Genomic DNA, 57,671 nt, shown 5'->3' with positions numbered 1-57,671 from the left:
CCGGTGATCGTCGGCGTCGGCCATGAAACCGACGTCACAATCGCCGACTTCGTTGCCGACCTGCGCGCACCGACACCGTCGGCCGCCGCCGAACACGCCGTACCGGAACAAGCCGCTTGGCTATATGCCTTTACCGACGCGGAACGGCGCTTGACGCGACTAATGCAACTGAAACTGAGCAGCTCTCGGCAACAGCTGGCTTGGCGCGAAAAAGCCTTGCAGGCTCAGCACCCCGGCGAAAAACTTCATCGCAACGCCCAACGCTTGGACGAACTGGAGCGCCGTCTGGCCCACGCTCAGCAGCGCCGGCTTAGCCAGCAGCGTCAACACTGGTTGCAAGTCGAGGCTCGCCTGAAACAGGCCCAGCCCACCGCCGCATTGGAACGCTATCGGAATCGCTTGGATTTTCTGGAGCAACGACTGGCTGCGGCGATGAACCGTAAACTGGCGGACCTGGCCCAACGCCAAGCGGCGGCGGGCGCCACCCTGCACGCGGTTAGCCCGCTGGCAACCTTGCAGCGCGGCTACGCGATCGTCCAACGTCACGGCGAAACGGCAATCATTAAATCGGCCGCGGATCTGGCGGTCGGCGATTGGTTGGACATCCGTCTGGCGAGCGGACAAGTGGTCAGCGAGGTCAAGCGGCTTACGCGGGGCGTGGCCTAGCGCAAGTCCAGCGCGGCGTAGCTGTCGTGGTCGTCGACGGCGGCGGATGCCCGGCGGATCATTTCCAGATTGGGTTCGGCGTCCATCAGACCGCCGATCGCCAAGGTCACGACCATCGCTTCGAAAGGATAGAGTAGATGGGCACGATAGCGTCGCAGCAAGCCCGATTCGTCGAGCTGATCGATGCCTTGTTCGGACAGCGCGCCGAGATAGCGCTGCAATAATGACCGTTCGTGCGCGCGTCGCACTTCGGGAGTCAGCGCGGTCGCCATAAAGTAGGCCAGATCGCCTATCCCTTCGCCGGCCCTGACCAACTGCCAGTCGAGGAACCCCGGACCCGACGAGGTCCAGAACAAGTTGCCTGGATGACAATCGTGGTGAATCAGGGTTTTGGTGCCGCTGCTGAGGGATTGCGTAATCCGGCGGCGATTCCGGGCATAGTTCAGCGCTGTGCCGTGCAAGCGGGTCGGCACCAATCCGCCGGCCCTCCGCAGTCCCCGCTTCATCAGCGGTACCGCCAGAACCGTACCCATTTGATGCTCGATTTGCTGACTGAAGCCGTTGAGCCAGCGGTGCTCCCGCAGCAAATGGGCGTTCCCCCAAAATCGTCCGTGAAAACGCGCCAGATTGTCGACGACTTGCACGGCCTGTTCCGCCGTCAAGGCCTCGCCGGATTGACCGGCCCTGTGGCCGAACTCGGCCAGATCCGCCATCACCAGCGTACTGCCGCCCCAGCGCGTTTGGGCGGCCAGGATTTTAGGCAATCTCACCGGCAAGGACGGCGCCAGCGCCTTATAAAAACTGACTTCCTTGTGCAACAACCGAGGCAGGGCGGTGATCAGCCTGGAACGCCAGGCCAGCGACGGCGTTTTGATAAACCAGCGCGACGGCACCTCCGCTTGGGCGTCGTGTTGCACGGTAATCCGCCAGCGGGTCGAGGTACCGACATTGACCGAATCGACGCAGACGTCGGCGACTCTGGCCGCCGACACGTGTTGATCAACGATTCGCTGCGCCCATTGTCGGGACAAATGTTCGGGCTTAGCCAGGACTATATTGGGCCGCGTGCTCACCACGCCCCCTGTTGCGCCGGCCGGCGCCACGAAGCCGCATCGGATCGGCCGCCTGAAAAAAATGGGTTCATCGTCGCCTGTCGAATGAAAATTGCGTTGACGCGCCGCCGCTCGAAGCTATCGATGAGGACCGGCGCAACCTAACATTTCTTAACAAAAGCGGCGCATTTTACTATTAGGGTGGTAAGTTACAACCACGAGCGCGCGCCGCGCATTTCGATTGCCCATATCGACCAACAACTTTTGCTAGAATCTGGAATGTTTACAAGCCCTTTTTCATCGCCTCCGGTATCCAATGCCTATCCCATCATCTACCCTAGCGCCGGCGCGTCTTGATGTGTTCGGCACCGAAGTGACGGCTGCCTATCGACTGAGAGGAAGCGGCCAACGTGGTTAAGGCTTTGCGTTCGCCAGGCTTCACGACCAGCCTGTGGTTGACATTGGCGGTTTTCGTTGGCTTTACCGCGATGTTCACCCTGTACGTCCGTTCGGAGAAAGCGATAGACCGAGCCAACGACATCCGTATTCAATCGGTGTTACTGGCTGGCGAATTGCGCCAGTCCTCGGATGATCTGACCCACATGGCGCGCAGCTACGTGGTCACCGGCCATCCGATTTACAAGCAACACTATCAAGAGATTCTGGATATTCGCGACGGTAAAGCGCCAAGGCCGGTCGACTATCAAAATGTCTATTGGGACTTGGTCTTGGCCGACGATCGACGGCCAAGACCTTCCGAAGACCGGGCCGCGCCATTGCTGGACTTAATGCGCACGGCCGGCTTCAGCGACACCGAAATGGCCGATCTAGCCTTGGCCAAGACCCGCTCCGACGCGTTGACCGCGATCGAAAGGGCCGCGATGGCTCTGGTCGATCAGGCGGAGCCGATCGCCGATCCGACCCGCATGCGAGCTAGCCAAATGGTGCACGATGCGGCCTACCACCAAGCCAAGGCGGCGATCATGGAACCGATCGGCTCCGCCTACCAAATGGTCGAAAACCGTACCCAACAAACAGTGAACGAAGCGATTTCCACCGCGATGACGATGCGGATCGGTCTAATCGCTCTGGCCGCGCTTCAGGTGCTGACCTTGCTGTTTGCGCTCCGCAATCTGAACCGAGCGTTGGGCGTTTCGGTGGAAGAACTACACAGTCATATGGTCCGCATCGGCGGCGGCGACTTTCGAACCGCGATTCCGCTGACCGCCAAGCAAGACAACAGCGTGATTGCCTGGCTGGCCGACATGCAATGTCGGCTGGCCAGCCTGGAGGCCGAGCAGCTTCAAGCCGAAATGCGGGCTCGGCGGCTGACTCAGTTGTACGCGGCGCTGAGTCAGTGCAATCAAGCCATCGTGCGCTGCGCCAATCAGGAAGAACTGTTTCCTATCATCTGCCGCGACGCGGTGTTGTTCGGCGGCATGACGATGGCCTGGATCGGTTTGGTGGACGAATCCGCCCGAACGGTCAAACCGGTTGCCGGGTACGGCGACAGCATGGACTATCTGAATCAGCTTGAAATCAGCATCGATCCGAATCTGCCTAGCGGGCGCGGCCCCACCGGGATTGCAATACGCGCGGATCGTCCCTACTGGTGCCAGGATTTTCAAAACGACCCCAATACCGCCACCTGGCGCGATCGAGCAACGGAGTGCTACGTCCAAGCGTCCGCCGCATTGCCCTTGCATCGCGACGGCCGGGTCATCGGCAGTTTTAATTTATATTCAGGCCAATTAAATGCCTTCGACGACGACGCCCGAAACCTGTTGCTGGAAATGGCGATGGATATCGACTACGCGTTGATGGGCTTCGACCGTGAGGAAGAACGCCGCCGTAACCAGCAAGCCGAGCAGTTTCGTGGCTTTATGTTGGAGAGCTTGAATAGCGGAGCGCCGCTGTCGGCGATATTGATCAATGTCGTCACCAAACTGGAGTCCATTATCGCCGACAGCCGTTGCTCGGTACTACTATTGGACGAAGCCACTCAACAATTGCGCTTAGCGGCCGCGCCCAATTTACCGGAATTTTATAATCAGGCGGTCGACGGCTTGCCTATCGGTGCCGGCGTTGGCGCTTGCGGCAATACCGCTTACACCGGCCAACGCACCATCGTTGCCGACATTCAAACTCATCCGTACTGGGCCGCGTACCGCGACATCGCCCGTCATGCCGACCTGGGCTGTTGTTGGTCGGAACCCATCCTCGCCAACGGCAACCGCGTACTGGGTACCTTCGCAATTTATCGAAGTTATCCGGCGGAGCCCGACCGCTATCATTTGCAACTGCTGCAAATGGCGGCGGATTTCGTGACGCTGGCGATAGAGCGTAAGAAAGCCGAGGACGACATTTATTTCCTGGCCAATTTCGATCCGTTGACCGGCTTGCCGAACCGGGCCAGGCTTAACGAACATCTGAAGCTGGCGATCGGCATCGCGAAACGCACTAACGGGCATCTGGCCCTGATGTTCCTGGATTTGGACCACTTCAAGGACATTAACGATACCTTGGGGCACACCATAGGCGACGCCTTGCTGATTGAATTGGCCGGCCGCCTGAAACAAGTATTGCGAGACGAAGATACCATCACGCGTCTGGGCGGCGACGAGTTCATCTTCCTGTTGCCGGGCACCGATGCCACCGGCGCGGCTTGGGTCGCTCAGAAATTGCTGGATACCATCGCCGCCGCGTACCGGATCGATCAGTACGATTTAACGTTGACCGCCTCTATCGGGATCGCCATCTATCCCGGCGACGGCGACGACCTGGAAGCGCTATCGCGGTGCGCGGATACCGCAATGTACCGCGCCAAACAGGAAGGCCGCCACGGCGCCCGATTCTTCACGCCGGAAATGCAGGCCAGTTCGGCCCGGAATCTGCAACTGTTGAATGCGTTACGATCGGCGTTGGAACGCGACGAATTGACCTTGCACTATCAACCCCAAATTGCCTCCGGCAGCCGGCGGCTTATCGGCGCCGAAGCCCTGTTGCGCTGGCGGCATCCGGAATTGGGTTTGGTGTCGCCGGCAGAATTCATTCCGTTGGCCGAAGAGAGCGGCTTGATCCTGAGCATAGGCGAATGGGTGATCCGAACCGCCGCCCGCCAAGCCGAAAGCTGGCGCCAAGCCGGCTTCCCGCCGTTCATCATGGCGGTGAACGTATCCGCCGCCCAATTCAAACAGCCTGAACTGCCCGAATTGGTCGCGGACATTCTGCATGAAGTCGGCCTGCCGGCCGAATACCTGGAACTGGAATTGACCGAAGGCGTGGCGATGCACAATCCGCAAGGCGTCATCGCGATGATGGCGCAGTTTCACGAGCGCGGCATCCGGATGTCGATAGACGACTTCGGGACCGGCTATTCGTCGCTGAGCTATTTGAAGAAATTCAAGGTTTACAAATTAAAAATCGACCAATCCTTCGTCCGCGATCTAACCAGCGACCAGGAAGATAAAGCCATCGTGGCGGCGGTGATCAGTTTGGCGAAGAGTCTGGGCCTGAAGACCATCGCCGAAGGCGTCGAGACGGTCGAACAACTGGACTACCTGCACCAGCAGGGCTGCGACGAAATGCAAGGCTATCTGTTCAGCAAGCCGCTCCCGGCCGAGGCCTTCACCGATTGGTTGCGAGCACATGCCGAACCGGCATCGTCCGGCGATTGATCCCGCGACAACGTTCACGCGCGGCCCAGGACTAACGAGATCGGAATGACGACACTTTATTACAGCCACGCGGACTGCTTAAACCACGACACCGGTCCCGCCCATCCGGAAACAGCGGCTCGTCTGCGAGCCATCGATAGCGCACTGTCGTCAGCGGACTTCGCCAAACTGGTGCGGGTCGCGGCGCCATTACCGAACGACATCGAAGACAAATTGGCCTTGATTCACTCAAAGGCCATGATTGCCAAGGTCGTTGAAGCCGTTCCGGCCGAGGGACTGGTAAAGTTTGACGCCGATACGGTCGGGTCGGCGGGTTCGCGTTCGGCGGCATTTCGGGCGGTCGGCGCGGTGTGCGATGCTATCGACAAGGTGTTGAGCGGTGCAGCGGATAACGCTTTTTGCGCAATTCGTCCACCAGGCCACCACGCGATGCCGGACTACCCGATGGGGTTCTGCCTATTCAACAATATCGCGATCGGCGCCGAATACGCCAGGACCCATTACGGGCTGACGCGCGTCGCCATCGTCGATTTCGACGTGCATCACGGTAACGGAACTCAAGCGGCGTTTTACGCGCAACCGCAAGTGTTGTATGCATCCAGCCATCAGTGGCCGCATTATCCAGGTAGCGGATTGGCGCGGGAAACCGGGGTCGGCAATATTATCAATCTCCCGCTTGCCGCGGGAACCGACGGCGCGACGTTCCGGACCCAATACCGGGAAACCCTACTACCGGCCGTCGCGGCCTTCCAGCCTGAATTGCTATTGATTTCGGCCGGCTTCGACGCTCACCGCGACGATCCGCTGGCCGGCTTGAACCTGCTGGAAGCCGATTTCCGATGGTTAACCGACCAACTCTGCGAGATTGCCCACGCCTGTTGCCGGGGGCGGATCGTTTCCAGCCTGGAGGGCGGCTATGATCCTCGAGCGCTGGGCGCCAGCGTGGCGGCGCATGTCGCCGCTCTAATGGCGAGCGGCGACGCCCAATGAGTGTTTATTGCAAATTGCTCAGCGTGTAGACGTAATCGCTGTCCTTCATCGGCGAATGACAAGCAAAACAGGTCGCGGATTTGTCGCTGTCCAGCATCTTCAAGGTTTTGCCTTCCCAAATGCCGAATCCCCAACCGCCGGTATTCGAGTATTTCCGGCTGTCCTTGACCATCGCTTCGGCGGCGGTGAATGCGCCGGGAACCGTGGCGGCTTCCCAATTCGGGTGTTTTCGTTGATCCCATTTGATTTTGGCGATCACCGTCCCGTCCGGCCAAGGCTTGGTTTTGCCAGCCCGCGCCGCCGCGATGGCGGCATCGTTACCAACGATGGCGCGCACGCTGTTCTTATCGTGGCGTAGCGATACGCCCAACAAGCGCCAGTCGCGGTATTCGCCATGCTCGATTTTGGCCGCGACGCCGGTCTCGGCCAAAGTTTCGCCGCCGACCAGCACTAATGCCGACGCGACCAGCACGCCGGCGTATTCGATAATTTTCATGAAATGCTCCGTTCCGTAAGATTGATTCGGGCCGATAGTCTAACCGCAAACCCAGGAATCGGCGCGATCGGTCAGCGAAACACCGGTATTCGCCTATCGCCGGCTGATGCCAGCGTGCAATACGCGAGGTGTATTGATCCTAAAAAGGGCAGTTGGCGTGTATTGCGGGCCGTTCGTGCTGAGCAACGTCGAAGCATGGACGGCTCGCAATACACTCACCAAACGGGTGAATGAAAAATCCCGCGCGCCCTTCGACAAGCTCAGGACGAACGGGATTTTTTATCGCCAAACTGCTCTTTTTAGGTTGATAGCTGTAGCGACTTGCCGGTTTCAGGGTAATAGTCCATCAGTTCGATGGCACGGCGCGTGGAAACATCGCGCCCCCTTCTTGTTATTCGTCCGCAGTTTCAATGCCGCGATGAGTTCGCAGTAGTGTTCCAGTTCTGCTTTCGGCAGCACCCGTGGTTTGCCACGGTCGCCGCGCTGGACGGCCTTGGGTTTGTGCAAATCCCGGAGTGCGCGATAAACCGTGTCGGTGGAAACGGCGTAGCGTTCGGCGATGGATTTGACCTGGGCAGATCGTTCCGGACTTTTTGGGAGCAATCGATCCAGCCGTTGGCGCAATGCCAACAGCGAGTCGGCGGGTATCGGGCTATGCCGCGTCGCGGGCATTGACACCCTGCTCCGCGGGATAGTTATACAGGGTGCTTTTGGAAATCCCCATGATTTGGCAGATTTTCACAATGCTGTGTTGGCGTTCTTTTAACTTGCCAAGTAATTGCGACTGGGCCAATGAACAAGGCTAAGGCCGGACGGATCATTTAATCCGTCCGTAACGTTTCTCTTACCTTCAAACTTGGTTTGAAACGTTCAGGACGGGGTATATACCCCGTCCCGCTCAAGGACGGGTTGCATACCCCGTCCCGCTCAAGTTGTTGGGGCTGGGCGAATTACCAAGACCAAGACTGGACGGATTATTTAATCCGTCCGTAACGTTTGCCTTACCTTCAAACTTGATTGAAACGTTCAGGACGGGATGCATACCCCGTCCCGCTCAGTTCTAAAATGGCGGAACGCCTGTCGTCTTCCGCCTTACGGCCTTACGGACTTATTGGGGGTTGGCCCGATTATTCAACTCGCTCGTAACGTTAGTCTCGCCTTCAAATTGGCTTCAAACGTTCGGAACGAGCCTTTGCCCGAAGCCGGACGGATTATTCAATCCGTTCGTAACATTTGTATTACCTTCAAACTTGGTTTGAAACGTTCAGGACGGGGTACATACCCCGTCCCGCTCAAGGCCAAATGCATGATTGCAAAATCTGACCCCAGGCTTTTCGTATTGCGGGTTATCACGTATTGTCGTGTTTATTTGAAATAAGTTATCTCAAAACTTTTTTCCACTCACCACTACCCCACTCATATTCCTTCCCTGTAAATCTAATATGCGAATCATCGACAGCGTCAATTATAAGTTCTTTTGGACCAGTGAAAAGTTGAAAATATTTTGATACGAAAGTAAAAAGAGTGGAACCCGGCCCTCCCTTTATCCGCGATTCTCGTAAATACAAGACTCCATTACTTACCCACCAATGCCCTTCAAATCTATCCCCGATAATTGAAAAAAGCACGTCTTCAGCTTTCTCTTTAGGCAATTGCTTAAAAACGTAGGTACCATCCGGCTGTAAATCAAGTACCAATGACTTGACTGAACCATCTTTCTTCCATGTTCCAATAATTTTTGTCTCAATGGTCATTATTTACTATCCCGATTTATTCATCTGGTGATTTGCCTGCGCCTAACACCTAAACTCAGCCACGCTACTTACAGCATCGGCTGGAGTACATTGTTATTCATTACTTTTTCGTGCAAATCCTAGCAAACCAAGCATGCCACTACCAAACAACAATGCTGCTGATGGAAGTGGAACTTCTGGCACATATTCAGTGTAACCATTTACTGCTAACACATTTGACATACCGTCTGGCGTGTAAAAACTGACCGAACTATTCATAACTATATCTTTAAATGCAAAACCGGCATACGATTGATTGCTAGCCACTAGATCTGCAACGTAGTTGGTTACATCAAAAATATACAAACCAAGATTATTTATTCCACCGGTTGTCAATATTAAATTATCTTGCAAAAGATCATCATAAGTAATAATGCCGTCTCCTGAATAACCATGTATTTCCAGTATGGGGGTTTCAGAAAAAACATCAGGGTACGCAGAATACCCAGTTGCAAGAAGGTATAACTCTGCTGACTGTACTTCTGTGACACCTTCTAATGAAAATTCAATGGCGCTCTTGGATTCATATGGAAGACCTAAAAAGTTATTCGCTAATGCTCCACCAACATGTGGCGCACCACATTCGAAGTCAATAGAATCCGGTCTCTCACAGAATGCTGCTTGGTCAGACGCATATATGCTTGCTGCAATTGATGATGAACAATAAAATAGTGCTAAATAAGGTATACAAACTAATTTTATTGTAAGCGCCTTACAAAAAGTTAGCATGTGTTTTCGGTGTCGCGTCCCTGGGTGGATGCTGGACTGAGAGCCATCTATACATTCAGACTTGTTGTTATTCGCTTATTAGACATTTTATTTCTCCTATAGTTAATAAAGGTTTATGCATAACGTGAAGCTAACCGGCGAGGGCAAGCGCAGCTTGACCGAGTCCATTGAGCGAAGCGAACGGGGTTGAGCGCAAGGTTATGCATATGATGCAAAAATTGCCTACTGGTTGGAAATTTACACCACTGCACAAGAATTGCCCTCAATGTGGATTTGACTTAAGCCAACAATCTGTAGAGGCCAAAGACAATAAGAATTGCGCCGAGAACATCGAATGCGACACCAACAAATCTGGGGTTTCTTGGATGACTGGTGATGACGCCGCCAGGGTGATAAGCAGTAGCGCTCATGAGCGCCGTTTGAAGTGGGTGGTTGATCCACTCTCCGAGACCGACGAAGAAACAGCCAAGAGAAATTACTGCGGTGGGAATGGTGGGAAAGGCGGAAAGAACACCAGCGCCTGCGGACAGAAACACAACGAAGCTCACGACCATAAGCACTTGGTACCAATAATCGAGCGCAAGTTTGGAAAGCGGATTATCCATTGGCTACTCGGGCGGAGTTGAAATATGCATAACGCCAAGCTAAGGGGCGCGCAGCGAAGCGGAGCGTCCCTTTGAGCGACGTGTTATGTTGCATTATTCGATTCCTGCTCATCATTGTAGAAAGCGATTCCTGGCTCAAGGGTTTCCAGTCCATCAAAATTTTCAATCTCGTACATTTCTTCTAGATAAAGCATTGGCGGATCATCTTCTGTATTTAAATGAGCCCCTTTTAACCGCTCTATATTCCTTACAAGATACACCGCTTTTAACTCGGCCTCTTCATGGTTGTCCGCCTCAACGTATCGCGTCACATAAAATCCCATGCGCTCAATTTTTCCATCCACTTCCATAAGGAAGTTCTGACCATTGATGATTACTTCATACTTATTCATGTACTTACAACATAACGTAGAATTCAGCCGATGCTTGAAGCGTAGCGGAAAGCGGTCGGCTGGAATGATAAGTTATGCATTGATTGTTACTTTGTTTCGGTTATCAACACGTTAGGATTTGCTGGGTCGTAAAAGAAATAGGTATAGAACTCAACCGGCTTGCCATTATCGAGTTTCGGTGAATACCCCTTATCAAGGATAAATTTCTTAGCCGCATCTACATATACTGGTGGAACAGACACATCAACTGGAGCTACGCCGCCAGATATTGGATCAGTGACGCGGGCAACCCGCACTGAACGAACAGACCCATTGACCTCCACCACAATACCAAAGATTACGCTATATAGTTTCTTGGCTTTTCCTGTAACGTAGCTCGGAGAATTGGACGACTTCGCTAGGACAGTACCGGCCAGAAGCATCGCAAGGATTCCCCAGAACTTTATCCAATTCGTCGTATTACGCCCCATTCGTGGCTCCATATTGGTTGACTGCATAACGAATAGAGTTAACCTGCCAAAGCGGAGCGAAGCGGAGTTTTGGTCAGGTTTAACGACTGGTTAAATGCCTTGATGACATTTCCAAACAATAATTTTGATTCAAGCAAAGAAACACGAATGACGCTGAAAATCATGGCTTAACCTGGAGGGAAAAACCTTGTCTGGTTGAACGCATGTTAACCTGCAAGGTTTTTCCTCCAGGTAATAACATATTTTCATGATTTCTTCAGCCATTATTTGCTATTTCTTTACGATAAATTAATTGCTTTCCAAGCCTTTCGAGATTGGCCCCGCATTTAACGAATAGAGTTAACCTGCCAAAGCGGAGCGAAGCGGAGTTTTGGTCAGGTTTAACGACTGGTTAAATGCCTTGATGACATTTCCAAACAATAATTTTGATTCAAGCAAAGAAACACGAATGACGCTGAAAATCATGGCTTAACCTGGAGGGAAAAACCTTGTCTGGTTGAACGCATGTTAACCTGCAAGGTTTTTCCTCCAGGTAATAACATATTTTCATGATTTCTTCAGCCATTATTTGCTATTTCTTTACGATAAATTAATTGCTTTCCAAGCCTTTCGAGATTGGCCCCGCATTTAACTATTGATTATCAGGCAAATCTGCCCGTATAACCTGATATTCACCGCCTTTTCAGGCACTTTTGCCTGCGTATCCGTAAAAGTGGGCATGTTTGCCTCGATAACTTGATATTGGCGGCCAATTCAGGCAACCTTGCCTGCGTATTAAATTCGCCGCTGACTTTATCAGGTAGGTGTTTTGTGTCAAGCACCAAATTGCCAAGCTTATTGGACGATGTGCGTCGCGTGATGCGGTTGAAACATTATTCCTTGCATACCGAACGTAGTTACTGCGATTGGATCAAGCCGTTCATTAAGTTTCACCGGATGACCTGAGCAGGCCGGGGTTTGTAACCCCGGCCTAAGCGTTTCAAACCAACCTTGCAACGGTTCAAACGTGATGGGCGGGTTTACAAAACCCGTCCGGTGCGAGGGCAGGGTTTACCTCGGATTAGGTATTGTTTAACCCATTCATCCCTGCTTCTGTTGTCAGATAGAAACGATGCGGCCGAAAAGATAATTTGCCGAGTAAATTACCTGGACAGCGGAGAAAATAACTCGGCCAATGCCGCTGAAAACCTCAGCGTTCTATTGCGGAAATAGACGAGGCTCCAGTAAACAGGCAAGGCGCTCTGTTGATAATGGACGGTTCGGTTTTTGATTGCCGGCAATCTCAGGTAATCAGGCAGCGTTCTGTTATGGAAGTCCGCAATTCTATTGCGGATATGGACTTTTCTATTTCCGAACTCCGGGTTTCCATGTTGAAAAAGCAATGGCCTCGAATTGCCAAGGAAAAGTTTGATTTGGAACTCGGCTGCCGCACATCAAAAACAGGACGTTGCACGTCCAAAAGAGAAACGTCCATATCCATCAGACAAGGCTGCTGAAATTGAGTCGGGCACTGGAGAAAAAACCGAGGACGCTGGAGAAAATATCTCGGTGCGTCCCAGGCAAAGACCGGCTCGCCGATATTCATCACAGACCGGCCGGGAAAATAAATCGGCCACTGCGTTTTGATGAATAAATAGTGTTGGATTGTATGCTTTCAGCAGCCCAACGTTCGACGCCAGGGCTTTTGATTGCAAGCCGCTACAGGTAGCGAACCGAAGCCGGCAAGGCCAGCTTGGGCGTTAAGTATTACTCCGGCTATTCAATCGGATATAGAATGGTACCGTGTGGACTTTACGGCAAAATTGGGCTCATCGAATGAACCCGAGGAGACAGAGCGCAACGGTTCGAACCCAACCGCCGCGCTCGGGAAAATTTAACGCAGCTCGTCGCTTTCTTCGCCGATTTCCCACTCTTCGGTCGCGGTTTCGATAATTTTGCCGGATGCGGCGTCGACTTCGACTTTAGTTTCCACGCCTTTGTCGCCGACGACATCGAATTCATAAGAAGACGCGCCGTTTTCCTCGACTTCGTATTCCACTTCCTGGATAGTACCGGGATGAGCTTTCAGTACCGTGGCAGCGGCATCTTCCTCGGTAACCTTGACGTTTTTCTTGAAGCTGCTGGTGTTAGGATCGGCGACTTCGGTTTCACGTTCGGTGATTTTGCCGCTATCGGCATCGCAAACAAACTCCCATTCGGTCCGATTGGCGTCGCGAACTTCGACTTCGTAAGCGCCTTTGCCGGCAATATTGAGTTTTTCCAGCTTCAACAATTCGCCTGCTTTGTCCTTTTTGACCGCCTGCAAACAATTTTCCAAGCCTTGGTCGAGCGCGGCGCTGGCACCTGCGAAAATCAGCAAAGCAACGGCGATTCCAATTTGTGACTTATTCATGACATCCTCCCAAAGGTTGTTAAAAAGGAATAATTCCCGATTTACGGGAATTATAGCCAATTTAACCCACGAGGCCATGTCTTTTTGCGCAGGCAACGATGGCCGGCCGGCCGGACAGTCCGAGCTTAAGTTTGATTTGGGTCTGCGTGTTCGAGACCGTCTTACGACTGACACCCAATTGAACCGCAATTTCAGCCAGCGATTTACCGTCGGCCAAGAGGCAAAAGACATCGTATTCGCGCGAACTCAACGCGCTGAACGGTTCGAGGATTTTTTTCAGCTGACGCAAGGCCAACATTTGCGCGATACGCTGATCGATAAAATAGCCGCCGGCCGCGATCTGAACCAGAATCCGCGCCAGTCTGTCGGCCGGCAGCGGCGCCAGCAGAACACCCAACGCACCGTTAGCCAAGCAACTCAAGGCGTCGTCGACCGACATCGCAATCACCGCCGCGATCTTGCAATCGGGATACGTGGATGCCAGAGTTCTAATCCGGGTCGGTAGTCCCGCGCCCGCCAATAATACGATGTCGGCATGGTCCGTCGTTATACCGTCCTCCGGCGACAGGGCGATGCCCCGCGCCGCCAACGCCGCGACATCGATGCCCAAAGCCTCGGCTTCGGCGCCGCTCAAGACCGCCCGCAATGTCACGGACATGCGCCGAACCGGCTAAGCGAACCCAACCAACCGAAACTAGCCGACCCAAACCCGCGCATTTCGAAACATTCGCAACCAGGCGCCGTCTTCGCGCCAGTCGGCCGGATGCCAGGAATTCTGCACCGCTCTAAAGCAGCGTTCGGGATGCGGCATCATGACGGTGAAGCGACCGTCACTAGACGTCAGGCCGGTAATGCCGAACGGCGATCCGTTCGGATTCGCGGGGAATGCTCCGGTTGCTTGGCCGGCGTTGTCCACATAGCGCACGGCGATCAGCCCGTCACATGGTTCCTGTTCGCCAAACACCGCCCTACCCTCGCCGTGCGCCACCACCACCGGCAGCCGGGAACCGGCCATGCCGTCGAAGAAAATCGACGGCGACGCGGCAATTTCGACCATCGCGACGCGAGCCTCGAACTGCTCCGACAAGTTACGTTTGAAGGCCGGCCAATGCGCCGCACCGGGGATAATGTCCTTCAAGCCCGACATCATCTGACAGCCGTTGCAGACGCCCAGGCCAAAGGTATCCGGGCGGGCGAAGAAGGCGGCGAATTCGTCGCGCGCCTTCGGATTGAACAATATCGATTTCGCCCAACCGCCGCCGGCGCCGAGTACGTCGCCGTAAGAAAAACCGCCGCAGGCCACTAAACCCTTGAAGTCACTCAGACTAAGCCGACCGGCGATAATGTCGGTCATGTGCACGTCGATCGCGGCAAAGCCGGCACGGTCGAAAGCCGCCGCCATTTCGACGTGGCCATTCACGCCTTGTTCGCGCAAGATGGCGACTTTGGGGCGCTCGGCATGCACGAATTGAGCGCTGATATCGTCGTTGATATCGTAGGTCAACACCGCCGACAAGCCGGGATCGCCGTCATCGGCAATACGTTCAAATTGCTGTTCGGCGCAATCCGGATTGTCGCGGAGCGCTTGCATCCGGTAGCTGACTTGCGACCAAGTTTGCTGCAATTCGGCGCGCGTCGCACCGTAAAGCTGTTGTCCCGCCTTGAATATCCGCAATTGCTGACCGTCGACGACGCGACCGACCACATGGCTGCAATCGTCCAGACCGGCTTGGTCCAGCAGGCGAGCAACGTGGTTATAGTCGCTATTTTTGACCTGTAATACCGCGCCCAATTCTTCGTTGAACAGCGCCGCTAACGCGTCGCCCGGCAAATCGGACAAATCCAGATCGACACCCTGGCGGCCGGCGAACAGCATTTCGGCGACTGTCGCCAACAGACCGCCGTCGGCGCGGTCGTGGTAGGCCAAGATCAGGCCTTTGTCGTTCAAGGTTTGGATCGTTTCGAAGAAACGTTTGAACAATACCGCATCGTCCAGATCCGGCGCTTGGTTGCCGAGCTGACAATAAACCTGAGCCAGAACCGAGCCGCCGAGACGATTTTTGCCGAATCCCAAGTCTATCAGCAACAGTACGCTATCTTCGGCCTTCAGTTCGGGGGTCAAGGTGGTACGGATGTCCGTGACCGGCGCGAACGCGGTAATGATCAACGACAGCGGCGCCGTCATGGAGTTATCCGTTTGACCGTCGTGCCAGACCGTCTTCATCGACAGCGAATCCTTGCCGACCGGAATCGCGATGCCCAGCTCCGGGCACAATTCCATGCCGACCGCCCTGACGGTATCGAACAATGCCGCGTCTTCGCCGGGGCTGCCGCAGGCTGCCATCCAGTTCGCGGATAATTTGACATCGCTCAGATTGGCTATGCGCGCGGCGGCCAGATTGGTCAGCGCTTCGCCGATCGCCATCCGGCCGGATGCCGGGCCGTCGATCAGCGCCAGCGGCGTGCGTTCGCCCATCGCCATCGCTTCGCCGGTATAAGCGTAAAAGCCCGACGCGGTGACCGCGACGTCGGCACACGGTACCTGCCAGGGACCGACCATTTGGTCGCGCGCCACCAGCCCGGTCACCGAGCGGTCGCCGATATGGATCAGGAAACTCTTGTCGGCCACGGCCGGGAAAGTCAGCACGCGCTTGATCGCGTCGGCCATTTCGACCTGTTCCAGCGATAAATCGGGCAGATTTTTACTGATACGTTGCACATCGCGATGCATTTTCGGCGGCTTACCGAACAGCACCGACATCGGCAGATCGATAGGTGTAGACGTTCCGAACCATTCGTCGCTCAAACTCAAATGTTCTTCGTCGGTGGCGTGGCCGATCACCGCGTACAAACAATGCTCGCGTTGGCAGAATGATTCGAACAAATCCAAAGATTCCGGTTTGATCGCCACCACGTAGCGTTCCTGGGCCTCGTTGCACCAGATTTGCATCGGCGACATGCCTTTGTCGGCATTCTGCACCTTGCGCAGCTCGAAGCGACCGCCGCGATCGCAGTCGTGGATGATCTCCGGCACCGCGTTGGACAAACCGCCGGCGCCGATGTCGTGAATCGAGACAATCGGAGTGCGCTCGCCCAGCGAATTGCAGTGGTTGATCACTTCCTGACAACGGCGCTGCATCTCCGGGTTTTCCCGTTGCACCGACGCGAAATCCAGTTCCGCCGCGCTGGCGCCGGAGCTTTGCGACGAGGCCGCGCCGCCGCCCAGGCCAATCAACATCGCCGGGCCACCCAAAATGACGATCAAGGCCCCGGTAGGGATCGCTTGCTTTTCGACCAGCATCGGCCGGATGTTACCCAAGCCGCCGGCGATCATGATCGGTTTATGATAGCCGCGATATTGTCCGGCTTGACCGGTTTCGGCCGGCTGCTCGAAGCTGCGGAAATAGCCGGCGATGTTGGGCCGGCCGAATTCGTTGTTGAACGCCGCGCCACCGATCGGGCCGTCCAGCATGATGTCGAGCGCCGAGGCGATGCGTTCCGGCTTGCCGAGGTCGGTCTCCCAGGGCTGCGGGAAACCGGGAATTTTCAAATGGGACACGCTAAAGCCGGTCAAACCGGCCTTGGGCGCGGAACCGCGGCCGGTGGCGCCTTCGTCGCGTATCTCGCCGCCGGAACCGGTCGCGGCGCCGGGGTGCGGCGAAATCGCGGTCGGGTGGTTATGGGTCTCGACCTTCATCAAAATATGCGCGGCTTCCTCGACATAGCCGTAACGATGGCTGTGCGCGTCGCGAATAAACACTTGCGCGCTAGGTCCTTCCAGCACCGAGGCATTATCCTTGTAAGCCGACAGTACGCCTTGCGGATGCAGATTGTGGGTGTTGCGGATCATCGCGAACAGCGATTTGGCCTGTTCTTCGCCGTCTATCGTCCAGCTGGCGTTGAAAATTTTGTGGCGGCAGTGCTCGGAGTTCGCCTGGGCAAACATCATCAGTTCCACGTCGGTCGGATTGCGGCCAAGCTTTGTGAAACTGTCGGTCAGATAATCGATTTCGTCGGCCGACAATGCCAGACCCAATTCGACGTTGGCTTGCTCCAGCGCGGCACGGCCGCGTTCGATTATCGCCACGGTTTGCAGCGGTTTGGGTTCGTGTTCGGCAAACAGAGTCAGTTCGGCAAGATTCGTGACGACTTGCTGGGTCATCCTGTCGTGCAGCGCGGCCGTCAACGCGGCTATGTCCGATTCGTCAAACGGTGAGCTAGTCGTGAACGCGTATTCGATACCGCGCTCAATCCGCTTGACCGAGGTCAATCCGCAGCGTTCGGCGATCTCCGAGGCTTTGCTGGACCATGGCGAAATAGTTCCCAGCCTGGGTACGACGCAAACCCGATTCATCGGCTCAGCCGGCCAAGCCTCATGACGATCGCCATAATCCAACAAGCGTTCCAGCATCGCCCGTTGGTCAGTATCCAGATCGGCCGCTAATTGCACGAAGTGCAGATAACGGGCCGCGACGGCGGTCACTTGGGGCTGCTGAGCTTGCAAGACGCTGAGTAGTTTTTCGATTCGAAAACGGGACAGTGCGGAGCTACCGGGTAGGGTCAACATGGGCATGTACTCGATATTAGGTGCGGCGTCGGCCGCGAGGCTGTTTGGATACGGTGAATTCAGGCGCGCGGGCGGCGCGGGGCGAACCCGTCAGGGTTGCGCGGCCGGCTCGCCATCCGCCGGCAAGTCCTGCTTGATACCGTCGGTGATCAAGCGCAATAACGAAGTCGCGGCGGTATTGGACAAACTTCGACCTTCGCTGTCTTGCACCGTCACTTCGGTGGCATCGGCCGATAAGGCCTGCAAGCTGATCCGGTACTCGAGTTCCTGGCTGGGATCGTCGCCGAACATGAAATTAAACTCGTCCAGAATAGAGCCGTCTTCGGGTTTGATCGCATTCGGATCGTATTTGACAAAGAAATAGCCTTTGTCCATGTTACGTTCGACGATCTCCAACTTCTGGCGGCTCAGCGATTTGCTGACCAACCACCAAGCTTGGATAATCGATTGATCGATTTCCAGACTGCTGACGCCGTCGCTAGCCTGGCGCTGGGGGCGTTCGCCGGCGGATTCGGCCGGCGAAACGCCGGGCGCCGGCTCTACCGGCGCCTTGGCGACTTCCGGTTTCGCGGCCGGCTCCCTTGGCTTGGCCGCGGCCGGCTCCGCTGCCGCGGACGAACTCGTCTCCGCCGTCTCGACCGGTACCGACGCGGTCGTGGCGACCGGCGCCGGGGTGTCGGTCCGAGTGGCGCGGGCGCGCGGGTCGGAAAGGTTTTGTTTTTCAAATCGTCCGGCACGACTAATTCGGGGATCTCTGTCGTAAACTGGTAATCCCGCTCTTTATCGGGAAACAGGCTTTTGACGTAACCGCAACCGCCCACCGCGCTCAGCACACCCGCCAGCAATAGCCAGCGACCTAACCGAATGGCGCGCATGTTAAAGCGCACCCGCCTGCCGCATCGCGGCTCTTACCGGGTCGTAACAATCCTCGGTCAGCCAAGTCAACGGCAAACGAATACCGGTACCGATCAGGCCCATTTCGGCGACGGCCCATTTCACCGGAATCGGATTGGACTGAATGAACAGCTTGGCATGCAATCCTTGCAATTTGGCGTCTATCGCTTCGGCCGCCGCCCGGTCGCCGCGCATCGCGGCCGTCAACATGTCGTGAACCAGGCGTGGCGCGACGTTGCCGGTCACGGTGATGCTGCCGTTGCCGCCCAATAGACAGAATTCCAGACTGGTGGCGTCGTCGCCAGTGTAAATCGCAAACTCGGCACCGGTGAGATCCCGGATTTGCCGGACTCTTTCCAATTTGCCGGTCGCCTCTTTAACGCCGACAATGTTTTCGACTTGCGCCAAACGGCCGACGGTTTCCGGCAACAAATCGCAACCGGTACGGCCTGGGACGTTGTAAAGGATCTGCGGGATGTCGACAGCTTCCGCGACGGCTTTGTAATGCAGATACAAGCCTTGTTGAGTCGGTTTATTGTAATAAGGCGTCACCAGCAAACAGGCATCCGCTCCGGCCGCCTTGGCCCGCCGAGTCAGCGCGATCGCTTCGCGGGTGCAATTGGCGCCGGTGCCGGCGATCACCGGTATCCGGCCGGCGACATATTCGACGCTTGCCTGGATGACTCGGCAATGCTCGTCTTCGTCCAGCGTCGCCGATTCGCCGGTCGTGCCGACCGCGACCAAAGCGTCGGTACCTTGCTCGATATGAAACTCCACCAAGCGCTTCAGAGCGGCGAAATCCACTGCGCCGTCATCCGTCATCGGGGTTACCAGAGCAACGATACTACCTTGAATCATGCAAATCTCTCGTCAGGAATTAATCAAAAACAGTCGGCATTATATCAAGCCAAGCGCTAAAGCCCAGTGCGCTTACCGATTTTAACCGTCGCGGCGGCGAAACCATTTAATCTCGAGAAACCAGCCGTAATACAGCGCGAACGCCACCAAAAACACCAGATACCCGGACCAAAGAATGTCCGATAAAAAATGGCCGCCCGCGGTCATCCGGGTGAACCCCAAGGTCCAACCCAGCGCCAAGGTCAATAGCAGATAAACTACCTTGTGATTTTGCGACAGAAAATACAGTACGAAAAAACTGTAGCCGACCGAACAATGACCGCAGACGAAAGACTTGTCCGGCGTTCCGCCGATCTTGCCGGGCGGAATATAGCGATGCTCGCCGCCGAACTCGGTTACGTGCACCGGCCGCGGCCGCCCCCAATGATCCTTGACAATCAAATTGACGACCACGCCCGGTCCTACCGCGATCACCAACAGAATGTAAAGCGCCCGCCGCCGGAAGCGGCGAGTGAAGTGGTGAAAATGGCTGGAGATATACACCGCCAGCGCAGCGACACCCGACCATACTGTAAACGGAAACGCGTAGTCGTAGAGCGGCTTAACCAACCACCAATGCCGATAAGGCCAAGCTTGTTCCGGGTCGTCGGGCCGATAAAACCAACCGGCGATCGTCAAATCCAGATCGGTCAACCAGAAAACCAAGGTCGTCGTGGTCGCGAGCAGAAACCAAATGGCCAATTCCAATCGGGCGCGGGCGAGTTTACGGTGAGGCATGACCTTCCTGATGCAGTGTTAGCGACGCTGGCCAGGCCTTCAATTTCTCGGCCCGATAAACATAGTATTTTGTCGACGGCTTGGCCGGATCGGCGACTTCACCCAGCAAAGTCAGGCCTTCCAGGCTGTCCGACCAGCGCTTGTCGAAGCGCGCGGCTTGAATGTCGGCGACCAGAAACGCCGGCCGGCCCAAGTGTTCAGTCGGACCGGGCCAGACCTCGTACTGCGAGGTCACGCCGCCGCTGGCTTCATAGCGGTAGACGCGAGGATGGTCCGGCAAATAAAACGCCAGCTGACTGGCCAAAAAGCGGTGTCCGACCGTGACGAAGACCGGCCGGTCCGAGCCGGATTCGGTCCGATAGGTGTCGATACGCTCCGCCAACACCCGCCATTGCTTGAAACGTTTCGTCGGATCGAGTTTGGAGTTTTGCAAATTCAAGGCTTGTAAAACCGCCGGTAACGCATAGGTCAGCAAGACCATCGCCAAGCCGACCGCCAAGCCGGCTTTCAACCAGCGGCCGGGAGCCGGCGCGGCGCCGGCCACTAGAATCAAGCCAGTGAAATAAAACGGCATCGGCCAGTTGCCCTGGACTTTTTGGCCGAAACTCAGCGCCAAGATCAACAACAACCAGGCCGGCCCCATCAGCCATAGAAAGCGCCGCTCGTCATCCCATTGCCGAAATCCTGACAACCCGCGTAGCGCGGTCGCCAACGTCAAAACAAACATCAGCGGATTCAACAGCAACAGTTGGTAAAACCAGAAATCCCGAACATCGCGCAGGCGTCGCCAAGCATCGAATTCACCCTCGTTGCCGAAATGACTCTTGCTATGACCGAACATGACCCAATCATGCTGGTCGTTCCAGACCAGAATAGGCACCGCGGCCAAAACGACCGGCGCCAGATAGCGCCAAAAGTCACCGCGAAAATGGCGGCGGCGCGCCGCGCTCGCACTCAGAAACACCGCCAACGCCAACGGCTGCAACAATGCGGCCTGCTTGCTCAGCAAGGCCAAGGCGGTCGCGCAACCGGCCCACAGCCAAGCCCGCTGGTGACCGTCGAACACGGCGCGGCGCAGATAATAAACCGCGGCGATCCAAAAACAATATAACGGCGGATCGATGGTCATCAGAAAATTGGCCAGCACATTGTTCGGCGTCGCCAATACCAGCAACAGCGTCAGCGCCGCCGCCCGCGTGCCGTAAAACGCCCAGGCCGTGGCGTGCAGATAGTAAAGAAAACCGGTGCCGAGCAACACCGCCGGCAGCCTTACCGCCCAAGCGGTATCGCCGAACGACCATGTGGAAGCGCCTATCAGCCAGGCTACCATCGGCGGTTTGCTGTAATAGCACCAGTCCGGTCGCCGCGACCAGTCCCAGTAATAACTCTCGTCGCCGATCAGATCCAGGCCGTTGAACGCCAAGAAGCCGATCCGTAGCGCGAGAATCGCCAGCAGCAACGGCCAGCGCCATCGGTGTACGCTGTCCAACCAGTGCTCGAAACCGGCCGCGCTCATTCCCATTTCTCCAAATAATGCACCAGCAATTGCAGACTGCGTTGTCCGCGAAATTCGTTGATATCCAGTTTAAAGGCCGCATTCACCTTGCGGCAACCCAGCCAATTTTCCGGCCTATCGGCAAAAAACGCGATGGCGTCGAACAATTGGCCGCCGAACGGTAATTTGAGCACCAGCTTCAGGTGCTGCTGCCCGACAATGCGACATTGGATGACATCGAACACGCCGTTAAACACTGGCTCCGGAAAAGCCTGCCCCCAAACGGCGGCTTGTTGCAAAGTTTCGGCAAAGGCCAGCGTCATGTGCGCCTCATCCAGTTCGCCGTCGCTATAGACTTTTTGTTCGAGATCCACCGCATCCAGACGCGCTTCGACCGCGCCGGCAAACGCCAACGCAAAGTGCGGGTAATCGTGCAATTTGATCGTCAATCCGGCCGCCATCGCGTGACCGCCGAATTTTTCCAACACCTGCGGATGAGCGGCCGCGACATCGGCCAACACGTCGCGGATATGCACGCCGGGTATAGACCGGGCCGAGCCCTTGATGTCGCCGTGGTCGGCCGGCGCGAATGCGATCACCGGCCGGTGCAATCTGTCCTTGATCCGCGAAGCCAGAATGCCGACCACGCCTTGATGCCAATTGGCGTCGTACAAGCAAACCCCGGCCGGGACGTGCTTTTCGTCCAGCGCCTTCATCTCGGCCAGCAAGGCCATCGCTTCGGATTTCATCTGGCCTTCGACGTCGCGGCGATCCTGATTCAGGGCGTGCAGCTGCTCGGCGATGTCGCGGGCCAGACCGGCGTCTTCCGTTAACAGGCATTGAATGCCCAAACTCATGTCGTCCATCCGACCGGCCGCGTTCAGGCGCGGCGCCAACGCAAAGCCAAGATCGGCGGCATGGATGCCGGCCAGCGTTTTGCCGGCCACTTCCGCGAGCGCTTTAATGCCCGGCTGACATTGTCCCGAGCGTATTCGCAACAAACCCTGGTGCACCAGTATCCGGTTGACCTGATCCAGCGCAACGACGTCGGCGACCGTACCGAGTGCGACATAATCCAGCAATTGCGCCAGATTCGGCTCGGCGATGCCGTTTTTCTCGAACCAATGCCGCTCGCGCAGCCGAATCCGCAAGGCCATTAGCACATAGAACATCACACCGACCCCGGCGATGTGGCGACTGGGAAACTTGTCGTCGGGCAGATTGGGATTGACGATGGCGTCGGCGTCCGGTAATTCTTGGCCGGGCAAATGATGATCGGTCACCAACACTTTAATGCCGGCCGCCTTGGCCACCGCCACCCCGGCAATGCTGGAAATGCCGTTATCGACGGTGACGATCAAATCTGGCTTCCGGCGTTTGACCAGTTCGACGATTTCCGGCGTCAAGCCGTAACCGAATTCGAAACGGTTGGGTACGACGAAATCCACCCCGCGAGCGCCCATCAACGCCAAACCCTTGATCGCCAATGCGCAACTGGTTGCGCCGTCGGCATCGAAATCCGCGACGATCGTAATCGCCAAGCGCTGCTCGACCGCGTTCACCAAGTGCTCGACCATCGACTTGATACCGGACAACAACCACGGCGACGGCAAACGCGCCAAACCGCGATCCAGTTCGTCGCTACCCTGCACGCCGCGACTGGCGAAGACGCGCTGCAACACCGGGTCCATCCCGTCGAAATGGCCGTGCTTGACCAGCACCGGCCGCGGCACGATCGCTTTCTTGCTGCCCTGTAAGTACATGTCTTCCAATAAAAAAGCCGGCTAAGCCGGCTTCGCCAAGTTCGCGGCGGCGATCACATGTTGTCCAGAATCGCTTTTTTTACGGCATCCAGCGTGGCTTCTATCGTGACCGGATGCGTGTCCTTACACTGAGCGATCGCGGTATCGGGGTCCTTGATGCCGTTACCGGTCAGCGTACAGACGATGGTACTGCCGTCCGGAATCTTGCCGCTACCAATATCGTGCAGCGCGCCGGCCAGCGAGGTGGCGGAGGCCGGCTCGCAGAAGATGCCTTCGAATTGCGACAACATCTTTTGCGCGGCCAGAATTTGTTCGTCGCCGAACGACGCAAACCAGCCGCCGGATTCTTTTTGGACGTTCCAAGCCAAATCCCAGGATTGCGGGTGGCCGATCCGAATCGCGGTCGCGACCGTTTCCGGGTTGTCGACCATTTTGCCGACCACGAACGGCGCCGCGCCGGCGGCTTGATATCCGCACATCACCGGACGCTTATCGATGACGGCCGCGTGGCCGGCGCTGTCGGAGGCGTATTCGCTGTAACCCTTCCAATACGCGGTGATGTTGCCCGCGTTGCCGACCGGCAGACAGTGAAAGTCCGGCGCCCGGCCCAGTTCGTCGACAATCTCGAACGCGGCGGTCTTTTGGCCTTCCAAACGAAACGGGTTGATCGAATTGACAATGGTAACCGGCGCGTGGTCGGCGACTTGTTTGACCAAGGCCATGCCGGCGTCGAAATTACCGTTGATCTGGATGATTTGCGCGCCGTACATCAGGGTCTGCGCCAATTTGCCCAACGCGATCTTGCCCTCCGGAATCAACACGAAGGCTTTGATGCCGGCCCGCACCGCGTAAGCGGCGGCGGCGGCCGAGGTATTGCCGGTCGAGGCGCAGATGATGGCCTGGCTACCGGCTTCGACAGCTTTGGTGACCGCCATCGTCATGCCGCGATCCTTGAACGAGCCGGTTGGATTCAGACCTTCGAACTTGACGTAAATATCGACATCCTTACCGATCAGGCGGGGGATGTTTTGCAATTGAATCAGCGGAGTGTTGCCCTCGCCCAAGCTGATCAGCCGAGTGGTGTCCGAGACCGGCAGGCGATCGCGGTAATGCTCTATCAAGCCGGTGTAGCGTGTGTGTTGTGCCATTGATTATCCTAAGGTTTCCAAGCGGATGCGCGCGACTTTACCGCTGACCGTGGTCAACGCTTCGATGTCGGCGATCGCCGCATTCATTTCTTTTTCCAAGGTTTGCTGGGTCAGCATGATGATAGCCACCGACGTTTCGCCTTGCGGCGGCTCTTTTTGAATCAAGGCTTCGATGCTGATGTTGTATTTGGCTAGAATCCGGGTCACATCGGCCAACACGCCGGGCTTGTCCTCCGCGGTCAAGCGCAGGTAGTAAGCCGTTCGAATCGCGTCGGCGGACAGGACCGGAATATCGGCGATGGCGTCGGCCTGAAAGGCCAGATGCGGTACTCGGTTTTCCGGATCGCTGGTCATCGCCCGCACCACATCCACCAAATCCGCCACCACCGCCGACGCGGTCGGCTCCGCGCCGGCGCCGGCGCCGTAATACAAGGTCGGCCCGACCGCATCGCCGCAAACCAATACCGCATTCATGACACCCTCCACGTTGGCGATCAAGCGGCGCTTCGGGATCAGCGTCGGATGCACGCGCAATTCGATGCCGGACTCGGTCTTGCGGGCAATACCCAGATTTTTGATTCGATAGCCCAAGGCCTCGGCGTATTCCACGTCGAGGCGGGTGATTTTGGTAATCCCCTCGGTGAAGACTTTGTCGAACTGCAACGGTATGCCGAACGCGATCGACGCCAAGATCGTCAATTTATGGCCGGCGTCGATGCCTTCGACGTCGAAAGTCGGATCGGCTTCGGCATAACCCAAGGCTTGGGCTTCGGCCAATACATCCGCGAAGTCGCGACCTTTGTCGCGCATCTCGGTCAGGATGAAATTGCCGGTGCCGTTAATGATGCCGGCCAACCATTGAATTTGATTGCCGGCCAGGCCTTCGCGGATGGCTTTGATAATAGGAATGCCACCGGCCACCGCCGCTTCGAACAACACCATCACGCCTTTCTTGCCGGCTTCGGCGAATACCTCGTTGCCGTGCAGCGCGATCAGGGCCTTGTTGGCGGTGACCACGTGCTTACCGTTGGCAATCGCGGTCAAAACCAATTGTTTGGCGAGGTCGTACCCGCCTATCAATTCGACGACGACGTCTATCTCGGGATCGTTGACGATTTCGAACGGGTCGGTGGTGAGGGCGATGCCTTGGGTGTCGCAAATGCGTGCCCGGTTCAGGTCCCGCGCCGAGGCGCGGGTCACGACGATTTCGCGGCCGGCACGGCGCGCGATTTCTTCCGCGTTGCGTTTCAAGACGTTGACGGTACCGCCGCCGACGGTCCCCAACCCCAGTACACCCACTCTAACCGGCTTCAAATCCGACTCCTAAACTTTGTCCAAAATGACGGCGATTATACAACGTTGTCTTTTTTCAGCATATTACGGATGCTGCGTAAGGCCTGCCGGGTGCGATGTTCGTTCTCGATCAAACTGAAGCGAATATGATCGTCGCCGTGTTGGCCGAAACCGATGCCGGGCGATACCGCCACCTTGGCATCGATGATCAATTTCTTGGCGAATTCGATCGAACCCATGCCTTGATAGGCGTCCGGGATCTTGGCCCAAACGAACATCGTCGCCTTGGGTTTTTCCACATGCCAACCCATCGCGTTCAGGCCGTCGCACAATACGTCTCGGCGCGCCTTGTACATATCGCGGATTTCCGCGACGCAATCCTGCGGACCTTCCAGCGCGGTAATCGCCGCGACCTGGATCGGCGTAAAGGTACCGTAATCCATGTAAGATTTGATCCGGGTCAGTGCCGCGACCAAGGTCGGATTACCGCACATGAAGCCGACCCGCCAGCCGGGCATGTTGTAACTTTTAGACAGCGAGAAAAACTCGACCGCGATGTCCTTGGCGCCTTCCACTTGCAGAATCGACGGTGCGACGTAGCCGTCGAATACGATGTCGGCGTAGGCAATATCGTGAACGATCCAGATATTGTGTTCCTTACAAATCGCGACGACTTTCTCGAAAAAATCCAGCTCTACACACTGGCAAGTCGGATTGCCGGGAAAGTTGAGGATCAGCATCTTAGGCTTGGGCCAGCATTCGGCGATGCCTTTGTGCAATTCCTCGAAGAAATCGGTACCGGGCGTCAGCGGCACGTGCCGAATGTCGGCGCCGGCGATGACGACGCCATAAGGATGGATCGGATAGGCTGGATTCGGCACCAACACCACGTCGCCGGGACCCAAGGTCGCTAGCGCCAGATGCGACAAGCCCTCCTTGGAGCCTATCGTGACAATGGCTTCGGTATTGAAATCCAAATCCACGTCGAAGCGTCTTTTATACCAACCGCAAATCGCCTTGCGCAGGCGCGGAATCCCTTTGGACACCGAATAACGGTGAGTATCGTCGCGCTGGGCGACTTCCAACATTTTGTTCAGGATGTGCGGCGGGGTCGGTTGATCCGGATTGCCCATGCCGAAGTCGATAATGTCCTCGCCGTCCGCTCGGGCTTTGGCTTTCAGTTCGTTGACGATGTTGAAGACGTAAGGCGGTAGGCGGCTGATGCGATGAAATTCTTCCATTAACGACTCTTGATCTGGTGCTGGTGAGGTTTTAAACAAGGCCGGCTAAGGTACTGGTGTTGCCTGGCAATGTCAATTGCCGGCCCAAATGCAACAGGCCGGCGGCGAGGCTTATGGCCCGCAGCTGTAGCCTAGCGGCCTAAACGTCGACCGGCGGACTGAGCGGCGAGCCGGCGGACTGAGCGGCGAGCCGGCGATAGCGATCAGCGGCCGGCCGAGGAGGATTTCTCCACGCCTTCGCTCGTGGGTTGGTTGAGATAGGAACCGCCCACCAAAAACACCAGTACTATCAGATACAGCACCGCCGCGATATTTTTTGCCCGTTTACTGCCGTCGTCCGGATTGATTTCAGTCATTGCCTCACTCGCTCTATCCTCTAATTCAAATACCGGCCAGCGCCGCCAACATATCATCGCGCTGGATCACCTCTTTTTCCTGCAGCAAGTCGGCAAGTCTGTCCAGCTGAGCGCGCCGGCCGGCCAGCACACCCGCCGCCCGATTTTCGGCCTCCTCCAGCAATGCGCCGATTTCGGCGTCGACCGCGCGAGCGGTCTCTTCGCTGTAATTGCGCTGCTCGCCGACATCGCCGGGCAGAAATTGCAATTGCTGGCGTTGGCCGTAGATCCTCGGTCCCAGTTTTTTGCTCATGCCCAAGTAGCACACCATGTTACGGGCGATTTCGCTGGCGCGCTCCAGGTCGTTTTGCGCCCCGGTCGAAACGCTACCCAGCGCCGATTGCTCGGCGGCGCGGCCGGCCAATAGGATGGCCAACTGATCTTTCAACTCAGCTTCGGTGGACAGATATTTTTCCTCGACCGGCAGTTGCAACGTGAAGCCCAGTGCCGAGACCCCGCGCGGAATAATGGAAATTTTATGCACCGGCTGGCCGGTCGGCAAGTTTTCCGCGACCAGGGCGTGCCCGGCCTCGTGGTAAGCCACCCGGCGTTTTTCGTCGGGACCCAAAATGCGATTTTTCTTTTCCGGACCGGCCATCACGCGATCGATAGCAGCTTCGAAATCGGCCATCGTCACGGTTTCTCGGCCGCCGCGGGCGGCCAGGATGGCCGCTTCGTTGGCGATATTCGACAAGTCCGCGCCGACGAAGCCCGGCGTGCGCTTGGCAACGGTCTGCAAATCCACGTCATCGGCCAAACGCATCGCCTTGCAATGCAGCGTCAAGATCGCCACCCGGTCGATCATATCGGGTTTATCGACGACGATTTGCCGATCGAAGCGTCCGGCGCGCAATAAGGCCTTGTCGAGGATCTCCGGCCGATTGGTCGCGGCCATCACCACGACGCCGGCAGTCGCGTCGAAGCCATCCATCTCGGTCAATAACTGGTTCAGGGTTTGTTCGCGTTCGTCGTTGCCGGGCATGGCCATCGGCCCGCCGCGACTGCGGCCGATCGCATCGAGCTCGTCGATAAAAATGATGCACGGTGCTTTTTGGCGGGCCTGCTCGAACAAATCCCGCACCCTGGCCGCGCCGATGCCGACGAACAGCTCGATGAATTCCGAAGCGCTGATGTTGAAAAACGGCACCCCCGCTTCGCCGGACACCGCCCTGGCCAACAGCGTCTTGCCGGTACCCGGCGCGCCGACCAACAACACCCCTTTCGGCATCCTGCCGCCGAGTTTTTGCAGTTTCTCCGGCGACTTTAAAAAGTCGATGGTTTCCTTCAGCTCCTGTTTGGCGCTTTCGGCCCCGGCCACGTCTTCGAAGGTGGTTTTGACCGCTTCTTGTTGGATTCTGACCTTGTTGCCGAGGTTCAGAAACGACCGCCCCGCCCCGCCGGTCATTTTCGGTAACAGCCACATCCAGATTCCGGCGAAAATCGCTAGCGGTATCACCCAGTTAAACAGCAGATTGCTCAGCCAATTGTCGCCGCTACGCACCACGTATTCGACCCGGTGTTCCTGAAGTTGCTTTCCCAAGGCGTCGTCCCACAGCGGCACGGTAAAAAACTGCTTGCCCAGAACCTTGTCTTCGGTTTTGAGGGTACCGTTGATAAAGCGTTGCGTCACCACGGCTTTTTCGACTTGGTTGTCGTTGACCAAGGCCAAGAATTGGCTGTAGGGAATTTCGCGGCCTTCGATACGCTCGCCACCGGCCAGTATCGACAGCAATAGCACGCCGACCAAGGCATACCAAAACCAGCGAGGCGACCTAGGCTTATCGCCGTCGGCGGCGGGCGCTTGCTGCTTCCAAGCCCGATAATGGTCTTGCAACCACGCCCAAGCCGCCGACCACAATTTCGCCAGCGCTTCGATTACTTGCTTACCCGTCATGACCACCCCCGGTTATTGGTTATTATCTCGGAAAAAATCGGTTCTTCGCCGCATCCCGTGCTCGATCAAGTCGACAGCCTACCAGACTTTCGGACCGGCGCGAGTTCGTCGTTACGCGCCGTTCGGATTCGCCGGCTTCGCTTTCCGAAAAACTCGGCGGTCGTACTGCCGAAACCAGGCGCGTGACAAATTCTTAGTCGATTTGTCGTCTCTCCGACACAAGCCGCCTCGGATATCTTAGGCTTACGGCCTCGGTAAGCCTTCCCTGATTTTACCCACATGTCAACAAGTTACGGCTTTCAGTCCGCAATGCCGCCACAAGCGGGACGCTTGGCCCCGATTTTGTATGGCCGAGTACATGACCAACCATTCGCAGCCGACAGCCGACCCCAGCGAACACATTTTTCCGCTGCCTGGACGCCAACTACCGCCGAAAGCCGGTATCCACCCGATGGCGGCGATTTCGCCAGGCCGGCGCTACCCGCTCAATCCGAATGTCGCGAACATTGCCGGCGGCATCGATGGCCTGATCGGCGGCTACCGTTTATCCCTGGACAGAGCCGAGATCCTGCCGATAGTTCCGAACCAAGGCGCTGCTCACGGCTTCGTCTGGGACGAGGGCCGCCTGCCGGTCGGCGTCGCGACGGAGTTGGCCGCGTCGCACGGCGGCGGCGGACTCAGCCGCCTGACCTTGCACGCGGCTACTCTGGAAGGACTCGAGGTCAAACTGATTCAGCAACTACCGGTGTTGAACATCACCCCGAGGTTTGCGGTGGAGTGGGAAACCCGCGGCCACGGCGCACAGCTCGGCGTGGTGCAGCTAGTCGAATCGGCCCGCACCGCCCATTTCGCCGACGGCGGCACGTTGAATCTGCTGAATACCGCGAACGCCAATGCCGGGCCGGTTTTATATCTGGACGACCCCGGTGCGCCTTCGCCAGTCATTCCGGTGTGCGGCTTTCAAAACGCCGATGAAACCAGCCGCTTCGAGTTCAGCGAGTCGGTGCGCCAGCCAATTTACGCCGAATTGGACGGCCAACCGGTCGCGTCTATCAGCGTCCTGGAGCAATACACGCTGTACTTCCTAGCCAACACCGCGCCCGACCGGCCGGATGATTTCATTTGGACGCCAGTGCATTTGCCGATCATTTGGGGCTGGAGCATACGAGTGCAACAACGCTTCGACGGCGTTTGGGACATTTTTCGGCGCAAGCTGATCATGCCGACACCGTCGACCGAAGCGCCGCCGCTACCGACCTGGACCGACAACAGCCTGCGTTGCCGGACTCCGTTGGATGTCTGAACTGTTGGAGGTTGCGATCGTCGGCGCCGGATTGTCCGGCTTGGCGCTGGCCGAACGGCTATCCGCCGACGGCCGCGCGGTCGGCGTATTCGAAGCCCGCGACCGCTGCGGCGGACGCATATTGTCGGTGCCGTTGGCGGACAATTTAACAGTCGATTTGGGCCCGACCTGGCTGTGGCCCGGTAGCCAACCACGCATTGCCGCGCTGTGCCGTCGACTGGGATTGACATTATTTCGCCAAGCCGACGCCGGGCAAAGTCTTTATAAAATCAGCGCGGACACCTTGCCGGTCGGCTATCACGACCGGCAAACCCACGCCGATGCCTGGCGCATTCAGGGCGGCTGCGCCGCATTGATCGATGCGCTGCTAGCCAAGCTCGCCGACATCGATATCCGCCTGAATCAAGCGTTATTGCGAATCGTCGACCGCGACGATCACGTCGAACTGAGCTTTTCGACCGTCAACGGGACCGACATCGTCCGAGCCAAACGCGCGGTCTTGACCGTTCCGCCGCGTTTGATGGCCGAACGAATCGCCTTCGTTCCGGCCCTGTCGGCCGACTTGTTCGAAGCATGCCGGGCCACCCCAACCTGGATGGCCGGCCACGCCAAGGCGGCAGTGGCCTATCCGAGCGCCTTTTGGCGCCAACAGGGCTGGTCCGGCAACGCGGTGTTGCCCTACCCCGGCGCGATTTTGTCGGAAATTTACGACGCCGAAGACCCGCGCGGTGAGTTCGGCGCCCTATTCGGCTTTTTTGGGATTCCGGCAGAATTTCGCGACCGTTATCGCGCTCAGTTACCCGGCTTGCTGACTCACCATTTGTCCGAGCTCTACGGTCCGGGCGCGGCCGAGCCGTTACGATCGACGATACAAGACTGGAGCATGGAGGCCTATACCGCCACCGCGCTGGACCGGCTGCCGCCGATAGGCCACCCCGATTACGGCCACCGTTGGTTGCAACTCGACCATTGGACCGACAAACTTTATTTCGGCGGCACCGAAACCGCCGCCGAGCACGGCGGCTATCTGGAAGGCGCGCTGGTCGCGGCGGAAAGAGTCTACGCCGCATTAACCTGAACCCTTCCGGAGTCACGATGACCGAACACCCCGTAAACACCGAAAGTCTGGCGCGTTTTGCCCGTCAGGCCGCCGAGATTAAAAGCGCCGCCCGCCCCAGTTACGACCGCCTGCTGGCGGCGGATTTATCGCGGCAACGTTGGGACGGCTGTTTTCAACGCAATGTGCTGGCGGTGCTGGCGCAAGTCTACGACCAGGCTGCAAACGTACTACAAACGTTGCCGTTTGCCCCGGACCCCACGCCATTGGATAGGGGCATGTCCGCGCTGACCAAATTGGTGCTGGCCGAGTTCGACGGCTTTATCGAGACATTCCTCGCCTATGTCGTGGATAAACACCGCACGTCCTGCGCGTTGTCTAACTTCCCCGACGAACACAAACCCGATCGGGATTATCTCGAGGTGGTGAAACGCGATATCGCCCAGTTATGGCGGGAGTTTGCGGTCAACGTCAACAACCGATTTCTCGCCTTAACGACGGAGTAAACCATGAAGTTTTACATGACCCCCGGCTCGTGTTCGACCGGTATCCACATTTTGTTGGAAGAATTGGAACTGGTCTTCGAAGTCTATCCGGTCAATTTGTTGGCCGGCGATCAACTAAAACCCGAATATCTAGCGATCAACCCCAAGGGGACGATTCCGACGCTGGTGCGCGACGACGGCGGGGCGTTGACCGAGTTCAGCGCAATCGCTTACTGGCTGGCACGCCGTTATCCCAAGGCCGGCTTGTTGCCCGGCGATGCCGACGGCGACGCCCGCGCGATAGAACTGATGGCACATGCGGTCGGCACCCTACACGGCGCCGGTTTTGCCCGGATTTTCACGCCGGAAAAATTCGCCATCCAATCCGCCGACATCGACGCCGTCAAAGCGCAAGGCCTGGAGATCGTCCGGCGCGGATTTGCGGTGTTGAACGACAGTTTGCCGACGGAAGACTACGCGCTGGGTCAATTCAGCATCGCCGACGCGGCCTTGTTCTACCCCTGTTTCTGGGCCGACAAAACCGCCATCGAACTGCCGGAGCGCTGCCTGAACCACTATCACCTGATGCTGACCCGGCCGGCGGTCAGGCAGGTCTTGATGGAAGAAGGATATCGGGTAAATTAAGCGCGTCGCCTGCAATTACTGGTGCCTCGGCGCTCCTCTGGGCGATCGAGCGGCTTTCGGCACCCGCGATTGTTGGCAATGTCGGCGACATTCTCCAGTCTTTCCTGAACCAATCTACGGATAAGCCAAGAGCCTCAACTCGGAACCCGATATTCTTGGAGTTGGCTTGGGCATCTCTCTCGAACGTCGCCAGGGCGATACCACAAGCTCTTCCGGCCGTAACACGAATTTCGCCTAACGATCATGAATCCGCCGCATCGCTCCTGCCAAGCAAGGCCACCAGTCAGAGCGACGCCTTCGTCACGACGAAAGCGCGCTCCCGCAATGGCTTTCGCAGTCAGCTCAGCCTCTGATTTTCATCGCATAGCCGCATTCCGTGCTCGGGCCGCGATCAGTCGGTACACACCACCCGCTCCGCCATCCGCAACAATTCGCAAGACAATCGCCGGTTTTTCAAGGAAAATACCGATGATTTTCAACGTTTCCGCGTTCCATGTACAAATACGACGGCCTGGTAGTCCACCAAAGCCACGACGACGAGGGCATCATCGAAGTCGTCGATAGCGACGGGGTGCGGGCCCTGCATTTTGGCTCGCACGCCCGGCAAAGCTCGATGTTGATCGCCGAACCCGACCGCCTACATTCCCTGTACGCCCGCGCAATGATGGCCGGCCTGCTGTTTCAACCGCCGCCCGAGGATGTGTTGATGATAGGCTTGGGCGGGGGCACGATCGCTAAATTCCTGTTGCACCAGTTTGCCGATTGCAAGGTGCGAGCGGTCGAGTTCCGCGGCAGCGTTTTGAAGGTGGCACGCAGCCATTTCGAACTGCCGTTCGACGCCCGATTGAAAATCAAGATCGGTTGCGGCGCCCACCACGTCAAACAATTCGCCCGCGAACACAGCGAATTTCACGACTTGATCATGATCGACGCCTACGACCACGACGGCATGGCGCCCGAAGTCAGTAGCGAGGCCTTTTTCGACGCCTGCCGAACCTTGCTGACACGCGACGGTCTGTTGGTCATTAACCTGTGGGGTACCGACAAACCATTGTTCCAGCAAGTTAGTTGGAATCTGGGCAGGGTGTTCAACTGGCGCATGTTGTTTTTGCCGGTGCGCGGTCGCGGCAACATCATTGGTTTTGCATTCGCCGATCAAGCCGCGAAACCCACTCTGAAAAGCCTGATAGACCGGGCCAAGCACCTGGAGCAACGCTATCAAATCGAATTTCCGACCTACTTGTTGGACTTAAAACGCCACAACCCCAACGTCTTCAACCGGATCATCAAACCGTGATACACAACGCCCCCAACCTGTTCGGCTACAAAAAATACTGGGCTCACCGCTTCGGTCCCGCCCCGGAATTGCCGATGAGCCGCGCGGAAATGGACGCCTTGGGTTGGGATGCCTGCGACGTGATCTTGGTGACCGGCGACGCCTACGTAGACCATCCCAGCTTCGGCATGGCGGTGATCGGCCGGGTACTGGAGGCGCAAGGTTTCCGGGTCGGCATCATTTCCCAGCCGAATTGGCACAGTGCCGACGAGTTTAAAACGCTCGGCCAGCCAACGTTATTCTTTGGCGTGACCGGCGGCAACATGGACTCGATGGTCAACCGCTATACCTCGGACAAGAAAATACGTTCCAACGATGCCTATACCGCCGATGGCGCCGCCGGCAAGCGGCCGGACCGGGCGGTCAACGTCTATGCCCACCGCTGCCGGGAAGCCTATAAGAACGTGCCGATCGTCATCGGCGGTATCGAAGCCAGCTTGCGCCGCATCGCCCACTACGATTATTGGTCGGACAAGGTACGCAAGTCGATATTGCTGGATTCCAAGGCCGACTTGCTGGTCTACGGAAATGCCGAACGCCAAGTCGTCGAAATTGCCCATCGGCTGGCCAAGGGCGAGAGCATCCATGACCTGAAAGGCATTCGCGGCACCGTGCATTTCGTCAAACAAGTGCCGCTGGGTTGGCTCGAAAAGGATTCGACCGACATCGACAAGCCCGGCGCGGTGATCGTGCATCAAAATCCGTATCAGGAGATGCCCGATTGCGAATCGGCTCCATCATCGGCCAGTGTCAGTCTGGCGGATAATGAACAAGTCATCCAATTCAAACCCATCGCCAACAAAAACCGCGCACAAACCGTGATTCGCCTGCCGGATTACGATGTGGTCAAGGACGATCCGATATTCTATGCCCATGCCTCGCGGGTCATGCACGGCGAAACCAACCCCGGTAACGCCCGCGCGTTGATTCAGCGTCATGGCAGTCGCGAGGTTTGGATCAATCCGCCGCCGCTGCCGTTGACCACCCCGGAAATGGACGGCGTGTTCGACTTGCCGTATTCGCGGCTGCCGCACCGATCTTATGGCAAGGCCAACATTCCGGCCTTCGAGATGATCCAGCATTCGGTGCTGATCATGCGCGGCTGTTTCGGCGGCTGTAGTTTTTGCTCAATCACCGAACACGAAGGCCGCATCATTCAAAACCGTTCGGAAGATTCGATCATCCGCGAAATCGAAGCCATCCGCGACACCTCGCCCAACTTCACCGGCCACATTTCCGACCTGGGCGGACCGACCGCCAACATGTGGAGGCTGGCCTGCAAGGACCCGAAAATCGAAGCATCGTGCCGTAAGCCGTCCTGCGTCTACCCCGGCATCTGCCACAACCTCAACACCGATCAAACTCCGCTGATCAAGCTCTACCGCCGCGCCCGCGCCTTGCCCGGCATCAAGAAAATCTTCATCGCCTCGGGTTTGCGTTACGACATTGCCGTCGAGACCCCGGCCTACGTTAAAGAACTGGTCACCCACCACGTTGGCGGCTATCTGAAAATAGCCCCGGAACACACCGAACAGGGGCCACTATCAAAAATGATGAAACCGGGCATGGGCAGTTACGACCGTTTCAAAGCCATGTTCGACAAGTATTCCAAGGAAGCCGGCAAGGAGCAGTATCTGATCCCCTACTTCATCGCCGCCCACCCCGGTACCACCGACCTAGACATGTTGAATCTGGCGCTGTGGTTGAAACGCAATGGCTTCCGCGCCGACCAAGTCCAGGCCTTTTTGCCCTCGCCAATGTCGATTGCTACTGCGATGTATCACTCCGGTAAAGACACCTTGCACAAAGTTGCCCGCAACAGCCCGGATATCGCCATCCCCAAAAGCATCAAACAACGGCGCTTACATAAGGCTTTTCTTCGCTACCACGACCCCAAAAACTGGCCATTGCTGCGGGACGCGTTGAAGGACATGGGGCGAGCCGATTTAATTGGTAACGGCAAACAGCATTTGGTGCCGAGTTTTCAGCCAAAAAGCGATGGTCAAGCCAATAAAACCAGAGGCAAAACCACACCGTTTAAGACCAAATATCGCCCATGATTCACTACGAATTTTACAATGCAACACAAACAATGTTAAAAAACATAACTTGAAATAAGATGAGCACGACAAGCTGAAATAAAAACCCAGCATATTGATTTAGTTTAATCTCTCTTAGAGTTAAACTATTTAAATTTCCGCTAATTATACAGCCCTTTATAGATAAAAATGAGGCCAAACAATGTATGCCATTGAATTTGAGACAGAAATAACAAACAAATATATTGAATTACAAGACTATGAAAAACTAATCAATAAGCATGCAAAAGTCATTGTGCTTGTAAAAGACCCCGTTATAGACACATCTCAAGCAGACAAAATTGAATATTTCAAAACGCTAATTAACACCAGAAAAAACTTACCCCCTGTAGAGAATAAAGTAGATATTATAAAACTGTGCAACGAGGCGGACAGTGATATTTTTTGACACTAATATTCTGATATATGCCTCTATCAATCAAGAAAGCGCAAGGCAACAAATCGCTGACGAGAGAATTTTATCAGCGTTAAAAAATAATAAAATCACCATATCTCCTTTGGTTTTTACAGAATATATTTTTGTCCTGTCCAAGTTAAAACAGATTGAACAGCAACAAAAGAATATCGAGTTTTTCAGAAGTCTATCAACCGACTCCATCAACACCGACATGGTTTATGCAGCTTACAAACTATGCTCATCAATAAATTGCTGTAAAAGTATCAACGACGTTATTCACCTTAAATTTGCTGAACAACACTGTAATAAACTGATTACTTTCGACAACAACTTCCAGACATTATTACCTCACACTGGCCTGGAAATAGAAATACTGGCTTAGAACCAAATGAATTAAGCGCAGAACAAATTCGAATCGATGGCTACCAGTAAAAATAAGCTGCCCCCGGATAATTTTCTACTACACTTATCCGACGCCCAAGCTTAGAACACACTAACTGAGGCAGACTGTCGCAAAACCGTTCAACAACAAGCCACCAGTTAATCATCAAGATCGAATGACGACCCGACAACAAACCATCATCACACCCAATAAAACCCTTGGCGACTCGGGGCGTGAATTATGGGAATACCGGGACTTGTTTTATTTTCTAGCCTGGCGGGACTTCAAAGTCCGCTACAAACAAACCGCGATTGGCGCGGTTTGGGCGGTAATTAGGCCATTGCTGACGATGCTGGTGTTCACCGTGATCTTCGGCAGAATCGCCAAACTCCCGACGGAAGGCGAAGCACCTTATGCCGTCATGGTGTTTACCGCGATGTTGCCCTGGTATTTTTTCTCGAATACGCTAAGCGAAAGTGCCAACGCCGTCGTGAATAATTCGGCGATGATCAGCAAAGTCTACTTCCCCAGAATTATCGCCCCTACTGCGCCATTGCTGGTAAATATTGTCGATTTCCTAATCTCATTCGTGCTGTTACTGGTGTTGATGGCTTGGTATCACTTCCAACCTTCAATTTATATTCTATTGATGCCGTTCTTCTTATTATTGGCGGCTATCGCCGCGCTTGGATTAGGTTATCTGATCTCGGCGCTAAACGTTAAATATCGTGATTTTCGTTATGTGATTCCCTTTATCGTACAGATAGGTCTGTATATATCACCTGTCGGTTTTAGCAGCCAGGTCGTACCAGATGAATGGAGGATTTGGTATTCGTTGAACCCAATGGTCGGTGTCATCGATGGCTTTCGCTGGATAATTATTGGTGATAATGCCCATATTTATTGGGATGGATTTTTGCTATCTAGTGCGGTATCACTGGGCTTACTATTAATAGGTTATCGATACTTCATCAACACTGAAAGGCAATTTGCCGATAGTCTGTAACCTCTATCAATAGCAACTGATGAGCACCGCAATTAAAGTCGAAAACCTCGGCAAAAAATATATTATTCAGCATCAACAGCAAAGCCGCTATCAGTATAACAGCCTGAGTGAATCGCTCAGTCGCGGCATTAAAAAACTAGGTAAAACTTTATTGCATCCATTGCAGAACAATGGCGGAGTCGAAATTACCGAAGAATTCTGGGCGCTTAAGGATATTAACTTCGAAATCAAACAAGGAGACCGAGTCGGCATTATTGGCAGAAATGGCGCAGGCAAATCAACACTATTAAAAATACTGAGTAGGATTACCCATCCCAGCACCGGAAAAATTACCATTAATGGCCGCGTATCGAGTTTGCTCGAAGTTGGAACCGGATTCCATCCAGAACTGACGGGTAGGGAGAATATATTCCTAAATGGCGCAATACTAGGCATGCGCAAACAAGAGATTCAGAAGAAGTTCGACGAAATAGTTGATTTTGCCGAGGTCGAAAAGTTTTTAGATACTCCGGTCAAGCATTACTCATCCGGCATGTATGTCAGATTGGCGTTTGCGGTGGCTGCGCACCTGGAGCCTGAGATATTAATTGTAGATGAAGTATTAGCGGTAGGAGATGCGCAGTTTCAAAAGAAATGTTTGGGACGAATGGAGGAAGTAGGACAGGAAGGAAGAGCTATTCTATTCGTTAGCCATCAAATGGCAGCAATTCAAAGATTATGCGACAAAGCATTGGTATTAGACAATGGACAAATTAAATGCATAGACAAAACGGAAACTGCAATTAATCTATACCTTGGCAATCTAAAAGAAGAAGCTAGTTGTGATTATATAAACAACTTAAAGCGAAGTGGCAGTGGCGATGTAATAATAACTTGGTTCTCGATTGAAAACGGCAACGGTGAAGTAATCGGCGCCGCATCAAGTGGTGAAACACTTGTATTGGTTTTCAGATATAAATGCAAAAATCCATACATCAAGCAAGATATTTCTCTTGGCTTTTCCATCCATAATAATGTGGGTGATACCTTGGTAGTTTTTTATAGTGATTACATGGGCGTCACTTTTGAGATCGTTAATTCGGAGGGATTAATAAAATGCCGAATTGAGCGATGGCCATTTTCGGTCGGCAACTATTATATCGGCGTTAGATTATTAGCCAATGGCGCAGAGATCGATTGGCCAAGAGGATTTATTGGCTCTTTTTATGTTGAATCAGGTGATTTTTATACCACCGGGAATTTTTTCGATTCAGGCCTTGGCCCATTTCTTTTAACAGGCGAATGGACTATTGAATAACATGTCGTTACTTAAATCAATACTCAAAATCTCGAGAAAAATTCGAGAGCCTTGGTTAGAATCAGCAAAGTGGGTTAACGTTAGCTACGCACAAGAGGGTGAAGACCTAGTCATTGATCGATTAATGGGCAACATTACTATTGGATTTTATGTAGAAGTTGGAGCTCACCACCCCTTCCGCTTCTCGAATACTTATCTATTTTATCGTCGCGGCTGGCGAGGGATATGTATTGACCCTTTACCACACTCAAAACTGTTATTCAACAAATGGCGCCCAAGAGACTTGGCAATTGAGATAGGAGTATCCAGGACGCCATCAAGTTTAAAATACTACGTATTTAATGAATCTGCGTTAAATACTTTCGACCCACTGCTTGCTAAGCAACGTGACGGACTACGTGAATTTAAGTTAATTGAAACTAAGCAAATTGAAACTTTGCCACTTGCAAATATCCTGGACAACAACCTACCTCCAAATCAAACAATCGATTTTCTATCAATTGATGCCGAAGGGTTTGACTTAGAGATACTGCAGTCTAATAACTGGTCCAAATATAGACCTAATTTTTTAATTATCGAACTCCTAAATACCGATTTAACGTCAACCATGAACAACCCAGCAAATATTTACCTTAACTCTATTGGCTATCAAGCTCATGCCAAAACAGGCAATAGTGTTATATTTGCAAAAAAGTAAAATTATTCACAAATAACGAGAAACACCGAATTTTCCGAGCAATCTTGATATAAAATAAACAATGACCGCCCCAATCGTTCTCTTCGCCTTCGCTCGTCCCGAGCACACTCGTATTACATTAGAAGCTCTCTCAGCCAATTCTCTCGCTAGTCAAAGTGATCTGATAGTTTATTCCGATGCAGCGCGAAGCCTGGAGGAGGAAATCAAAGTCACTAAAGTACGATCGCTGGCACACAATATTCGTGGTTTTCGCAGTGTATCGGTAATAGAAAGAGAAACCAACCTTGGCTTGGCTCGCAACATTATTGAAGGAGTCACTGATGTTTGCAACAGATACGGGCGCCTCATTGTTCTGGAAGATGACATGATTACCAGCCCATACTTCTTGACATTTATGAATTCTGCACTGGATAAATATTACGATAACAAGACAGTCTGGCATATCAATGGCTGGAATTATCCTATTAATCCAGAGGGACTTAGCGATACCTTTTTTTGCGCGTAATGAATTGTTGGGGATGGGCCACTTGGGAGGATCGATGGAGATTTTTGAGAAAAAACCTGAGCGGCTAATAGAAAACTGGAACCAAAACAAAATCAGACACTTCAACTTAGATGGAACTTGTGACTTTTGGAGCCAAGTCAAACTAAATGCGTCGAAAAGAATAAACACATGGGCTATCTTTTGGTACGCCACAATTTTTGAAAATAATGGGCTATGCTTAACCCCCAGGTATAGCTTGATTGAAAACATAGGCCTTGATGGCACTGGAGAAAATTGTGGCCACAACAATGCTTTCAAAGTTTATTTAGAAAATCAAAGTAATTTAAAATTGCCAGACATATTTGAGGAATCTCAAATTGCGATCAAGCAAATCCAAAGTTTCCACAAAAAGCTGAACAGCACTCGTTTTAGCAAAATCATTCGTTCAGTTAAATCTCTCTACAAAAAAACAACATTTTATTTTTTTGAAAAACACCACAAGAAATAATTTAATTATTATAGAAAATGGTTTTTTTAAAAAATTCAACATAATAAATTAAATTATACATATCATAGATAAATCGGCTATTAGATTGAATAAATCAAATCATCAACATATCAGGTATTTTTATGATTGACCGCATATTTTCAGACAATAAAGAACTCGCCATCATTATTCGCCATTCTTTTAAAAAAGAAGGCATCGAATTTTTTACGCCTGGCACCTATTCCCAACAGATTGGTTATATGAATCGACCGTCCGGGTACGTCATCCCACCTCACGTACACAACCCCGTAACACGGGAAGTCCACTACACTAACGAAGTATTGTTCATCAAGAGCGGCAAATTGCGAGTGGATTTTTATAGCGAACAACAAGTGTATATAGAAAGCACTGTCCTGGAAGCTGGCGACGTGATTTTATTGTCAATCGGTGGCCACGGATTCGAAATGCTCGAGCCGACAGAAATTATCGAGGTAAAACAAGGACCTTATGCTGGTGATCAGGACAAAACACGTTTCGATGCAATCGCCCAGAATCAAATCAAATTGAGAGATGTAAAATGATTCCCGTTAACGAGCCATTGCTGGACGGCAACGAAAAAAATACCTGTTGGAATGCATAGAAACCGGCTGGATTTCGTCCGAAGGACCTTTTGTCAAACGTTTTGAAGAGGAGTTTGCCAAACGAATCGGACGCAAACATGCCGTTGCAGTGACAAACGGTACAGCGGCACTTGATATTGCAGTCGAAGTGCTGAATATTGGAAAAGGTGATGAAGTGATTGTTCCAACTTTTACCATCATTTCGTGCCTTCATCAAATCATTAGGTCTGGCGCGACACCGGTGTTAGTAGATTGCGACCCCCTAACGTGGAACATGGATGTCAAACAAGTAGCCGATAAAATCACACCGCGTACGAAGGCGATCATGGCTGTCCATATTTACGGCTTACCAGTTGATATGCTGCCGTTACAGACTCTGGCGCAAGAACATGGACTCAAGATTATTGAAGATGCCGCCGAGGCCCTTGGACAGGCATATTGCAAAAAATCTTGTGGTAGTTTTGGGGACATCAGTACATTCAGCTTCTACCCGAATAAGCATATCACCACCGGGGAAGGCGGTATGGTGGTCACGGACGACGACCATACCGCCGAACAAGCACGCAGTTTACGCAATCTATGTTTTCAACCCGCAAAGCGTTTCGTACATGACAGCTTAGGTTGGAACTATCGCATGACCAATATGCAAGCCGCACTGGGCATTGCGCAATTGGAACGGCTTGACGGATTTATCAAACGCAAACGCGAAATAGGGCTGCTCTATAGCAACTTATTATCCGACGTAAAAGGATTACAATTGCCGCCAGTACAAACCGCTTATGCCGAGAATATTTTTTGGGTGTTTGGAGTGGTATTAGATAAATCTTTGGCGATTGATGCCGCACATGCCATGAAACAGCTTTCTACCAAAGGGATAGGAACACGACCGTTTTTTTATCCCATGCATATGCAGCCCGTATTCAGAAAGATGAATTTATTCAACAATGAAAGTTATTCAGTCGCAGAAACATTATGTAAGTATGGGTTTTATCTACCCAGTGGATTAGCCTTAACCGACGACCAAGCGCGGGAAGTTGTACAGGCGGTTTATGAGGTCGTGCGATGAGCTTCGTTTTTGATAGTTATGCCTGCTATTATGATTTACTCTACCTTGACAAGGATTATGCAGCAGAGGCGGCATATGTCGTCTCGCATATTCACCGTTATAAGCCACAGGCAAAAACGATCCTGGAACTTGGGTGCGGTACCGGAGCCCATGCCGTGCATTTAGCACGAAAGGGTTTTAATGTAGTTGGCGTAGACCTAAGTAATAGTATGCTGAAGCGCGCGGAGATACGAAAAGCGGAATTACCAAAAGAAATTTCATCTAGACTCACTTTTCTGCAAGCCGACGTACGTACTGTACGATTAGAAGAGTATTTTGACGCGGTAATTTCACTGTTTCATGTTATTAATTACCAAACTACAAATACCCATTTAGAAAATACTTTTACAACAGCCGCATCTCATTTAAAACCTGGCGGTGTTTTTTTATTTGATTTTTGGTATGGGCCAGCAGTATTAACTCAAAAACCCGAAGTGCGAGTTAAGCGTTTTGATGATGAAACCGTCAAAATCACCAGAATTGCGGAGCCCGTAATACATATCAATAAAAACGTAGTTGATGTTAACTATACTGTTTTTATCGAAAATAAATTATCGGGTGCAGTAGAGCAATTGCACGAAACCCATAAAATGCGATATTTGTTTTTACCAGAACTGCTAACGTTTCATAGTTCTAAGTTCCAGGAGTTGATGAGTTGTTCTTGGATGGATGATAAAGAACTCGATAGCCAAACTTGGTCTGGAATCCAGATTTTACTAGCTAAGCATTACGAATGAAATTAATAGCCTTTCTTGAGGACAAAATAGCCATAGGCGGAGGATTTAACCAGTCGTTAAATGCCATACTACAAATGAGCAAGATCGGCGAAGGTAATTTTGATTTTGAAATATATACCGTTCACCTTGATAACGCCGAGCATTTGGAAAAACTAGGATTAAGCGCCAAGTTATTGAAGCTTTCATTTATTGACCGAATTGTTTTTCGGGCCACGCGGAGTCATCTTGGCCAGACATTACTCGATTATACCAACTTCTGCTCTCCGTTTGAGAACACACTGATAAATAACAATGTTGACTTAGTTTATTTTTTAACCCAATCTTCAACTCCCGGAGTGTTGAAAAAATTAAACTATATATCAACAGTATTCGACTTGTGTCACAGAGACATGTTGGAATTTCCAGAAGTAGGATATTCTAACGAGTTTTTTAGCAGAGAAAACCACTTTAAAAGAAACTTGTCCCGTGCGTTTTTAATTATAACCGACTCAATTCAATTATCCAACTCCATAGAAATACGATATGGAATAGATAAAAAAAGAATATTATCGTCACCTTTCTCGCCATCTCCTTTCATAAAAAAAGAACATTCAATTGATACGGCTTCGGTATTAAAAATCTATAACTTAGAAGAAGGGTATTTCTTTTACCCCGCTCAATTTTGGCCACATAAAAATCACGCTCGCATTTTAGAAGCCTTGAGCCACCTTAATAGTATTGGAGTAAAATTCAATATTGTATTTTCCGGAACCGATAAAGGTAATAAGCAACACATTATCAATTTGGTGGAAAAATATTCACTCACCAAACAAGTGCATTTTGTAGACTTTGTCCCGCCTGAGAATATGAGAGGATTGTACGAAGGATGTTTAGCCGTGGTAATGCCAACCTACTTTGGCCCAACTAATTTACCGCCACTTGAAGCGTGGACACTCGGTAAACCACTAATTTATTCTTCTCATTTGGAGAGCCAGGCCAAAAATGCCGCCATCTATGTTAATCCAGATGACCCAAAACACTTAGCGGATGCCATGACTGCTTGCACCGATCCAAAAATATGCGCCACCCTTGTAGAAGCTGGGTATGAACGTCTAAATCAGATGCGGTGCGAACAAATTGAATCTGAAAACAGCCTAAAGAATCTATTGCTTGAATTCAAGCAAAGACGTAAATGCTGGTCTTAAAATGACAACCAATAAAACTATAATGATCAAATATGCCATCGAAAGAACAATACGTTTGGCATTTAATACTATTGGCTTAGACTTACATAGGATCAGACCAAATATTTCTTCAGCAGATAAATTGGCCAAAAGTCTATTCCATTTCAACATTGATACTGTATTTGATGTCGGCGCTAACATCGGTCAATTTGCAAGATCGCTTCGCCAGGCAGGTTATAAAGGAAGAATCATCAGTTTTGAACCATTATCGGAAGCACATGAAAAACTTCGCGAATATGCTAAAGACGATTCCGACTGGTTAATCCATCCTCGTGCAGCTTTGGGCGATAACAATGGCGAATTTAATATCAACATAGCCGGTAATTCGGTATCATCCAGCTTACTAGAAATGACTGCGTTGCATTTAAACTCAGCTCAAGACTCAGGCTATATTGGCACTGAAAAATGTACGATACAGACTTTGGATTCAATAGCATCTCAATATATAACCAGCAATAATAATATATTCTTGAAAATTGATACACAAGGTATGGAATGGGAGGTGTTGAATGGTGCCGTTAACACATTGCCATTTATTCAGGGCGTCATGCTGGAGGTGTCTTTTTTCGAACTTTATTCAGGCCAAAAATTATGGAAAGAAATGATCGAGCATCTTGAAATTGAGGGGTTCAGTATTTGGTCGATTGATCAAGAATTTACCGATCAAAAATCCGGCAAGACCTTACAATGCAATGTCGTCCTTTATCGACCATAAATAATTACATATCAATATCGATGAAGGCGCTACTGAAAGAACTTCCACTTCCTAATGAAAACAAGAAGGGTTGGCCATGGACACATGAATCTAAACTTATTCTTGATGTTCGCTCAAAAGACAGTCCTTGGCCAAAAATAAGTATTATTACACCGTCGTTAAATCAAGGAAGGTTTATTGAAGAAACAATACGCTCCATTCTATTACAAAACTACCCAAATTTGGAATATATTGTCATTGATGGTGGCAGCACTGATAATTCAATCGAAATAATAAAAAAATACGAAAATTGGATACACTACTGGGTTAGTGAGAAGGATGTAGGCCAAAGCCACGCTATCAACAAAGGATTGGACGCCTGTAACGGCGACATTATTGCGTGGATTAATTCCGACGACACGCTTGCAAACGATACATTATTTTACGTTGCCGATAAATTTAATTTGAACGATGCCAACTGGTTAATAGGCGTAGCCAACATTATCGATGAGTCAAGTAATCGTGTGGGTTTTCGCAATCCGCCGAATGATGTTACGCAAGAAACTTTTCTATGTTGGACTGGAAATTGGTTCCCGCAGCAATCTACGTTCTGGAACAGGAAAATGCTGGAGTTAGTAGGACATCTTGATATTTCTCTTAGTTATATTATGGATGTTGATTTATGGTGGAAAATGACGAAACGTACCGCGCCAATTATTGAAAATAAAGTGCTATCCAACTATCGAGTTCATAATAACTCAAAAACCGTTTTTGACAACGAAAAGTCCAACCAAGAACTCGCATCATGGATTTACAATAATTTTATATTAAACGCAACCAATAAATACGACAATTTCATTCATATCCTACATAGACAAATTTACCTTCAATCCTTAATTGATCGCCTTAAGAATCATATTATACTCGGTAATATCATTAAATTCTGGGGCCACTATATTAATTCTTACTTTAGCAAACTCTAACTCCCCTGACTATTGTAATATTTATATTATGAAAAATATTGCTGTTATCAGTAAATCGGACGCCACAGGCGGAGGCGCTAGCCGAATAGCCGGCGGCTTAGTTCAATTGCTAAATAACGATCATAAATTTGAAGTACATCATTGGGTTGGTCGCCCAGGTATTAATTCCGATTGGTACACGTTTAAACTACACGGCGGGCAATGGCTTTCACTGATACAAGGTGCTTTCTCAATTGCATCCAGGACTATTGGACTTCCGGACTTTATCACCCCAGAGCTTTGGATTCATTTACAGCGTAAAACGGTTGACTATGATCTTTATCATTTTCATGATATTTCATTTACATTTTCCCCTTTGGCGCTTTCTTGGCTTGTAAAACGCAAACCTATTATATGGACATTCCATGATTGCTCACCATTTACAGGTGGTTGTATATATCCCATGGATTGCAAAGCTCACTACGATCATTGCAATAATTGCCCACAATTAGATTTATTACCTTTGGGTACGTCAATTGATTTTACTGGCTATATGCAACAGTATAAACGGCGATTATTGCAACAACGGCCGATTGTGCCTATATTTCCGTCGAGATGGCTGGCCACCGAGGCAATGAAGGCCGTCGATTTCAAGATTACCCCGGTTGTAATTCCTAACTATGTAGATACAAATATCTATAAACCATTGGATAGAGGAATGGTTAAAACCATTCTTGGTCTGCCCCAGGATCGGTTTATTGTTTTATTAACTGCAACCAACTTATCAGAAGCTAGAAAAGGCTCGAATTTAGCTATTGAAGCATTAAAGCAAATGAATCCACCGCCGTTTATTTTAGCGATAGGAAAATCCGATAAAAATCAACTGGAGTTTTTTCAAGGATTGACTTTCTATAGCACAGGCTATATATACAACGACCAGCTTTTAGCCCAATATTATGCAGCAGCAGACGTATTTCTTTTCCCAACACTTGCTGATTCATTCGGTTGTGTTGCTATTGAAACCATGGCTTGCGGCACACCGGCTATTGCATTTGCAACTGGCGGCGTTCCGGAAATTATCGAACACAACAAAACAGGTTGGTTAGCGAAAACCGGCGATGTACAAGGTTTAGTCGATGGCTTAAATTATGCCGTTAATAATCTGAAACTATTAGCTGCATGGCGTACTGCCGGTCTGCAAAAAGTACAAGAACGCTACACGAAGGAACTATTCTTGGCGGCACATTTAAAAATTTATCAAAAAGTTCTAAATAACGATTATGCAGACCTCTAAAGTTGCAATTGTCATCGTAACCTGGAATAAGAAAGCATTCGTTTTAGAACTGCTCAATTCATTACAACATCTTAATTATCCAAATTACGATGTAATCGTGGTTGATAATTTCTCAAGCGATCATACTTTTGAAGCTATAGCCGAATACTTTCCAAATACTATTGTTATCAACAATCCGGAAAATACTGGCGGAGCTGGCGGTTTCAATATAGGTTTACAATACGCGCAAGATAACGGATATGAGTATTGTTGGCTGCTAGATAACGATGTGGTCGTTGAAAGCGACGCCTTGCTTCATTTGGTTAATACTTTGGAGAGCAGCCTTGAAACAAGTATCTGCGGATCTCAAATATTAATAGCTGGCACCGATATTATACAAGAATGCGGTGGCGATATTGATTGGAATAATTCTAAAGTTAGGTTAATTAGCCATGGTAAATCCAAAATTTCAAAGCGACCGGATAAAAACGTTTTAGAAGTTGATTACTGTGCAGCTTGCTCGATGCTCGTTAGAATGAGTGATATTATTGCTTTTGGCAAAATAGATCCAGATATGTTTATCTTCTGGGATGATATCGAATGGTCAACTCGAATAAAGACTTTTGGCAAGAAAATATTTTGCAATACAAATTCTGTTGTTTGGCATCATTTCAATGGTTACAAGCCATCCAATGTATGGCGTGTTTACTACAGAGTCAGGAACAAGCTATATTTTTTCAACAAATACTCAAAATCTAAAAGTGCCGTAGCCAAGCTTTTAGCAATTTACGAAGAACTGCAGGAATTTTACCACTACATGGGGATTGTCGATTATTCTTATTCTGTTGAATCAGCCATTACTGATTTTAAAAATGATATTCGAGGAAAATGGCCTTCCCAGGCTAACATCCCAACCACGGCCACACACTTTAAACCAGATATAATTCCCGATAACAATTATTTGGTAATTTATGATCATAATTATGGTCAACTAAGCTATTCAGCATTTGGCGATAATACAATACATTATGTCATAGACACCAATTTGTCCGCCACTAAGTTTTCGTTAGCATTATTAAAATCGATTATTAAGCCTTCTATCGCAGTTGGCAATCAGTTAAATATATTTATGCTATTTTCTAGCTTTGCTATTCTATTAACAGAAAACGGATCACGCGTCATTAAAAACAGCAAAATTAAAAACACAGCATTTATTATTTATCGCTGTATTTTTTTGCTGGAAAATATATCTCTCAATTTAAATGAGAATTGTTTTCTTATGCAAGCGCCACTATATGCAAAAGGACGTCATTGACGACCGTTATGCTAGGCTTTACGAACTGCCAAAACAATTAGCATTAATTGGGCATCATATCCAGGAATTTGTCTTGGCTACCATCGTTGCACTTCCGGTCATTTTATACACATAAACAATAATTCGAGTTCTTTAGAGTGGCATGGCTTCGATGCCGGCAGGTTAATTATCTCCGGCCTGCTGAATTATTTTGCAAACACATTTTTGCTTATCAAGCAATTTAAGCCGGATATTTTATTGGGTAGTTCCGACTGTCTTCATACCATTATAACCGCTCTGTTCGCTAAGTTATTTAATATCCCCTATTATCTCGACCTTTACGATAATTATGAGAGTTTCGGGCTAGCAAAATTACCGGGACTTTTGCCTTTATATCGTCTGGCGATAAGAAATGCCAAGGGCATTAGTTGTGTCAGCGAACCTCTTGCCGATTATATTCGGCAACGTTACCAGCATCGCAACATCATCACGTTGGAAAGCACGATCACTGGCAATGATTTTTTTCCACAGGATAAAGCTTTATGCAGACAACAACTTCATTTGCCTACTCATGCAAAACTAATTGGCTTGGCCGGTTCGCTGGACAGAAATCGCGGTGTCGATTTGCTCTACGCCGGCTTTTTGCAATTAGCCGATAACGACAGTTCGGTTCATTTAGTGTTGGCCGGACCAACTGACCCTAGCTGCCCTATCCCCAATCATCCGCGAGTTCATTATTTGGGTCTATTGCCGCATCGTCAAATTAACGGCTTTTATAGCGCGCTTGACTTGGCAATGATTTGTCTGCGCGATGGCGAGTTCGGCCGATACGCCTTTCCGCAGAAAACCTACGAAATTCTCGCCACCGAAACGCCGGTTTTAGCCACGAATGTCGGCGCGGTGGGACAAGTTTTTCGCGATCACCCGGAATGTTTATATACACAGGATGATCTGGCCGACTTCTGCAACAAGGCTAGTTATTTATTGAACTCCGGCTATACAGTTCGCCTGCCGATTCCGAGTTGGGCAGACCAAGCTCGTCGCCTTATCGAATGGATTAACTCATGATAGCGGATATTCTCATCGTTGGCGCCGGGTTTGCCGGCGCTGTGATCGCACGGCAGTTGGCCGATAGCGGGCGGTTTAACGTGAAAGTGATCGACCTACGCGACCATATTGCCGGCAATGCGCATGACCCGATTAATCCGGATTTGAATTTACGCGTTCACCAATACGGTCCGCATATTTTTCATACCAACGACCAGCGGATTTTCGATTATCTGTCGCGATTTACCGAGTGGCTACCTTATCGACATCAGGTTCAAGCCTGGGTCGATGACGTAGGTTATGTGCCTTTGCCGATTAATCGAACCACCATTAACCGTGTTTATTCGCAAAATTTCGCGAATGAAGGCGCGGTCAGAGCGTTTTTAAACTCGTTGCGGATTCCCTATGAAAACCCAAGTAACGCGCGACAAGTAGCGGAAAACGTATTCGGCCCGGATTTAACCGAGTTATTTTTCGGCCGTTACACGCGTAAGATGTGGGATTTGGATTTAACGGAATTACCGGCCGAAGTGTTGAAACGTTTGCCGATACGCTATGACGACAACGCAGATTACTTTAACGATAGTATTCAGGCTATGCCGGCGGATGGTTATATCGGCCTGTTCAAAAAGCTATTGGACCACCCGGCGATTTCCATTGTTTTAAATTGCGAATTCGATAAAGCTATGGAACACGAGTATTTCCACGTATTCAATTCGATGCCGATCGATGTTTATTTCGATGAATGTTTCGGGCGCTTGCCTTATCGGTCCATCAAGTTTGAGCATCAATTGGTAGCGAAACATCATCAACCGACACCCACCATAAATTTTACCGATGACGGATGTTATACCCGGCAAACCGACTGGCGTTTATATCCTGGTTGTAATTTAGGCGCCGAACAGGTGTTGCTGACCAAGGAAATGCCGTGCCGCGACGAGGACAATCGTTTCGAGCGCTATTATCCGGTTAAGACGGTATCCGGCGAGCCGCAACAGTTATATAAGCGCTATAAAGCTAAAGCGGAACAACTGAAGCATATGACCTTTATCGGCCGTTGCGGCCAATATATTTATTACGACATGCATCAAGTGGTCGCTAATAGTTTGAAAATCGCTCAAGTTTTCTTGGAGAGAGCTAGCTAACCGCATCCATACTTACAATCGGGAATGAGTTTCTGGTAAACGGTCGCAAACGTCTCGGAAACCGCTTTCCAATCGTATTTACTCGCGGTGATTTTCCCCGCGTCACTCAATCGTTGACGATATTGCCGATCTTGAATCAAGGTCGTCAGGGCTTCGGCCAATTGTTCCGGACAATTAGGCTCAACCAAAATACCGTTCACGGCGTGTTCGATCACTTCACCGATACCGCCGGTTCTGGTGCTGACCACAGGTACCCCAGCCGCCATGGCTTCCAGCAATATAACGCCCTGCCCTTCGGTATCGCCGCTCGAATCGACTATCGACGGGGCAACAAATATATCGGCATTTGCGTAGTGGTCCGGTAACTCGTGGTTCGCGATTCGTCCGAGAAATGTCACATGGTGCGAGATACCCAAGCGTAGGGCTTGCATTTCGAGCGCTTGCCGTTCCTCGCCATCACCAATAATCCTTAGCTCGACTCGCTCGTGTAACTCATTTGGCAGCCGGGCGCACGCCATGATTAAATCGGTCACGCCCTTCTTTTCGACTAAGCGACCGATGAACAACACCACGTATTTTTCGGGATGACTTTTATCGGTCACTATCGGTTTAGAAACCGCCGCGAAGCAGTCGAAGGGTATGCCCATCGGTAAAATAACCGCACCGCAATGCTTGCAAGCCACTGCTCCGGCCGTCGCCTGGGTATTGCTAGTCCAAGCCGATGCCTGCTGGACGGTCCAGCGCTTTATCGCCGCCAGCCCAGGCCCAGTTAATCCGAACGCATCCGCGCCATGCGCGGTGACTAACACCGGGATCTTAAACAGTTTGCCTAACACCACAGCCAGTGTGCCTTGCGGAAAAATCCAGTGGGCATGAAGCAACGTGGGTTTATCACGGACGATTTCTCTGGCGGCGCGGAAAAACATCGCCGCGACGAACCCAGGCACCTGAAAAATCAGCGTCGGTCTAACTCGCAGATTTGGCAATATGCCAGAACCGTACGCCAGCGCCTGTTTACGTCGATTGAAACTGTAACGAAAATGCTGGAGGGAAACGGCGGAGTCGTATGAACATTGATCCGGATGATCGGGTGCTAACACCCGAATATCGAAATTTTGTTTGGCAAGCGCTTCGGCCAAGTAGCGTAGAAAAACCGATGCACTATCGTTTTGGTAGCGCGGGTAGCTTGAGGTTAGCCAAAGAACACTCGGCTTTCGAGCCTCGGCTTCGGCTTCGGCTGTCATAAAATTGGTCAGACTATCAACGCACCAAACTCAACAAGACGCCGGCCGCAACCGCCGAGCCGATAACCCCGGCCACGTTCGGCCCCATTGCGTGCATCAGCAAGAAGTTATGTGGGTTGCTTTCCAGACCGATTTTGTTGGCGACCCTGGCCGCCATGGGTACCGCCGAGACGCCGGCGGCGCCGATCAACGGGTTGATCGGGGTACTACTGAAGCGGTTCATGATCTTGGCCATGATGACGCCGCTAGCGGTACCGATCGCGAACGCGATCGCCCCCAAACCCAGGATGCCCAAGGTCTGGACTTTCAAAAAGGCTTCGGCGCTGAGTTTGGATCCGACCGACAAGCCTAAAAAGATCGTGACGATATTAATCAATTCGTTCTGGGCGGTCTTGCTCAAGCGATCGACGACACCCGAGGCATTCATCAGGTTACCGAGACAAAACATTCCGACCAGCGGCGCGGCCGACGGCAGCAAGAAGGCGGTTAACACCAGCAACATCAAAGGGAACACAATTTTTTCGGTCTTGCCGACGTTACGCAATTGCTGCATTTCGATCCGGCGTTCGGCTTCACTGGTCAGCGCACGCATGATCGGCGGTTGAATCAACGGCACCAGCGCCATGTAGGAATAGGCGGCGACCGCGATGGCACCGAGTAATTCCGGCGCCAATTTAGACGCTACGTAAATCGCGGTCGGACCGTCGGCGCCGCCGATAATCGCGATCGCGGCGGCTTCCCGCAAGCTGAATTGCATGCCTGGGACCGCATTCAAAGCCAACGCGCCGAACAATGTGGCGAAGATGCCGAACTGGGCGGCGGCCCCCAAAAACAAGGTTTTCGGATTGGCCAACATCGGGCCGAAATCGGTCATCGCACCGACGCCCATGAAGATCAACAACGGAAACACGCCGGCTTTAATGCCGTAATACATGTAGTACAAGATACCGCCCTCGTCTATCATGCCGGCGGCTGGAATATTGCTCAGTACCGCGCCGAAACCGATAGGCAGCAACAACAGGGGTTCAAACCCTTTTTTAATGGCCAAATACAGCAATAGAAATCCGACCGCCATCATAGCGACCTGCGATCCGGTCGCGTTATAGATGCCGGTGTTTTCCCACAATAGTCTGATATTTTCCATGGAGCTCTTGATTGGTTCGATAAAGGCCTGACGAATATTTACAACGTGACCAGGATGTCGCCGACCGCCACCGAGTCGCCCTGCCTGACGTTGACGGCGCTAACGATGCCGGCCACCTTGGCGCGAATCTCGGTTTCCATTTTCATGGCTTCCATGATCAACACCACGTCGCCTTCCGACAAATGCGAACCGACGTTGACATTAACTCGCAATACCACGCCGGCCAGCGGCGACTCGACCACGCCCTTGCCGCTGACGATGGGCGCGGTAGCCGCCAACATCGGGCCGCTTTCGTCGATGACCAATTTGCTGGCAATCGGCTGTACAACGATCTCGGCCGCGCCGCCGCCCGGAGCGACCACCACGTGGAAATTCTTGCCGTCCACGTTGACGGTGTAACTCTCGGCCAGGCCTTCCGAGCAAACCGGTGCCGGCGCTGCGGCAACGACAGCCGCGGGCTCGGCGCCGGGAGCAGGTTCGAACGCGGCAGGGTTGCCTCGGTTTTGAATGAACTTCCAACCGACTTGAGCAAACAAACCGTCGATCAACGCATCTTCCTCGACATTCTCGGCCAATTTGACGTTATCGGCCGCCGCCTTGGCTTTAACCTCGGCGATCAACTTATCCATTTCCGGCTCCAACAAATCGGCCGGCCGGCACGTGATCGGCTCACCGCCATTCAACACTCTGGCCTGTAATGCCTTATCGACAGGCGCGGGCGTCGCACCGTACTCGCCTTTCAATACCCCGGCGGTTTCCTTGCTGATGGTTTTGTAACGTTCGCCGGACAACACGTTCAACACGGCCTGAGTACCGACAATTTGCGAGGTTGGCGTTACCAAGGGGATGTAACCGAGATCCTTGCGAACCTTGGGAATCTCGAGCAGTACCTCGTCGAAACGATCGGAAGCCCCCTGCTCCTTCAATTGACTTTCCATATTGGTCAGCATGCCACCGGGTACCTGCGAAATCAGGATGCGGCCGTCCACGCCTTTCAAACTGCCTTCGAATTGCGCGTATTTTTTACGGACTTCCCTGAAATAATCGGCGATACGTTCCAGCTTGACCAAATCCAGGCCGGTGTCGCGCTTTTGACCGGCCATCATCGCCACGACGGTTTCAGTGGGACTGTGGCCGTAAGTCATGCTCAGCGACGAGATCGCGGTATCGACGTTATCGACGCCGGCCTCTATCGCCTTGATATAGGTCCCGACACTCAGGCCGGTGGTGGCATGGCATTGCATATGGATAGGAACGGCCACCGCTCGTTTCAGCTTGCTGACCAATTCGTAGGCGTCATAAGGCGTCAACAGACCGGCCATGTCCTTGATACAGATGGAATGGGCCCCCATGTCCTCGATCTGTTTGCCGAGTTCGACCCACTTTTTAATGGTATGTACCGGGCTGGTGGTGTACGAAATCGTGCCTTGGGCGTGAGCGTCGGTATTTAAAACAGCTTTGACGGCACGTTCGATATTGCGCATGTCGTTCATCGCGTCGAATATCCGGAACACATCGATACCGTTTACGACGCAACGCTCGACAAATTTATCGACCACATCGTCGGCATAGTGCCGGTAACCCAAAATATTCTGGCCGCGAAACAACATCTGTTGCGGCGTGTTGGGCATGGCTTTTTTGAGCAAGCGCAAACGCTCCCAAGGATCTTCACCCAAATAGCGCACGCAAGCGTCGAAAGTGGCGCCGCCCCAAGACTCGAGCGACCAGTAGCCGATTTGATCCAACTGCGCGCAGATCGGCAGCATATCCTCGATACGCAACCGAGTTGCCAGAATCGACTGATGGGCGTCTCGCAACACCACCTCGGTGATTCCCAGGGGCTTGATAACCTTTTCCACTCTCTATCTCCTAATGACTTTTTTGGGTCGTATATCGATGCCTTTTGGGCAAGGCTTATGCTTTTCGATGTTTCTTGCGGTATTGATGTACCGCCGCCGCGATGGCGGCAACCACGGCTTTGTCACCGCTTTGAGCGACCGGAGCATCCGGATACTGAGCCGGCAGTTCCGGAAAATAGCGTTGGATAAACGCCGACATTAAGCTGATCGCGACGATCAGCATGGCCAAAAATGCGTAAACCATGCCCATGCCAATCAACATGACTTCAATTCCGGAGGTCAGCATTTCGTTCATGTTTGGTGTCCAAATGATTAATATGTCACGGCATTATCGCCAAAACCACCCGATTAAACAATCTTAAGCGGGCCGCGAGCTAGGACGGGCAATGGAACGAACGCTAGAGCGGGCGCGGCCTAGCGCTCGTAAGAAGTTGAAATCAGGCCGGAAAACCTATCGGGTATCGGGCGTTCCAACTAAGCGGCGGCAGATTGCTTTTTGGGCGGCAATCGCGCGAATTAACCCAACGGGGACTTCCCTAGCGATTCCTTAAACACCTAGGGAGGGCCGGCTCGACCGGGGAATCAGGCCAGACTTTCCAAATAGGCTAAGACTTCCGGGATATGAATTTTAACCTGAACCTTACGCCATTCCTTCAGCAATACCCCGTTTTCGTCGATGACGAAGGTACTACGCTCGATGCCTAATACTTGTTTGCCGTACATGTTCTTGGTCTTGATCACATCGAACAAACGACAAAGCGCCTCGTCCTGGTCGGCCAGCAGATCGAACGGAAATTGTTGCTTGGCTTTAAAGCCTTCGTGTACTTTAACGCTGTCGCGGGAAATCCCGAAGATCACCGCATTCAATTGAGAGAAGCGGTCTATATTATCGCGAAACGCAATACCTTCCTGAGTGCAGCCCGGCGTATTGTCTTTGGGGTAGAAATACAAAACCAGTTTCCTACCCCGGTAGTCGCCGAGACGAATGGTTTTATCGCCGGTGGCGGCAATTTCAAAATCAGGAACAGGGGCGCCAATAGAAAGAGTCATCACGTTACCTTTTGATAGGTTCCAAAATCGCATCGATATTCAAGGTGTCGCAGAAATCCAAAAACTCTTCCCGCAACGACAGAATCCGCACGTCCGGCGGAACCAGCAGAACGAAACGGCTGGACAGAACCGGATTGTTGAAGAATGGCGCTTGATGGCGGCTGGCACTGACTTCCTCGATCGTGATGCCCCGCTCCATCAAAAACGCACTGACCGCGAACAACACATCGTCCTTATCCACTGAAATGGTTTCCAGCGTATAAGGCACGCCCTCAATATCCAATTTGCCGTCCTCGGGCCTCAGATAACTGATTTGCAGGTTGAAACGCAGCTTGACGGCATCCAGCATGCCTTCCAATTTGGCGATATGATTCCAGTTGCCGGATATCAATAAATAGGCGGAACTCAGTTGGGTCAGATTAGCGGTACGCAACTCGATCACCGTGCACTGACAGGCACTCAATGCCGATAAAATTTCCACGATGAAGCCGCTAGCCTTGTTGCCTAGCGCCGAGATTGCAAGCTGCATGGTCATTGATCCTTAAAAACGGGTCTTTACAGTGTAGCATCAAGCCCTGTCCGGACAAAAGCCACCCGCGCCGGCTGGTCGATTCAAGGACCGTTGTTGATCCGGGTAATGACGGCGTGGTCGTCGAAATGCACGGTCAACTTATTACCCGTACGCGCTTTGCTCAACAGCTCGACGTCGACTTTGAAGGCGGTGGCCAACTGCAAGTCAGTCACCGGCGGCGGCCGATGCGGCGGACGATGCGCACGTAGCCAAGCCAGATAGACCGTCCACACCAACCAAAGCAGCGCGATGACCAATATAATTTCGGCATAGAGCTGCATCAGCTCCAACAGGGTTTTGTAGCCGCCGAACCAGCGGATTTCGTCGGACAGACTCTTCAAACCCATCAGCCAGGCCCCAAGCGTGAACAAGGGTGTTAAGAAATATAGCCACAACAGCCAACTCGCGAGCGCCAGCAGCGCCGAACCAAGCTTCTGCCGC

Annotated in this window: 58 protein-coding genes (2 of these 58 running past the window's edge); 27 read left to right on the top strand and 31 right to left on the bottom strand. The window is 52.3% G+C overall.

All coding sequences use genetic code 11. The features are described 5' to 3' along the window. A protein-coding gene (gene xseA / locus ACP4CD_RS04630; RefSeq protein WP_426993752.1) for an exodeoxyribonuclease VII large subunit crosses the window boundary here: on the top strand, positions 1 to 666 show its 3' end. The gene continues 681 nt to the left of window position 1, outside the view; 666 of the gene's 1,347 nt are visible here — the last part of the coding sequence; the start codon falls outside the window, past its left edge; the stop codon is at positions 664 to 666. On the opposite strand, the gene ACP4CD_RS04625 is transcribed toward xseA, so the two are convergent. Then, positions 663 to 1,739 (bottom strand): phosphotransferase, encoded by a 1,077-nt coding sequence (locus tag ACP4CD_RS04625; RefSeq protein ID WP_426993751.1) that lies wholly within the window; start codon positions 1,737 to 1,739, stop codon positions 663 to 665. The two genes, xseA and ACP4CD_RS04625, sit on opposite strands and share 4 nt — an antisense overlap. Positions 1,740 to 2,128: 389 nt before the next feature. Between ACP4CD_RS04625 and ACP4CD_RS04620 the strand changes: the two genes are divergently transcribed. Together ACP4CD_RS04620 and ACP4CD_RS04615 are read left to right on the top strand one after the other, a co-directional pair. Then, positions 2,129 to 5,395, top strand: coding sequence for a bifunctional diguanylate cyclase/phosphodiesterase (locus ACP4CD_RS04620; protein WP_426993750.1), 3,267 nt, complete (start codon positions 2,129 to 2,131; stop codon positions 5,393 to 5,395). A 45-nt stretch (positions 5,396 to 5,440) separates the two neighbouring features. After that, a complete protein-coding gene (locus ACP4CD_RS04615) occupies positions 5,441 to 6,385 on the top strand; it encodes a histone deacetylase family protein (protein WP_426993749.1) in 945 nt (314 codons plus the stop codon). A gap of 4 nt (positions 6,386 to 6,389) precedes the next feature. Here ACP4CD_RS04615 and ACP4CD_RS04610 read toward each other — a convergent pair whose 3' ends face one another. The 10 genes from ACP4CD_RS04610 to ACP4CD_RS04565 form a co-directional block, all read right to left on the bottom strand. After that, entirely contained in the window at positions 6,390 to 6,881 is a 492-nt protein-coding gene (locus ACP4CD_RS04610; RefSeq protein ID WP_064024993.1) for a cytochrome P460 family protein, read from the bottom strand. Between the two features lie 330 nt (positions 6,882 to 7,211). After that, positions 7,212 to 7,511, bottom strand: a complete 300-nt coding sequence (locus ACP4CD_RS04605; RefSeq protein WP_426993748.1) for a hypothetical protein — start codon at positions 7,509 to 7,511, stop codon at positions 7,212 to 7,214. A gap of 22 nt (positions 7,512 to 7,533) precedes the next feature. Next, positions 7,534 to 7,674, bottom strand: a complete 141-nt coding sequence (locus tag ACP4CD_RS04600; protein ID WP_426993747.1) for a helix-turn-helix domain-containing protein — start codon at positions 7,672 to 7,674, stop codon at positions 7,534 to 7,536. 586 nt (positions 7,675 to 8,260) lie between these two features. Continuing rightward, positions 8,261 to 8,635: a hypothetical protein gene (locus ACP4CD_RS04595; protein WP_426993746.1), complete on the bottom strand. Its 375-nt coding sequence runs from the start codon at positions 8,633 to 8,635 to the stop codon at positions 8,261 to 8,263. A 93-nt stretch (positions 8,636 to 8,728) separates the two neighbouring features. After that, complete coding sequence (locus tag ACP4CD_RS04590) at positions 8,729 to 9,403, bottom strand: hypothetical protein (RefSeq protein ID WP_313730249.1); 675 nt, start codon at positions 9,401 to 9,403, stop codon at positions 8,729 to 8,731. Between the two features lie 278 nt (positions 9,404 to 9,681). After that, positions 9,682 to 10,008, bottom strand: coding sequence for a hypothetical protein (locus ACP4CD_RS04585; RefSeq protein WP_426993745.1), 327 nt, complete (start codon positions 10,006 to 10,008; stop codon positions 9,682 to 9,684). 83 nt (positions 10,009 to 10,091) lie between these two features. Further along, positions 10,092 to 10,400 carry a hypothetical protein gene (locus ACP4CD_RS04580; RefSeq protein ID WP_168032346.1) on the bottom strand — a complete coding sequence of 103 codons (309 nt, stop codon included), beginning with the start codon at positions 10,398 to 10,400 and terminating at the stop codon, positions 10,092 to 10,094. An 86-nt stretch (positions 10,401 to 10,486) separates the two neighbouring features. Then, positions 10,487 to 10,870 carry a hypothetical protein gene (locus tag ACP4CD_RS04575; RefSeq protein WP_071158574.1) on the bottom strand — a complete coding sequence of 128 codons (384 nt, stop codon included), beginning with the start codon at positions 10,868 to 10,870 and terminating at the stop codon, positions 10,487 to 10,489. Positions 10,871 to 10,908: 38 nt separating this feature from the next. Continuing rightward, positions 10,909 to 11,034 (bottom strand): hypothetical protein, encoded by a 126-nt coding sequence (locus ACP4CD_RS04570; RefSeq protein ID WP_426993744.1) that lies wholly within the window; start codon positions 11,032 to 11,034, stop codon positions 10,909 to 10,911. A gap of 175 nt (positions 11,035 to 11,209) precedes the next feature. Next, positions 11,210 to 11,335 (bottom strand): hypothetical protein, encoded by a 126-nt coding sequence (locus ACP4CD_RS04565; protein WP_426993744.1) that lies wholly within the window; start codon positions 11,333 to 11,335, stop codon positions 11,210 to 11,212. Between the two features lie 345 nt (positions 11,336 to 11,680). Between ACP4CD_RS04565 and ACP4CD_RS04560 the strand changes: the two genes are divergently transcribed. After that, positions 11,681 to 11,815, top strand: a complete 135-nt coding sequence (locus tag ACP4CD_RS04560; protein WP_313730247.1) for a phage integrase N-terminal SAM-like domain-containing protein — start codon at positions 11,681 to 11,683, stop codon at positions 11,813 to 11,815. Between the two features lie 928 nt (positions 11,816 to 12,743). Here the strand turns inward: ACP4CD_RS04560 and ACP4CD_RS04555 are convergent. The 13 genes from ACP4CD_RS04555 to ftsH form a co-directional block, all read right to left on the bottom strand. After that, positions 12,744 to 13,262, bottom strand: coding sequence for a PepSY domain-containing protein (locus ACP4CD_RS04555; protein WP_426993743.1), 519 nt, complete (start codon positions 13,260 to 13,262; stop codon positions 12,744 to 12,746). A gap of 61 nt (positions 13,263 to 13,323) precedes the next feature. Then, on the bottom strand, positions 13,324 to 13,920 hold the full coding sequence (locus ACP4CD_RS04550; RefSeq protein ID WP_426993742.1) for a LuxR C-terminal-related transcriptional regulator: 597 nt from the start codon (positions 13,918 to 13,920) through the stop codon (positions 13,324 to 13,326). A 36-nt stretch (positions 13,921 to 13,956) separates the two neighbouring features. Beyond that, positions 13,957 to 17,829: a phosphoribosylformylglycinamidine synthase gene (purL, locus tag ACP4CD_RS04545; protein ID WP_426993741.1), complete on the bottom strand. Its 3,873-nt coding sequence runs from the start codon at positions 17,827 to 17,829 to the stop codon at positions 13,957 to 13,959. Positions 17,830 to 17,919: 90 nt separating this feature from the next. Then, the gene (gene bamC, locus ACP4CD_RS04540; RefSeq protein WP_426993740.1) at positions 17,920 to 18,255 is read right to left on the bottom strand and encodes an outer membrane protein assembly factor BamC; all 336 of its coding nucleotides are present in this window, start codon (positions 18,253 to 18,255) and stop codon (positions 17,920 to 17,922) included. Between the two features lie 450 nt (positions 18,256 to 18,705). Beyond that, complete coding sequence (gene dapA / locus ACP4CD_RS04535; RefSeq protein WP_064029676.1) at positions 18,706 to 19,581, bottom strand: 4-hydroxy-tetrahydrodipicolinate synthase; 876 nt, start codon at positions 19,579 to 19,581, stop codon at positions 18,706 to 18,708. A gap of 81 nt (positions 19,582 to 19,662) precedes the next feature. Continuing rightward, positions 19,663 to 20,358, bottom strand: coding sequence for a phosphatase PAP2 family protein (locus ACP4CD_RS04530; protein ID WP_064029678.1), 696 nt, complete (start codon positions 20,356 to 20,358; stop codon positions 19,663 to 19,665). Continuing rightward, on the bottom strand, positions 20,345 to 21,874 hold the full coding sequence (locus ACP4CD_RS04525) for an ArnT family glycosyltransferase (RefSeq protein ID WP_426993739.1): 1,530 nt from the start codon (positions 21,872 to 21,874) through the stop codon (positions 20,345 to 20,347). The genes ACP4CD_RS04530 and ACP4CD_RS04525 overlap by 14 nt, the downstream gene beginning before the upstream one ends. Continuing rightward, positions 21,871 to 23,616 (bottom strand): single-stranded-DNA-specific exonuclease RecJ, encoded by a 1,746-nt coding sequence (gene recJ, locus ACP4CD_RS04520; RefSeq protein WP_426994655.1) that lies wholly within the window; start codon positions 23,614 to 23,616, stop codon positions 21,871 to 21,873. The genes ACP4CD_RS04525 and recJ overlap by 4 nt, the downstream gene beginning before the upstream one ends. Positions 23,617 to 23,669: 53 nt before the next feature. After that, on the bottom strand, positions 23,670 to 24,764 hold the full coding sequence (gene thrC / locus ACP4CD_RS04515) for a threonine synthase (RefSeq protein WP_064029682.1): 1,095 nt from the start codon (positions 24,762 to 24,764) through the stop codon (positions 23,670 to 23,672). Positions 24,765 to 24,767: 3 nt separating this feature from the next. Further along, positions 24,768 to 26,078, bottom strand: coding sequence for a homoserine dehydrogenase (locus tag ACP4CD_RS04510; RefSeq protein WP_071156707.1), 1,311 nt, complete (start codon positions 26,076 to 26,078; stop codon positions 24,768 to 24,770). Positions 26,079 to 26,113: 35 nt separating this feature from the next. Then, positions 26,114 to 27,298: an alanine transaminase gene (gene alaC / locus ACP4CD_RS04505; RefSeq protein WP_064029686.1), complete on the bottom strand. Its 1,185-nt coding sequence runs from the start codon at positions 27,296 to 27,298 to the stop codon at positions 26,114 to 26,116. A 203-nt stretch (positions 27,299 to 27,501) separates the two neighbouring features. Next, on the bottom strand, positions 27,502 to 27,654 hold the full coding sequence (locus ACP4CD_RS04500; protein WP_426993738.1) for a hypothetical protein: 153 nt from the start codon (positions 27,652 to 27,654) through the stop codon (positions 27,502 to 27,504). Positions 27,655 to 27,679: 25 nt separating this feature from the next. After that, complete coding sequence (gene ftsH / locus ACP4CD_RS04495; RefSeq protein ID WP_426993737.1) at positions 27,680 to 29,587, bottom strand: ATP-dependent zinc metalloprotease FtsH; 1,908 nt, start codon at positions 29,585 to 29,587, stop codon at positions 27,680 to 27,682. A gap of 346 nt (positions 29,588 to 29,933) precedes the next feature. Here ftsH and ACP4CD_RS04490 point away from each other — a divergent pair, with 346 nt between their 5' ends. The 23 genes from ACP4CD_RS04490 (at position 29,934) to ACP4CD_RS04380 (ending at position 51,362) form a co-directional block, all read left to right on the top strand. Then, a complete protein-coding gene (locus ACP4CD_RS04490) occupies positions 29,934 to 30,890 on the top strand; it encodes a hypothetical protein (RefSeq protein WP_426993736.1) in 957 nt (318 codons plus the stop codon). Next, positions 30,883 to 31,968: a flavin monoamine oxidase family protein gene (locus ACP4CD_RS04485; RefSeq protein WP_426993735.1), complete on the top strand. Its 1,086-nt coding sequence runs from the start codon at positions 30,883 to 30,885 to the stop codon at positions 31,966 to 31,968. The genes ACP4CD_RS04490 and ACP4CD_RS04485 overlap by 8 nt, the downstream gene beginning before the upstream one ends. A gap of 17 nt (positions 31,969 to 31,985) precedes the next feature. Continuing rightward, positions 31,986 to 32,453 (top strand): amine oxidase, encoded by a 468-nt coding sequence (locus tag ACP4CD_RS04480; protein WP_281023346.1) that lies wholly within the window; start codon positions 31,986 to 31,988, stop codon positions 32,451 to 32,453. 3 nt (positions 32,454 to 32,456) lie between these two features. Next, positions 32,457 to 33,077, top strand: coding sequence for a glutathione S-transferase family protein (locus ACP4CD_RS04475; RefSeq protein WP_426993734.1), 621 nt, complete (start codon positions 32,457 to 32,459; stop codon positions 33,075 to 33,077). 493 nt (positions 33,078 to 33,570) lie between these two features. Beyond that, a complete protein-coding gene (locus ACP4CD_RS04470; RefSeq protein ID WP_426993733.1) occupies positions 33,571 to 34,374 on the top strand; it encodes a spermine synthase in 804 nt (267 codons plus the stop codon). Further along, on the top strand, positions 34,371 to 36,473 hold the full coding sequence (locus tag ACP4CD_RS04465) for a YgiQ family radical SAM protein (RefSeq protein ID WP_426993732.1): 2,103 nt from the start codon (positions 34,371 to 34,373) through the stop codon (positions 36,471 to 36,473). Before ACP4CD_RS04470 ends, ACP4CD_RS04465 begins: the two co-directional genes overlap by 4 nt. Before the next feature lie 181 nt (positions 36,474 to 36,654). Beyond that, a complete protein-coding gene (locus ACP4CD_RS04460) occupies positions 36,655 to 36,900 on the top strand; it encodes a hypothetical protein (RefSeq protein ID WP_426993731.1) in 246 nt (81 codons plus the stop codon). Beyond that, complete coding sequence (locus ACP4CD_RS04455) at positions 36,887 to 37,291, top strand: type II toxin-antitoxin system VapC family toxin (protein WP_426993730.1); 405 nt, start codon at positions 36,887 to 36,889, stop codon at positions 37,289 to 37,291. Before ACP4CD_RS04460 ends, ACP4CD_RS04455 begins: the two co-directional genes overlap by 14 nt. A gap of 175 nt (positions 37,292 to 37,466) precedes the next feature. Then, positions 37,467 to 38,297, top strand: coding sequence for an ABC transporter permease (locus ACP4CD_RS04450; protein ID WP_426993729.1), 831 nt, complete (start codon positions 37,467 to 37,469; stop codon positions 38,295 to 38,297). A gap of 19 nt (positions 38,298 to 38,316) precedes the next feature. After that, complete coding sequence (locus tag ACP4CD_RS04445; protein WP_426993728.1) at positions 38,317 to 39,594, top strand: ABC transporter ATP-binding protein; 1,278 nt, start codon at positions 38,317 to 38,319, stop codon at positions 39,592 to 39,594. Position 39,595: 1 nt separating this feature from the next. Further along, positions 39,596 to 40,291, top strand: coding sequence for an FkbM family methyltransferase (locus tag ACP4CD_RS04440; RefSeq protein ID WP_426993727.1), 696 nt, complete (start codon positions 39,596 to 39,598; stop codon positions 40,289 to 40,291). Positions 40,292 to 40,352: 61 nt separating this feature from the next. Continuing rightward, entirely contained in the window at positions 40,353 to 40,796 is a 444-nt protein-coding gene (locus ACP4CD_RS04435) for a hypothetical protein (protein WP_426993726.1), read from the top strand. Further along, complete coding sequence (locus ACP4CD_RS04430) at positions 40,738 to 41,283, top strand: hypothetical protein (protein WP_426993725.1); 546 nt, start codon at positions 40,738 to 40,740, stop codon at positions 41,281 to 41,283. Before ACP4CD_RS04435 ends, ACP4CD_RS04430 begins: the two co-directional genes overlap by 59 nt. Before the next feature lie 122 nt (positions 41,284 to 41,405). Beyond that, the gene (locus tag ACP4CD_RS04425) at positions 41,406 to 41,843 is read left to right on the top strand and encodes a cupin domain-containing protein (protein ID WP_426993724.1); all 438 of its coding nucleotides are present in this window, start codon (positions 41,406 to 41,408) and stop codon (positions 41,841 to 41,843) included. A 46-nt stretch (positions 41,844 to 41,889) separates the two neighbouring features. Beyond that, a complete protein-coding gene (locus ACP4CD_RS04420; RefSeq protein WP_426993723.1) occupies positions 41,890 to 42,948 on the top strand; it encodes a DegT/DnrJ/EryC1/StrS family aminotransferase in 1,059 nt (352 codons plus the stop codon). Further along, positions 42,945 to 43,724 (top strand): class I SAM-dependent DNA methyltransferase, encoded by a 780-nt coding sequence (locus tag ACP4CD_RS04415; protein WP_426993722.1) that lies wholly within the window; start codon positions 42,945 to 42,947, stop codon positions 43,722 to 43,724. The genes ACP4CD_RS04420 and ACP4CD_RS04415 overlap by 4 nt, the downstream gene beginning before the upstream one ends. Then, entirely contained in the window at positions 43,721 to 44,908 is a 1,188-nt protein-coding gene (locus ACP4CD_RS04410; protein WP_426993721.1) for a glycosyltransferase, read from the top strand. The genes ACP4CD_RS04415 and ACP4CD_RS04410 overlap by 4 nt, the downstream gene beginning before the upstream one ends. Beyond that, positions 44,874 to 45,662 carry an FkbM family methyltransferase gene (locus ACP4CD_RS04405; RefSeq protein ID WP_426993720.1) on the top strand — a complete coding sequence of 263 codons (789 nt, stop codon included), beginning with the start codon at positions 44,874 to 44,876 and terminating at the stop codon, positions 45,660 to 45,662. Before ACP4CD_RS04410 ends, ACP4CD_RS04405 begins: the two co-directional genes overlap by 35 nt. A gap of 20 nt (positions 45,663 to 45,682) precedes the next feature. Further along, on the top strand, positions 45,683 to 46,624 hold the full coding sequence (locus ACP4CD_RS04400) for a glycosyltransferase family 2 protein (protein ID WP_426993719.1): 942 nt from the start codon (positions 45,683 to 45,685) through the stop codon (positions 46,622 to 46,624). 28 nt (positions 46,625 to 46,652) lie between these two features. After that, complete coding sequence (locus tag ACP4CD_RS04395; RefSeq protein ID WP_426993718.1) at positions 46,653 to 47,897, top strand: glycosyltransferase; 1,245 nt, start codon at positions 46,653 to 46,655, stop codon at positions 47,895 to 47,897. After that, the gene (locus ACP4CD_RS04390) at positions 47,884 to 49,191 is read left to right on the top strand and encodes a glycosyltransferase family 2 protein (protein WP_426993717.1); all 1,308 of its coding nucleotides are present in this window, start codon (positions 47,884 to 47,886) and stop codon (positions 49,189 to 49,191) included. Before ACP4CD_RS04395 ends, ACP4CD_RS04390 begins: the two co-directional genes overlap by 14 nt. 204 nt (positions 49,192 to 49,395) lie before the next feature. Then, entirely contained in the window at positions 49,396 to 50,238 is an 843-nt protein-coding gene (locus ACP4CD_RS04385; RefSeq protein WP_426993716.1) for a glycosyltransferase, read from the top strand. Continuing rightward, positions 50,235 to 51,362 carry a UDP-galactopyranose mutase gene (locus ACP4CD_RS04380; protein WP_426993715.1) on the top strand — a complete coding sequence of 376 codons (1,128 nt, stop codon included), beginning with the start codon at positions 50,235 to 50,237 and terminating at the stop codon, positions 51,360 to 51,362. Before ACP4CD_RS04385 ends, ACP4CD_RS04380 begins: the two co-directional genes overlap by 4 nt. Here the strand turns inward: ACP4CD_RS04380 and ACP4CD_RS04375 are convergent. The 7 genes from ACP4CD_RS04375 to pgaD form a co-directional block, all read right to left on the bottom strand. Beyond that, entirely contained in the window at positions 51,359 to 52,606 is a 1,248-nt protein-coding gene (locus ACP4CD_RS04375) for a glycosyltransferase (RefSeq protein WP_426993714.1), read from the bottom strand. The genes ACP4CD_RS04380 and ACP4CD_RS04375 overlap by 4 nt on opposite strands. 16 nt (positions 52,607 to 52,622) lie before the next feature. Beyond that, positions 52,623 to 53,750: a sodium ion-translocating decarboxylase subunit beta gene (locus tag ACP4CD_RS04370; RefSeq protein ID WP_071156663.1), complete on the bottom strand. Its 1,128-nt coding sequence runs from the start codon at positions 53,748 to 53,750 to the stop codon at positions 52,623 to 52,625. A gap of 38 nt (positions 53,751 to 53,788) precedes the next feature. Then, the gene (gene oadA / locus ACP4CD_RS04365; RefSeq protein WP_071156661.1) at positions 53,789 to 55,609 is read right to left on the bottom strand and encodes a sodium-extruding oxaloacetate decarboxylase subunit alpha; all 1,821 of its coding nucleotides are present in this window, start codon (positions 55,607 to 55,609) and stop codon (positions 53,789 to 53,791) included. A 55-nt stretch (positions 55,610 to 55,664) separates the two neighbouring features. Next, positions 55,665 to 55,904, bottom strand: coding sequence for an OadG family protein (locus ACP4CD_RS04360; protein ID WP_064029716.1), 240 nt, complete (start codon positions 55,902 to 55,904; stop codon positions 55,665 to 55,667). A gap of 287 nt (positions 55,905 to 56,191) precedes the next feature. Next, entirely contained in the window at positions 56,192 to 56,662 is a 471-nt protein-coding gene (locus tag ACP4CD_RS04355) for a peroxiredoxin (protein ID WP_231883686.1), read from the bottom strand. A gap of 1 nt (position 56,663) precedes the next feature. Then, positions 56,664 to 57,188, bottom strand: a complete 525-nt coding sequence (locus ACP4CD_RS04350) for a glycine cleavage system protein R (RefSeq protein ID WP_071157051.1) — start codon at positions 57,186 to 57,188, stop codon at positions 56,664 to 56,666. 83 nt (positions 57,189 to 57,271) lie between these two features. Further along, positions 57,272 to 57,671, bottom strand: partial view of a poly-beta-1,6-N-acetyl-D-glucosamine biosynthesis protein PgaD gene (gene pgaD / locus ACP4CD_RS04345; protein ID WP_426993713.1) — the 3' portion only. Its footprint extends 41 nt past the window's final position; only the last 400 of its 441 coding nucleotides appear in the window; the start codon falls outside the window, past its right edge; its stop codon occupies positions 57,272 to 57,274.

This window comes from Methylomonas stagni, assembly GCF_050154735.1.
Taxonomy (GTDB): Bacteria; Pseudomonadota; Gammaproteobacteria; order Methylococcales; family Methylomonadaceae; genus Methylomonas; species Methylomonas koyamae_A.
This window is presented reverse-complemented; position numbering and strand designations above follow the sequence as displayed.

Excerpts from the sequence above, each read along its gene's own strand:
- ACP4CD_RS04380 (WP_426993715.1), top strand. The coding sequence starts at position 50,235 with ATGATAGCGGATATTCTCATCGTTGGCGCCGGGTTTGCCGGCGCTGTG.
- ACP4CD_RS04485 (WP_426993735.1), top strand. The coding sequence starts at position 30,883 with ATGTCTGAACTGTTGGAGGTTGCGATCGTCGGCGCCGGATTGTCCGGC.
- alaC (WP_064029686.1), bottom strand. The coding sequence starts at position 27,298 with ATGGAAGAATTTCATCGCATCAGCCGCCTACCGCCTTACGTCTTCAAC.
- ACP4CD_RS04460 (WP_426993731.1), top strand. The coding sequence starts at position 36,655 with ATGTATGCCATTGAATTTGAGACAGAAATAACAAACAAATATATTGAA.
- ACP4CD_RS04580 (WP_168032346.1), bottom strand. The coding sequence starts at position 10,400 with ATGAATAAGTATGAAGTAATCATCAATGGTCAGAACTTCCTTATGGAA.
- ACP4CD_RS04450 (WP_426993729.1), top strand. The coding sequence starts at position 37,467 with ATGACGACCCGACAACAAACCATCATCACACCCAATAAAACCCTTGGC.
- ACP4CD_RS04590 (WP_313730249.1), bottom strand. The coding sequence starts at position 9,403 with ATGCTAACTTTTTGTAAGGCGCTTACAATAAAATTAGTTTGTATACCT.
- ACP4CD_RS04435 (WP_426993726.1), top strand. The coding sequence starts at position 40,353 with ATGACCGCCCCAATCGTTCTCTTCGCCTTCGCTCGTCCCGAGCACACT.
- ACP4CD_RS04425 (WP_426993724.1), top strand. The coding sequence starts at position 41,406 with ATGATTGACCGCATATTTTCAGACAATAAAGAACTCGCCATCATTATT.
- purL (WP_426993741.1), bottom strand. The coding sequence starts at position 17,829 with ATGTTGACCCTACCCGGTAGCTCCGCACTGTCCCGTTTTCGAATCGAA.
- ACP4CD_RS04490 (WP_426993736.1), top strand. The coding sequence starts at position 29,934 with ATGGCCGAGTACATGACCAACCATTCGCAGCCGACAGCCGACCCCAGC.
- ACP4CD_RS04375 (WP_426993714.1), bottom strand. The coding sequence starts at position 52,606 with ATGACAGCCGAAGCCGAAGCCGAGGCTCGAAAGCCGAGTGTTCTTTGG.
- ACP4CD_RS04550 (WP_426993742.1), bottom strand. The coding sequence starts at position 13,920 with ATGTCCGTGACATTGCGGGCGGTCTTGAGCGGCGCCGAAGCCGAGGCT.
- ACP4CD_RS04555 (WP_426993743.1), bottom strand. The coding sequence starts at position 13,262 with ATGAATAAGTCACAAATTGGAATCGCCGTTGCTTTGCTGATTTTCGCA.
- ACP4CD_RS04445 (WP_426993728.1), top strand. The coding sequence starts at position 38,317 with ATGAGCACCGCAATTAAAGTCGAAAACCTCGGCAAAAAATATATTATT.
- ACP4CD_RS04595 (WP_426993746.1), bottom strand. The coding sequence starts at position 8,635 with ATGACCATTGAGACAAAAATTATTGGAACATGGAAGAAAGATGGTTCA.
- ACP4CD_RS04370 (WP_071156663.1), bottom strand. The coding sequence starts at position 53,750 with ATGGAAAATATCAGACTATTGTGGGAAAACACCGGCATCTATAACGCG.
- recJ (WP_426994655.1), bottom strand. The coding sequence starts at position 23,616 with ATGTACTTACAGGGCAGCAAGAAAGCGATCGTGCCGCGGCCGGTGCTG.
- ACP4CD_RS04500 (WP_426993738.1), bottom strand. The coding sequence starts at position 27,654 with ATGACTGAAATCAATCCGGACGACGGCAGTAAACGGGCAAAAAATATC.
- ACP4CD_RS04565 (WP_426993744.1), bottom strand. The coding sequence starts at position 11,335 with ATGATTTTCAGCGTCATTCGTGTTTCTTTGCTTGAATCAAAATTATTG.
- ACP4CD_RS04480 (WP_281023346.1), top strand. The coding sequence starts at position 31,986 with ATGACCGAACACCCCGTAAACACCGAAAGTCTGGCGCGTTTTGCCCGT.
- ACP4CD_RS04360 (WP_064029716.1), bottom strand. The coding sequence starts at position 55,904 with ATGAACGAAATGCTGACCTCCGGAATTGAAGTCATGTTGATTGGCATG.
- ACP4CD_RS04390 (WP_426993717.1), top strand. The coding sequence starts at position 47,884 with ATGCAGACCTCTAAAGTTGCAATTGTCATCGTAACCTGGAATAAGAAA.
- ACP4CD_RS04400 (WP_426993719.1), top strand. The coding sequence starts at position 45,683 with ATGAAGGCGCTACTGAAAGAACTTCCACTTCCTAATGAAAACAAGAAG.
- ACP4CD_RS04610 (WP_064024993.1), bottom strand. The coding sequence starts at position 6,881 with ATGAAAATTATCGAATACGCCGGCGTGCTGGTCGCGTCGGCATTAGTG.
- ACP4CD_RS04475 (WP_426993734.1), top strand. The coding sequence starts at position 32,457 with ATGAAGTTTTACATGACCCCCGGCTCGTGTTCGACCGGTATCCACATT.
- ACP4CD_RS04525 (WP_426993739.1), bottom strand. The coding sequence starts at position 21,874 with ATGAGCGCGGCCGGTTTCGAGCACTGGTTGGACAGCGTACACCGATGG.
- ACP4CD_RS04530 (WP_064029678.1), bottom strand. The coding sequence starts at position 20,358 with ATGCCTCACCGTAAACTCGCCCGCGCCCGATTGGAATTGGCCATTTGG.
- ACP4CD_RS04570 (WP_426993744.1), bottom strand. The coding sequence starts at position 11,034 with ATGATTTTCAGCGTCATTCGTGTTTCTTTGCTTGAATCAAAATTATTG.
- ftsH (WP_426993737.1), bottom strand. The coding sequence starts at position 29,587 with ATGACGGGTAAGCAAGTAATCGAAGCGCTGGCGAAATTGTGGTCGGCG.
- ACP4CD_RS04415 (WP_426993722.1), top strand. The coding sequence starts at position 42,945 with ATGAGCTTCGTTTTTGATAGTTATGCCTGCTATTATGATTTACTCTAC.
- ACP4CD_RS04395 (WP_426993718.1), top strand. The coding sequence starts at position 46,653 with ATGAAAAATATTGCTGTTATCAGTAAATCGGACGCCACAGGCGGAGGC.
- ACP4CD_RS04470 (WP_426993733.1), top strand. The coding sequence starts at position 33,571 with ATGTACAAATACGACGGCCTGGTAGTCCACCAAAGCCACGACGACGAG.
- ACP4CD_RS04430 (WP_426993725.1), top strand. The coding sequence starts at position 40,738 with ATGGCTGGAATTATCCTATTAATCCAGAGGGACTTAGCGATACCTTTT.
- thrC (WP_064029682.1), bottom strand. The coding sequence starts at position 24,764 with ATGGCACAACACACACGCTACACCGGCTTGATAGAGCATTACCGCGAT.
- ACP4CD_RS04585 (WP_426993745.1), bottom strand. The coding sequence starts at position 10,008 with ATGGATAATCCGCTTTCCAAACTTGCGCTCGATTATTGGTACCAAGTG.
- dapA (WP_064029676.1), bottom strand. The coding sequence starts at position 19,581 with ATGATTCAAGGTAGTATCGTTGCTCTGGTAACCCCGATGACGGATGAC.
- ACP4CD_RS04575 (WP_071158574.1), bottom strand. The coding sequence starts at position 10,870 with ATGGGGCGTAATACGACGAATTGGATAAAGTTCTGGGGAATCCTTGCG.
- ACP4CD_RS04350 (WP_071157051.1), bottom strand. The coding sequence starts at position 57,188 with ATGCAGCTTGCAATCTCGGCGCTAGGCAACAAGGCTAGCGGCTTCATC.
- ACP4CD_RS04440 (WP_426993727.1), top strand. The coding sequence starts at position 39,596 with ATGTCGTTACTTAAATCAATACTCAAAATCTCGAGAAAAATTCGAGAG.
- ACP4CD_RS04615 (WP_426993749.1), top strand. The coding sequence starts at position 5,441 with ATGACGACACTTTATTACAGCCACGCGGACTGCTTAAACCACGACACC.
- ACP4CD_RS04410 (WP_426993721.1), top strand. The coding sequence starts at position 43,721 with ATGAAATTAATAGCCTTTCTTGAGGACAAAATAGCCATAGGCGGAGGA.